We start from the raw sequence: 56,709 nt of genomic DNA on the forward strand, positions 1-56,709 counted from the left end.
GACCGCGAGGATGCCGGTGTTGCCTTCGGTGATGGCGCGTTGGGCTTCGCTGGCGTCTTTATGTTCGACGATGGCAGCGACCTTGCCGTCAGCGTTGCGCACGATGCGGCCGTAGCCGGTGGGGTCGTCCAGCTCGACGGTGAGCAGGCCCATTTGGCCTGGCACTACGTGTTTGAGCAGGCGCTGCAAGGTTTCCACTTCGATCAACGGCACGTCACCGTATAGAATCAGCACGGTGTCGGCCTTGATGAACGGCACGGCTTGCGCGGTGGCATGGCCGGTACCCAATTGCTTATCCTGCAATACGAAATTCAGGTCATCCGCCGCCAACCGCTCGCGCACCACATCGGCACCGTGGCCGATCACAACATGAATGCGCTGTGGATCCAGCTGCCGGGCGCTGTGGATAACATGGCCAAGCATGGAATTGCCGGCAACCGGGTGCAGCACCTTGGGCAGGGCCGAACGCATACGGGTGCCCTGGCCTGCGGCAAGAATTACGATTTCGAGAGACATGAATGGCTACCAATCCTGGGCGGTCAGACTTCAGACCAAAGAAGTGTTTTGCAAAAAAAGAAAAAGGGTAGCCGAGGCTACCCTTTTTAATCAATCACGCATGAGGCTTGACGGCTTAGCCGCCAAACTTCTTGCGGATCTGCTGGACGGTGCGCAGCTGAGCTGCGGCCTCGGCCAGACGTGCAGCAGCAGAACCGTAGTCGAAATCTGCGCCTTTTTCGTTCAGGGCCTTCTCGGCAGCCTTGACGGCTTCCTGAGCGGAGGCTTCATCCAGGTCAGCAGCACGTTGCACGGTGTCGGCAAGTACCTTGACCATGTGTGGCTGAACCTCAAGGAAACCACCGGAGATGTAAAACACCTCCTTCTCCCCATTCAGCTTGGTCAGAGTAATCGGACCAGGCTTCAAGCTAGTGATCAACGGCGCGTGTCCCATGGCAATACCAAGGTCACCGAGTTCGCCGTGTGCAATCACCATCTCAACCTGACCGGAGAAAATCTCTCCTTCCGCGCTGACGATATCGCAATGGAATGTCATAGCCATCTGATTGCCTCAACCTGATGAGCGCCCGTTACCGGGCGCCGGAATTACAGTTTCTTGGCTTTCTCGATCGCTTCTTCGATGCCGCCGACCATGTAGAACGCTTGTTCTGGCAGGTGGTCGTAGTCACCGTTGAGGATGCCTTTGAAGCCAGCAATGGTGTCTTTCAGGGAAACGTATTTACCCGAGGCACCGGTGAAGACTTCAGCCACGAAGAACGGCTGCGACAAGAAGCGCTGGATCTTACGAGCGCGGGATACCAACTGCTTGTCGGTTTCCGACAGCTCGTCCATACCCAGGATCGCAATGATGTCCTTCAGTTCTTTGTAACGCTGCAGAACGTACTGGACGCCGCGAGCGGTGTCGTAGTGTTCCTGACCGATTACGTTCGGGTCCAGCTGGCGCGAAGTCGAGTCCAGTGGATCGACCGCTGGGTAGATACCCAGGGAGGCGATGTCACGGGACAGTACGACGGTGGCGTCCAAGTGGGCGAACGTGGTCGCTGGCGACGGGTCAGTCAAGTCATCCGCAGGTACGTATACCGCTTGGATCGAGGTGATCGAACCGTTTTTGGTCGAAGTGATACGCTCTTGCAGAGTACCCATCTCTTCGGCCAGGGTCGGCTGGTAACCTACTGCGGAAGGCATACGGCCCAGCAGTGCGGATACTTCAGTACCGGCCAGGGTGTAACGATAGATGTTGTCGACGAACAGCAGAACGTCGTTACCTTCGTCACGGAACTTCTCGGCCATGGTCAGGCCGGTCAGTGCTACGCGCAGACGGTTACCCGGCGGCTCGTTCATCTGACCGTAAACCAGTGCCACTTTGTCCAGAACGTTGGAATCCTTCATCTCGTGGTAGAAGTCGTTACCCTCACGAGTACGCTCACCCACACCGGCGAACACGGAATAACCGCTGTGCTCGATGGCGATGTTACGGATCAGTTCCATCATGTTTACGGTTTTGCCTACACCGGCACCACCGAACAGACCGACTTTACCGCCCTTGGCGAACGGGCAAACCAGGTCGATAACCTTGATGCCGGTTTCCAGCAGGTCGTTGCCGCCCGCCTGTTCCGCGAAGGAAGGCGCAGGACGGTGAATGCCCCAGCGCTCTTCGGTTTCGATTGGACCGGCTTCGTCGATCGGGTTACCGAGGACGTCCATGATCCGGCCCAGGGTCGCTTTACCGACGGGTACGGAGATGGCTGCGCCAGAGTCAGTGACTTCCAGACCGCGCTTCAAGCCTTCGGTGGAACCCATTGCAATGGTACGAACCACGCCGTCGCCCAGCTGCTGCTGAACTTCCAGGGTGGTGCCTGCATCGCTTTTGACTTTCAAAGCGTTGTAGATGCTCGGTACGCTGTCGCGTGGGAATTCCACGTCGATAACGGCGCCGATGATTTGAACGATACGTCCGCTACTCATAGCTGGATCCTCTGAATATTTGAACCGTTAAACCGCGGCAGCGCCGCCGACGATTTCCGAGATCTCTTGGGTGATCGCAGCCTGACGCGCCTTGTTGTAGATCAGCTGCAAATCGCTGATCAAATCACCGGCGTTGTCGGTAGCGTTCTTCATCGCGATCATCCGCGCAGCTTGTTCAGCCGCGTTGTTCTCGACCACCGCCTGGTACACCTGCGACTCCACGTAGCGCACCATCAAGCCGTCAAGCAGCTCTTTGGCGTCTGGTTCGTAGAGGTAGTCCCAGTGGTGCTTGAGTTCTTGTTCCGGGGTCGCCACCAATGGAATCAACTGCTCCACGGTAGGCTGCTGCGTCATGGTGTTGATGAACTTGTTGGATACCACGGACAGGCGGTCAATCCGGCCTTCCAGGTATGCATCCAGCATCACTTTGACGCTGCCGATCAAATCATTGATCGACGGTTCTTCACCCAGGTGGCTGATAGCTGCAACGACGTTACCGCCGAAGTTGCGGAAAAAGGCCGCACCCTTGCTACCGACCACACACAGATCGATCTCGACGCCGTTTTCGCGGTTTACCGCCATGTCCTTGACCAGGGCCTTGAACAGGTTGGTATTCAAACCACCGCACAAACCACGGTCACTGCTCACCACGACATAACCGACGCGCTTAACTTCACGGTCGAGCATGAACGGGTGGCGATATTCCGGGTTGGCGTTGGCCAGATGACCAATAACCTGGCGGATACGCTCCGCGTAGGGACGGCTAGCAGCCATGCGCATTTGTGCCTTGCGCATTTTGCTGACCGCCACTTTTTCCATGGCGCTGGTGATCTTTTGCGTGCTTTTGATGCTCGCAATCTTACTGCGAATCTCTTTTGCGCCTGCCATGTAACACCTATCAGGTTAGCAAGCGGGAGCCTCGCGGCCCCCGCTGCGGCTTACCAGGTTTGGGTGGCCTTGAACTTCTCGATACCGGCTTTGATGCCAGCGTCGATGTCGTCATTGAAGTCACCCTTCACGTTGATCTTCGCCATCAATTCGGCGTGATCGCGGTTGAAGTAAGCAATCAGCGCTTGTTCGAAGCTGCCGACCTTGGTGATTTCAACGTCGGTCAGGAACCCACGCTCAGCGGCATACAGCGACAGCGCCATGTCAGCGATCGACATTGGTGCGTATTGCTTCTGCTTCATCAGCTCGGTAACGCGCTGACCATGCTCAAGTTGCTTACGGGTCGCTTCGTCCAGGTCAGAAGCGAACTGGGCGAATGCCGCCAGTTCACGGTACTGAGCCAGAGCGGTACGGATACCACCGGAGAGCTTCTTGATGATCTTGGTCTGAGCGGCACCACCCACACGGGATACCGAAACACCGGCGTTCACTGCAGGACGGATCCCGGAGTTGAACATGGCCGATTCCAGGAAGATCTGACCGTCGGTGATGGAAATCACGTTGGTCGGAACGAACGCGGAAACGTCGCCAGCCTGGGTTTCGATGATCGGCAGTGCGGTCAGGGAGCCGGTTTTGCCGGTCACTGCGCCGTTGGTGAACTTCTCTACGTATTCTTCCGAAACGCGGGATGCGCGCTCCAGCAGACGGGAGTGGAGATAGAACACGTCGCCTGGGTAAGCTTCACGGCCTGGTGGACGGCGCAGCAGCAGGGAAATCTGGCGGTAAGCCACTGCTTGCTTGGACAGATCGTCATAAACGATCAGCGCGTCTTCACCGCGGTCGCGGAAGTATTCGCCCATGGTGCAACCGGAGTACGGTGCCAGGAACTGAAGTGCAGCGGATTCGGAAGCACTGGCGGCCACGACGATGGTATTAGCCAAGGCGCCGTTTTCTTCCAGCTTGCGAACCACGTTGGCGATGGTCGATTGTTTCTGACCGATTGCTACGTAGACGCAGAAAATCCCGCTGTCTTTCTGGTTGATGATCGCGTCGATCGCCAGAGCGGTTTTACCGATCTGACGGTCACCGATGATCAGCTCACGCTGGCCACGGCCGACAGGAATCATGGCATCGACAGCCTTGTAGCCAGTCTGTACAGGCTGGTCTACCGACTTACGCCAGATCACGCCTGGAGCAACTTTCTCGACCGCATCGGTCTCGGTGTTGTTCAGCGGACCTTTGCCGTCAACTGGGTTACCCAGTGCGTCGACAACGCGACCCAGCAGTTCCTTACCAACCGGAACCTCCAGGATGCGGCCTGTGCACTTGGCGCTCATGCCTTCAGCCAGAGTCTGGTAGGAGCCCAATACAACGGCACCTACAGAGTCTTGCTCCAGGTTGAGAGCCATACCGAAGACGCCGCCCGGAAACTCGATCATCTCGCCGTACATTACGTCGGCCAGACCGTGAATCCGCACAATGCCGTCAGATACGCTGACGACAGTGCCTTCGTTACGGGCTTGGGAGGTCACATCGAGCTTGTCGATGCGGCCCTTGATAATTTCACTTATTTCGGAAGGATTGAGTTGCTGCATTGCTCTGCTGCCCCTTCAAACTCAAGATTTCAATGCTTCGGCAAGATTCGCGAGTTTGCCGCGAATCGAGCCATCGATAACCAGGTCGCCGGCGCGAATGATGACACCACCAATCAGGGTGGCATCCTCCGCAACTTGCAGGCGCACTTCCCGGTCGAGTCGTGCACTGAGAACCTTGGCGAGTTTGTCTTGCTGTTCTTGGTTCAATGCAAAAGCACTGGTCACTTCAACGTCTACCGATTTCTCTTGTTCGGCCTTGTACAGGTCAAACAGAGCGGCGATCTCCGGCAGAAGCGGGAGACGGTCGTTTTCGGCAACGACGTGGATGAAGTTCTGCACTTTTACATCAAACTTGTCGCCGCACACGTCAATAAACGTGGCGGCCTTGTCTGCGCTCGTCAGTCGCGGGGCCTTGAGCACGCGCTGCATGGTGTCGTCTTGCGACACTGCTGCAGCCAGGCCGAGCATGGCTGACCAAGAGGCCAGCTGCTGGTGGGCCTGGGCGTGCTCGAAGGCTGCCTTAGCGTAAGGTCGGGCCAACGTGGTCAATTCTGCCATGATCGCCCTCGCTTAAATTTCAGCAGCCAGTTTGTTTACCAGCTCCGCGTGCGCGTTTTGATCGATTGTGGCACCCAGGATCTTCTCAGCACCGCCGACGGCCAGAGCACCCAGTTGGGCACGCAGCGCATCTTTGACACCGTTCAGTTCCTGCTCGATCTCGGCTTGAGCCTGAACCTTCACACGGTCAGCGTCGATACGGGCTTTTTCAACAGCCTCTTCAACGATCTGGTTACCGCGTTTCTTGGCTTGCTCAATGATTTCAGCTGCCTGAGCTTTCGCTTCGCGCAGTTGTTGACCCGCTTTATCTTGGGCCAACTCCAGGTCGCGAGCTGCTCGTGCGGCAGCGTCCAGTCCGTCTGCGATCTTCTTCTGACGTTCGTGCAAAGCCGCGATGACCGGAGGCCATACGAACTTCATGCAGAAAACTACAAAAATCAAGAACGCTAAGGACTGACCAATAATGGTTGCATTAATGTTCACGCCAATACCTCGCTCGTTCGTTGCACAACACACCAATCACTCGAAAAAACGAGTGATTAACCGGCGAGTTGACCAACGAAGGGGTTCGCGAAGGTGAAGAACAGAGCGATACCAACACCGATCATGGTCACGGCGTCGAGCAGGCCGGCGACGATGAACATTTTAACTTGCAGCATTGGAACCATTTCTGGCTGACGCGCTGCGCCTTCCAGGAACTTGCCGCCCAGCAGGCCGAAACCAATGGCAGTACCCAGGGCGCCCAGGCCGATCAACAGTGCAACAGCGATAGCGGTTAGACCAACTACAGTTTCCATCTTTCCTCCCGACTTTTACGTCGTATGGTTTAGGTTTTTTAGATTTTAAAGCGGTAAAACAAATCGTTTCATAGCCCTTCAGGGCTACCCTCCCGTTTGACCGGGAGGGACATCAGACTAGTCGAGACTGGTCTTAATGGTTCTCTTCGTGCGCCATCGACAGGTAGACGATGGTCAGCATCATGAAGATAAACGCCTGCAGGGTGATGATCAGGATGTGGAACACAGCCCACGCCCACTGCAGAACAATGCCCAGGCCGCTAAGCCAGAGCAGACCACTGCCGAACATCACAGCGATCAGAATGAACACCAGCTCGCCGGCATACATGTTGCCGAACAGTCGCAGAGCCAGGGAAATCGGCTTGGCGATCAGGGTCACGAATTCCAGCAGGAAGTTCACCGGGATCAGCAGGGCTTGAAGGAAAATATTCTTGCTGCCGAACGGGTGCAGGGTCAGTTCGCCGATGAAGCCGCCGATGCCCTTGATCTTGATGCTGTAGAAAATGATCAACACGAACACCGACAGGGCCATGCCCAGGGTAGCGTTCGGGTCAGTGGTCGATACGGCACGGAATGGAATGTGCGGATCGCCGGAGATCGCCATGGCCAACTGAGGAATCCAGTCGACCGGAATCAGGTCGACGGCGTTCATCAGGAACACCCAGACGAAGATGGTCAGTGCCAACGGTGCAATCACCGCGCTACGACCATGGAAGCTGTCTTTCACGCTGCCATCGACGAATTCGACCAATACTTCAACGAAGTTCTGCAAAGCACCTGGCTGACCGGAAGTCGCCTTCTTTGCCGCCATGCGGAAAATCAGGACGAAGATCAGACCCAATGCGACAGACCAGCCCAGAGTATCCAGGTGGAATGCCCAGAAGCCCATTTCTTTGGCTTCTGCTGCGGTGTGGGCAAAGCCCCAGCCGCCGTTGGGAAGCTGACCGAAGGTCAGGTTCTGCAAGTGGTGCTGGATATAGCCCGAAGCGGTTGTTTCTGCCATGGTTGCCTCAAACGCCCTAAGGTTTCGAAAGTCTTGTTTTCATTAGCAGGGGAGCGAACCAGCTGACCAGTTGGGTCAACACGAACACGCCGAATACAGCCAGCGGCGCCAATGGCTTCACACCTGCAAAGGTCAGTGCAAACAGCACTGCCGTCAAAATCAGTTTCCCCGCCTCGCCGGCATAAAAAGACCGGACGATGGCTTGGGCTGCTCGGGCGCCGGAAAACCGAAAGGCCCTGTGAGCAAAATACATATTGGGCAGCAAGGCTATCAGGCCTCCGCAGAGTCCCGAGTATCCGGCTACGACTCCATGCCAATACCAAAGCGCCAAAGCGGCGATCAGCAGGATGACAAATTGAGCCAATAAAACCGGGAAAACGGCCAAGCGATGGAACGGCAACGTGTTTGGCGTGCGGGTTTCCATCACTCTTGCTCCTCAATGGTCGGCTGCCGGAAATCAATAACTTGGCATAATTTGTGCCGACAAAATGCGCGCAGAGTATAGGGGCGGTTCTGCCCCTATTCAACTGCCGGGTAGTGATTTCCGACTGCGCGCTACATAAGCAATTGTTTCAACGGATGTGGGCAAGGACGCCCTGAAGCTCATCCAATGAGTTATATCCGATGACCAATTGCCCTTTACCTTTCTTGCCGTGGCGAATTTGCACCGCAGAGCCTAGGCGCTCGGCCAGGCGCTGCTCCAGGCGTGCAATATCCGGATCAGGTTTGGCGGTTTCGACCGGTGCAGGTTTGCCACTGAGCCACTGGCGAACCAGGGCTTCTGTCTGACGAACGGTGAGGCCTCGTGCGACAACGTGTCGCGCCCCTTCAACCTGTTGATTTTCCGGCAAACCGAGCAAGGCACGGGCATGACCCATTTCCAGGTCGCCGTGGGAAAGCATGGTTTTGATGACTTCTGGCAGCGCAATCAGCCGCAGCAGGTTGGACACGGTCACGCGGGACTTACCCACCGCATCCGCGACTTCCTGCTGCGTCAGTTTGAATTCCTGCTGCAAACGCTGCAGGGCGATCGCTTCCTCGATCGGATTGAGGTCTTCACGCTGGATGTTCTCGATCAACGCCATGGCGATGGCGGTTTCATCCGGCACATCACGCACCATCGCCGGGATGGTTTCCTTGCCGGCCTGTTGGCTGGCGCGCCAGCGGCGTTCGCCGGCGATGATTTCAAAGCGGCCAGCACCAATCGGGCGCACCACGATTGGCTGCATCACGCCCTGGGCCTTGATCGAATTCGCCAATTCTTCCAGCGCCTGAGGGTCCATGTCCCGGCGCGGCTGGTATTTGCCGCGCTGGATCAGGTCCAGCGGCAGGTGCTGCAGCTCACGCTCGTCGGCCTGCACGGCTTGCTCTTCAAGGGTCGTGACAGTCGGACCACTCAGCAGTGCATCCAGTCCACGTCCGAGACCTCGTTTCTTGACGGCCATGGGGATTCCTTAAGTTGGCTGGGCTGCAGCGGTGCGTGAATTGCGGCGTTGACGACGAACCATCTCGCCGGCCAGAGCCAGGTAGGCAATGGCGCCGCGGGATGATTTGTCGTACGCCAGCGCGGGCATGCCATAGCTTGGCGCTTCGGCCAGGCGGATGTTGCGTGGAATCACGGTGTCGTACAACTGGTCGCCGAAGTGTTCCTTGAGCTGCGCCGACACGTCGTTCATCAGGCTCAGGCGCGGGTCATACATGGTCCGCAGCAGGCCTTCGATTTGCAGGTTCGGGTTGAGCAACTCGGCAATACGCTTGATGTTATCCACAAGGTCGCTCAAGCCTTCGAGCGCGAAGTACTCGCACTGCATGGGGATAATCACCCCGTCGGCGGCAACCAGTGCGTTCAACGTCAGCATCGACAGCGACGGTGGGCAGTCGATCAAAATGTAGTCGTAATTCTCGCGGATTGGCGCCAAGGCGCTGCGCAGACGGCTTTCTTTCATCTGCATTTCCAGCAGCACCACTTCCGCCGCAGTCAAATCGCGGTTGGCCGGCAGCAGTTGATAACCACCGTGCTCGGAATAGTGCATGGCCTGGGCAAGGTCGCACTCGCCAATCAGCAAGTCGTAGACCGAGTTTTCCAGGCCGTGTTTATCCACACCGCTACCCATGGTGGCGTTGCCCTGTGGATCGAGATCGATCAACAGCACCCGACGCTTGGTAGCGACCAGGGATGCTGCGAGGTTGATGCAGGTGGTGGTTTTGCCCACGCCACCTTTCTGGTTCGCTATCGCGAATACCTTAGCCATTCTTGCTTGTGTTCCCAATCATGCCGTGCGGCGCAGTATCAGCAGATGGCGTTGGCCTTGGCAACCGGGTACGGCCAAGGCGTGTTCGCTATCGAGGTGGAAGTCTGCCGGCAATGCTAACAGCTCGTCGCTTGGATGAACGCCCTTCATTGCCAGCCAACGGGTATCGCGGTCGCCGAGGTGGCGGGTCCAGTTGCTGAAGTTCTCCATGCTGCTGAACGCCCGGGAAACAATTCCGTTGAAAGGCTGTTCAGGCGTGAAGGCTTCGACGCGACTGTGGATAACTTGCAGGTTATCCAGCTTGAGTTCGAGTTTGACCTGGGTCAGGAAGCGGGTTTTCTTGCCGTTGCTGTCCAGGCAGGTCACTTGCGACTCGGGAAACAGGATCGCCAGCGGGATGCCGGGCATGCCGCCGCCGCTGCCAACGTCGAGCCAGCGGCCGTTTTCGATAAACGGCATCACACTCAGACTGTCGAGCAGGTGGCGAGAGACCATTTCGTCCGGATCACGCACCGCAGTGAGGTTGTAAGCCTTGTTCCATTTGATCAACAGGGCCAGATAACCCAGCAGCAACTCGTGCTGGGCTTCAGTCAGGTTGACGCCAAGCTGGCGAGCACCTGTGGATAACTCTTCGGCGTGTTGCGAGGTGACCAACGAACTCAAGCGCTTTGCTCCAACTGACGGCCCGCGCCGCGTTTTTTCAAATGAATCATCAACAGCGAAATGGCTGCCGGCGTGACGCCCGGGATACGGGACGCCTGGCCCAGGGTCTCTGGTCGAGTTATCCCCAGCTTGCCTTGGATCTCTTTCGACAGCCCGGAAATGTTTGTGTAATCGATATCCACAGGCAGCTTGGTGTCTTCACTGGCCCGCAGGCGAGCGATTTCATCCTGCTGGCGGTCAATGTAACCAGCGTACTTGGTCTTGATTTCGACCTGTTCGGCGACCTGTGGATCTTCTGCGCCACCGCCGGTGACCGAGATCAGCCCAGCGTAGTCGATTTCCGGACGGGACAGCAGGTTCAGCAAGTTGTATTCGTGGGTCAGCGGCGTGCCGAATTTTTCGGCAATCGCGTCGCCTTGCTCGGTGCCCGGGCGAACCCAGGTACTTTTCAGGCGTTGCTCTTCCAACTCGATGCTTTCGCGTTTTTTGCAGAAGGCTTCCCAACGCACATCGTCGACCAGGCCGAGCTCACGACCTTTTTCGGTCAAGCGCAGGTCGGCATTGTCTTCCCGCAGGATCAGGCGGTATTCGGCCCGGGATGTAAACATCCGGTACGGTTCCTGGGTACCGAGGGTAATCAGGTCGTCGACCAACACCCCGATGTACGCCTCATCGCGACGCGGGCACCAGCTGTCTTTGCCCTGGGCACGCAGTGCAGCGTTGGCTCCGGCCAGCAAACCCTGGGCGCCGGCTTCTTCGTAGCCGGTGGTGCCGTTGATTTGGCCAGCGAAGAACAAACCGCCAATAACCTTGGTTTCCAGGCTGTATTTCAGGTCACGCGGGTCGAAGTAGTCGTACTCGATGGCGTAACCAGGCCGCACGATGTGGGCGTTTTCCATACCGCGGATCGACTGCACAATCTGGATTTGCACATCGAACGGCAAGGAAGTGGAAATCCCGTTCGGGTAAAGCTCGTGGGTGGTCAAACCTTCCGGCTCGATAAAGACCTGATGGCTTTCCTTGTCGGCAAAGCGGTGGATCTTGTCTTCGATCGACGGGCAGTAGCGCGGGCCAATACCTTCGATCACCCCGGAATACATCGGCGAACGGTCGAGGTTCGCGGCAATGATTTCATGGGTGCGGGCGTTGGTGTGGGTAATCCAGCAACTGACCTGTTTCGGATGCTGTTCCTTGGAGCCCATGAACGACATCACCGGGATCGGTGTATCGCCGGCTTGCTCGGTCATCACCGAGAAATCCACAGATCGGCCATCAATTCGTGGCGGCGTGCCGGTTTTCAGGCGACCAACACGCAGTGGCAGTTCGCGAAGGCGCTGAGCCAGGGCGATTGACGGCGGATCACCGGCGCGACCACCGGAATAGTTCTGCATGCCGATGTGGATAAGTCCGCCGAGGAACGTACCGGTGGTCAACACCACGGATTCTGCGAAGAAACGCAGGCCCATTTGCGTGACAACACCGCGTACCTGGTCTTGTTCGACGATCAGGTCATCGGCTGCCTGTTGAAATATCCACAGGTTCGGCTGGTTTTCCAGGGTTTCGCGGACAGCGGCCTTGTACAGGATCCGGTCGGCTTGGGCACGCGTGGCTCGCACGGCCGGGCCTTTGCGGCTGTTCAATACGCGAAATTGAATACCACCTTTGTCGGTAGCCATGGCCATCGCACCGCCCAGGGCATCGATTTCCTTGACCAGATGGCTTTTGCCAATCCCGCCAATTGCGGGGTTGCAGCTCATGGCGCCGAGGGTTTCCACGTTATGCGTCAGCAACAGGGTTTTTGCCCCCATGCGTGCTGACGCCAGTGCTGCCTCGGTACCGGCATGACCGCCGCCGATGACGATCACTTCAAAACGGGAAGGGAAATCCACCACGCACCTCGTGCCTGCTTCTGTAGGTAATTAGGAATGAGCGTTCGAGATCAGGTTTTCGAACGAGTCGGCAAGTATAGGGACTTCGCCCTTCCTAAAGAACCCTTTGCACAAAATTTAACCAGCTGTGGATGAATCACGAACAATAGAAATTAAAAGAGAGAAATTTATTAAATCTTTGTTTTTATGTTTATTTCTACTGAGGCATGTTTCTGTGGATAGATCTCTACAGGCCTTTATTTACGGTATGTACAGAGATTTAAAAGTCTGTGGTTAGGTGCCAAGGAGGCCCTTGGATAAGTGCTTTAAGCCTGTGGATTAAACAGGTGGTTATCCACAGAGGGGTTTTTGCTCAGGTTTTAAGCCTTGTTATCAACCGGGTACAGGAGCGGTTATTCACAGGGCTTAATCCACAGAAAATACGGATTTCGATAAGTTTCAGGCACACGGCGGCCTTCAAGAATCTTCGGGTAGGCAGGAAACGCTTCGTTTGCATTTGTGAAACGGGTTGATGGCAGGCCTATTGTGAGAAAGCGTCACGGCAGTTAATAATAGTTATTATCATTAACCTACCTCGTCACCTCTCATGTCCCTTCCCCCGCATACCCTTGCAGTCCAGCACATCTATGAGCAGCACCATTCGTGGTTGCACAGCTGGCTCAAGGGAAAGTTGCATAACGCCTGCGATGCAGCCGATGTCGCACACGATACGTTCGTGCGGATTCTGGGTGGCCGCAATGCGGCGCAGATCCTTGAGCCCAGGGACTATCTGGCCACTGTTGCCAGGGGACTGGTGATTGACCGCTATCGCCGCCGCGCCATTGAACAAGCCTATCTGCAAACCCTCGCAGACCGGCCAGAAGCAACCGCAATCAGTGAAGAAGACAAGGCGATCATCATTGAAACCCTCGTGGCTGTGGATAAAGCCTTGTATGGGCTGGGTGAGCGGGCTCGGCGAATTTTCATGCTGTCCCAGGTCGAAGGCCTGACTTATCAACAGATCGCCAATCAGCTGCGGGTCTCGCTGACCACCGTCAAGAAACATATGGTCCGCGCCCTGACAGAATGTGCCCTGATCATGGCGGGCGCGTAATGGCCGCCCCGGATCGCAAGACGTTCGAAGCCGCCGCCAGTTGGTACGTGCAATTTCAATCGCAACCACCGACACCTGCGCAACACAGTGCCTGGCAGCAATGGCTCAACGGCGATCCTTCCCATCAGGCAGCCTGGAACCAGATGGAACAGTTGCAACGTGGCCTCGGTGCGCTACCCAAGGATTTCACCCGTCGCGCGCTCTCGACCAGTCAACAGCGGCGCCAAGTGCTCAAGCTGATGTTGATGCTCGGCGCCGCCGGGTACTTGGGATGGAACGTTCAACAACACACTTCCCTGGGCAACCTTTGGGCTGACTATCGAACCAAGGTCGGCGAACGACGGCGAATCGAGCTGGCCGACGGCACTCAAATTGACCTCAATACCCATACCGCGATCGACGTACTTTTCGATGGGCAGCAGCGACTGGTCCGTTTGCGTGAGGGGGAAGTACTTATCCACACCGGCAAGTCGGGGCGGCACACACCGTTTTATGTCGAAACCCGTGAAGGTCGTGTTCAAGCGTTAGGCACGCGGTTCACTGTTCGCCAATTGCAGGGGTCAACCCGGGTTGGCGTGTTGGATGACCGGGTCAGCGTGCAACCCGTCGACCAGCCGGGTCATGGCCGACTGCTCGGCCCCGGTGAGACTGCCGATTTCGGCACGCTGGACGTAGGCCCCAGCCATATCTATCGCAGGAACCAAGCCGCATGGGTCGACGGCCAACTGATCGTTCTGGACGCGCGACTGGGGGATGTCATCGACGAACTCGCGCGCTATCGGCCGGGTGTCATGCAGTGCGACGCTGCATCAGCCCGGCTGCGGGTGTCCGGCACCTTCCGCCTGGATTCCACCGACGCCGTACTGGCCAACCTGCAGGTCACATTGCCGATCCAGGTGAAGTATTTCACCCGCTACTGGGTCGCCGTCACGCTTACAGGTTGATACCGAAAAAATACTCTCAGCAGGGGTTATCTTTTTTTTACCTGGCGCGGCCCTACAGGTAATCACGATGCTACCTTCAGGGCTTACTCACACATGCGCCTTCCTACAAAATTTCGCCAGCGTCTCTCCTGTCACGGCATCACATATAGCTTACTGCTGACCACGGCAGCGACTGCCAGCACCTTGTTATGCACCCAGGCGATTGCTGCCAGCTCGGTGCAACATTACGTGATCGCCCCCGGGCCACTCGACAATGCCTTGAGCCAGTTCGCGGCGAAGGCCAATGTGATTTTGTCATTCTCGCCGCAGCAGACGGCGCGCTTGCAAAGTCCTGGGCTGGAAGGTGACTACTCGGTGGAACAAGGGTTTGCGTTATTGCTGCAGAACTCGGGATTGCAGGCGGCGGCTCAAGGCCCCGGCAGCTACGCGCTGCAGCCGGCAACGAGCGGGGAACAACTCATGTTGGCCCCGACTACTGTCAGCACTTATCAACAGGCCGGTTTCAATCAGGAGATTGCCGGGGACGTCGGTTACAAGGCGCAAAACAGCCGAATCGGTACCAAGACCAGCACACCGTTGTCGGAAACTCCGCGCTCGGTGTCAGTGGTGACCGGCCAGCGCATCAAGGATCAAAAATCCCAGACGCTCACCGAAGTGCTGGGCTATGTGCCGGGAATCTTTGCCCCTCCCTTCGCTGCGGGCGACGGCCTGGCCGGTGACCTGTTCTTCATTCGCGGCTTCAACGCCACGGATTATGGCTACGGCCTGCTGCGCGATGGCTTGCGAGTACAAGGCAACCGGTACGACACCACCAGCGAACCTTATGGGCTGGAACGGGTAGAAATATTCCGTGGCCCTTCTTCCCTGCTCTACGGCGAAAATGCACCCGGTGGTCTGGTCAACCTGGTGAGTAAACACCCGACAGCTACACCACAAGGCGAAGTTCAGCTGACCTACGGTTCGAATAATCGCCGCCAGGTGGGTGTGGATATCTCCGGTCCGTTGAACGACAACGACAATATTCTTGGACGCGTGGTGATGCTCGGCAGAAAGTCCGACACCCAGACTGATCACGTTCCCGATGACCGCCTGTATATCGCACCGTCCCTTACCCTCAATTTCGACGACTACAACACCCTGACGCTGCTGGCCAACTACCAGAAAGACCACACCAATCTCGAACTTGGCCTACCTGCCGCCGGCACATTACTGACCAACCCCAACGGGAAGCTCTCCAAGCACACCATGCTCGGCGACCCGGACTGGAACACCTTCGAACGGGAAACCTGGAGCACCGGCTACGAGTTCAGCCACAGCTTCAACGATGACTGGCAGTTTCGGCAGAACTCGCGTTACATGCAGTCGCGAATCACCCGCCATGAAACCTGGCCAGGCAACCTGAATAATGCGGGGTTCGGCACCCAGCTGAACATGAATGCCTACGACCGCTACAACAAATCGATGGTCTACTCGCTGGATAACCAGTTGGAAGGCAAATTCCAGGTGGGAGGCCTGGAAAATACCGTGCTGTTTGGTGCCAGCTATGACCGTACCTCGTTCAGCCAGGATTGGAATGCCGGATTTGCAGGCACGATCAATGTGTATAACCCGGTATACCTGAAGGACCCATTGACGCCTCTCGCGGTGCAAAACACGTTGCTCGAACAGCAGATGACAGGTGTTTATGCACAGGTCCAGAGCAAGTATGACCACTGGTTATTTTTGCTCGGCGGACGCCAGGACTGGGTCGACAGTGATTTTCGCGACAAGGTGGCCAAGGCCGGCAATATCAGCTCTGAAGACCGCAAATTCACCTATCAGGGCGGGATCATGTACCAGTTCGACAACGGCCTGACGCCGTATGTCAGCTACTCGACCGCGTTCGTCCCGGTACAGCAGATCTCCAATGCCGGCACACCGCTGGACCCGATCACCAGCAGTCAATACGAAGTAGGCCTCAAGTACGAGCCGATCGGCTGGGACACGGCGATGACGTTGTCGGTATATGACTTGCGCAAGCAGGACGACACGTACCTCGACGCCACTACCAATACCTACCGCCAGGTGGGCGAAAGCCGGGCCAAGGGCGTGGAAGTGGAGGTCAACAGCAACCTCACACCCAATTTGAACGTGACTGCGGCCTACACCTACACCGATGCTCGGATTACCAAGGATTCGGCAACGTCGCTCGTGGAAGGTCACCAAATGACCGGTGTCCCACGTAATCAGGCTTCGGTCTGGGGCAAGTACCGCTTTCTTGATGGCCAACTCAAGGGCTTGTCCGTGGGCGGCGGCATGCGCTACTTCGACAGCACTTTCGCTTACACCGCGCCTTCCCTTTACGGGAAGCTGGATGCTGGAAGCGTAACGTTGGTGGATGCCGCCATCGGTTACCAGATTGACAAGCACTGGTCGGTGGACGTGAACGCGAAGAACCTGTTCGACAAGGAGTATGTGTCCGGCTGCAACGATGCGGGCCGCTGCTATTGGGGTGAAAGCCGGACGCTACTCGGAACAGTTTCCTACAACTGGTGACGTGCCAGCTGTGGATAACCCGGCTATTTCCCGATACAGAAGCTTGAAAAAATCCGCCCCAACAAATCATCGGAGCTGAATGCGCCGGTGATCTCACCCAACAGCTGCTGTGCTTGACGTAAATCTTCAGCCAGCAGCTCACCGGCTCCTGCCAGCGTCAGCTGCGCGCGACCATGCTCGAGGGCGGCGCTGGCATGCCGCAGCGCCTCCAGGTGCCTGCGACGAGCGCTGAAGCTGCTTTCCGAGGTCTGCTCGTAGCCCATGCACGCTTTCAGATGATCGCGCAGCAGTTCCAGCCCCTCTCCCGCAGACTTGGCACTTAAGCTGATCGACACGTGGCCGTCCTCACTGACTTCAAGGGCGATCGCCTCGCCCGTCAGGTCGGCCTTGTTTCGAATCAGCGTGACCTTGGCCGGGTCTGGCCGTTGTTCGAGAAATTCCGGCCACAGCGCAAACGGATCTGCTGCCTCTGGCGCGGTGGCATCCACTACCAGCAGCACACGATCGGCCTCTGTGATCGCCTTCAAAGCGCGTTCCACACCGATCTTTTCCACCTGGTCATCGGTGTCACGCAGCCCGGCCGTGTCTACCACATGCAGTGGCATGCCATCGATGTGGATATGTTCGCGCAAGATATCCCGGGTGGTGCCGGCGATCTCGGTAACGATGGCCGCTTCTCGCCCTGCCAGAGCGTTGAGCAGGCTCGACTTGCCGGCGTTGGGTCGGCCGGCAATCACCACCGTCATACCGTCACGCAGCAAGGCACCTTGCCCGGCTTCGCGCAGGACTGTGGATAACTCGTCACGGACTTTATCCAGCATCGCCAGGACATGGCCATCGGCAAGGAAGTCGATTTCTTCCTCCGGGAAATCAATTGCGGCCTCCACGTAGATACGCAGGCTGATCAATTGCTCGGTGAGGTTATGCACACGCAGGGAAAAAGCGCCCTGCAACGAGCGCAATGCATTGCGCGCGGCTTGTGCAGAACTGGCTTCGATCAGGTCGGCAATCGCCTCGGCCTGGGCCAGGTCGAGTTTATCGTTGAGGAACGCGCGTTCGCTGAATTCACCTGGGCGTGCCAGGCGGCAACCCAACTGCAGGCAACGCTGCAGCAGCATGTCCAGAACGATCGGGCCACCGTGGCCTTGCAGTTCCAGGACGTCTTCGCCGGTAAAGGAGTTCGGCCCCGGAAAATAAAGGGCAATACCTTCATCCAGCACCTCTTCATCAGCACCTAAAAACGGCCCGTAATGCGCATACCGCGGCTTCAACTCCCGTCCACTGATGGCCAGGGCCGCCACGCCGGCGAGTGGCCCGGAAATACGAACGATACCGACGCCACCACGACCTTGAGCGGTGGCGACAGCGGCGATGGTTTCACGAGGAGCGCTCATGGCGGGTACCCGGATAAAAGTGACGGAAAGCAAAACGCCCCACTAGGGGGCGTCTTGAGTGGTGTTATCCACAGAGTAAATTACGCCTCGGCTTTTTTGGTAGCCGCTTCGATTTTACGTGTGATGTACCACTGTTGGGAGATCGACAGGCAGTTGTTGACCACCCAGTACAGCACCAGACCAGCCGGGAACCACAGGAAGAAGAAGGTGAAGATGATTGGCATCATTTTCATTACCTTGGCCTGCATCGGGTCCGGCGGAGTCGGGTTCAGACGCTGCTGGATGAACATGGTCGCGCCCATGATGATCGGCAGGATAAAGAACGGGTCTTTGATCGACAGGTCAGTTATCCACAGCATGAACGGAGCCTGGCGCATTTCCACGCTTTCCAGGAGCACCCAGTACAGCGACAGGAACACCGGCATCTGCACCAGAATCGGCAAGCATCCACCCAGCGGGTTGATCTTCTCCTTCTTGTACAGCTCCATCATGGCCTGCGACATTTTCTGCCGGTCATCGCCATGTTGTTCTTTCAGCGCGGCCAGTTTCGGGGCCACGGCACGCATACGTGCCATCGACTTGTAGCTGGCAGCCGACAGTGGGAAGAAGATCCCCTTGATCAACATGGTCAGCAGGATGATCGAGAAGCCCCAGTTGCCGACGATGCTGTGGATATGTTGCAGCAGCCAGAAGATAGGCTGGGCAATGAACCACAGAATGCCGTAATCCACAGTCAGTTCCAGACCTGGGGATAACTCTTTCAGCACAGCCTGGCTTTTCGGACCGGCGTACAACGTAGCGCTGGCTTCAGCCTTGGCACCCGGAGCGACGGTCAACGTCGGGCCAGTAAAGCCAATGATGTAGTTGCCTTGGCTGTCTTTGCGGGTTTGAACCAGGTTGGCATCACCCTTGTTCGGGATCCATGCGGTCACGAAGTAGTGTTGCAACCAGGCGACCCAGCCACCTTGAACGGTTTCTTTCAGCGCGCCCTTGTCGATATCTTTCATCGACACTTTTTTGTACGGCTCGTTACTTGTCCACAGGGCGGCGCCCAGGTAAGTCGCGGTGCCGGTGGCAGTGCTGGAAGAAGGATCGGCGCTGTTGTCACGCTTGAGCTGGGCAAACAGGTTGCCAGTCCACGGCTTGGCGCTTTCGTTGTCGATCAGATAAGTGACTTTCAGATCGTACAAACCGCGGGTGAAGCTGAAGCGCTTGATGTAGTTGACGCCGTCGTGACTGAATTTCAGGTCAACGTTCAACTGGTTCTGGCCATCAGCCAGTTGATAAGTCTTCTGTTCGGTCGAATAAACCGGACGACCGGTAGCACGAGCATCCGGACCGTCAGTACCGGTCAGGCCACTTTGTGCCAGATATACACGTTCGCCGCCGTTATCGAACAGCTGGAACGGAACATCCGGGTGGTCTTGGCGACGTGGATACAGAGGCAATTTTAGCTGGGCGATATCACCACCCTGTGGATCGATTGCCAAGTCCAGTACATCCGTTTTTACATGGATGAGGTCTTTATTGGTGACGACCGGGGTTTCTATCGGGGTGCTGGTATCGGCATTCGCGCTGGGTACATCGGCACTGGCGGCAGCATTGTTACCCAGTGGCGTATCCGGAATAGCCGGCGCCGACTGATTGGTAGCAACATTCTGAGTCGGCAGGGCAGCTTGGCCATAATCCTGGTTCCACTTAAGAACCATAGAGTAGGACACGATTGCCAGGGCGACGATCAGGATCGTGCGTTTAATATCCATGATTACTCGGCCATCGAAGAAGAACGGGAGGTAGGGATAGGCGGAACCGGGTCATAACCACCGGGATTCCACGGATGACAGCGACCTAAACGACGAAAGGTCAGCCAGCCACCGCGCAGAAGGCCATGATTTTCTATGGCTTCCAACGCGTAGCAGGAACAACTGGGGTAGAAACGACAGTGGTTTGCCATCAGGGGACTAATGGCATAGCGGTAAAACTGGATCGGAACGAGCGCCAGTTTACGCATCAGTACTGTCTACCCCTACAGTTTCGGTGCTGACAGCTGGTGCTGGCTTGTTGGTACGAGCCAAACGTTTCCAGAGCTTGCCGAAATGCTGAATCAATTCGGGGTTTTCTACGTCCCCCAAGCCTTTGCGCGCGACGATAACAATATCCCAACCAACCAGAGTCTCCTGGTGGAGGCGAAACGATTCGCGCATCAGACGCTTGAGGCGATTGCGCTCAACGGAGAGCTTTACGCTCTTCTTGCCGATCACCAACCCGAGACGGGGGTGATCCAGATCGTTGTTACGCGCAAGGAGCAGGAGATTTTTCCCCGGAACCTTGCCGGTGGGGGAGTCAAAGACTGCCTTGAAATGCCGGGGGGTTAGCAGACGCTTTTCCCGACTGAAGTCCTGACTCACCACCAGTACCGGATTATCAAACTGCCAGACGCGCACGACCTTTGGCGCGGCGACGCGACAGGACAGCACGGCCGTTCTTGGTGGCCATGCGAGCACGGAAGCCGTGAGTACGGGCGCGTTTGATGGTGCTTGGTTGGAAAGTACGTTTCATGGCGTGTTACCTGGTTCGTCCACAACGGGCCGGAATGGCCCCCGTTTTAAGAGACCGGCGATTCTAGAGAAAGCAAGCCTCTAGGTCAATTTCCAACCAGCTTTTCCTTTAATTAGATATCTGGAGGCCTCTGGACCGAATCCGGGCGATTCGTCTTTCACGAGCAATGCCATAGATATAAAAATAAAGAAGGAAGTTATTTAAAGCTTTTCTGTAAAGCTTATAAAAGCTAGGGAGGCGATCTTCTGTGGATAACTGCCTTAAGGCCATATTCCACGTGGTGTACAGAGAATGACAACACGGGGGAGAAACGGTGCTCTGCCTGTGCTGCGCTATCGGATAAGCTGTGTGTGGAATGGCTACTTATCCACAGGCCAGTTACCCACAGACTTTCGACCCCACTTGTACAACGGGCTTAGGGGCGCTTATCCACAGAGCTTATGCACAGACCATTTGTCGCCTTTTTTACGGTTAAGGCATTGATTCTTGGCGCCCTGTGAGCAAGCTACATGTGGATAAGTGGACGGCTGGCCGCTACAATGGCGGCTGTTTTTGCCTCACCGGCTTTCAACTTAGGGGATATCCGTGTCAGTGGAACTTTGGCAGCAGTGCGTGGAGCTTTTGCGCGATGAGCTGCCTGCCCAGCAATTCAACACCTGGATCCGTCCGCTACAGGTCGAAGCCGAAGGCGACGAGTTGCGTGTCTACGCGCCTAATCGTTTTGTTCTCGACTGGGTCAACGAGAAATACCTGAGCCGCGTTCTCGAATTGCTCGACGAACATGGCAACGGGCTTGCTCCGGTGCTCTCCTTATTAATAGGCAGCAAACGCAGCTCGGTACCTCGTGCTGCGCCGAATGCACCGTTGGCAGCAAGCGCCTCTCAGGCTCAGGCCGCAGCGGCACCTGTTAATAACTCGCCTGCATCGGTTGCCCAGACGCCTTCGAAATCCTCGTCGCAGAAAAACGCGCCTATAAATGAAGAGCCGTCCCGCGACAGCTTTGACCCAATGGCCGGCGCCAGCTCACAACAGGCTCCGGTTCGTGCTGAACAGCGCACCGTTCAGGTCGAAGGTGCGCTCAAGCACACCAGCTATCTGAACCGCACGTTCACCTTTGAGAACTTTGTCGAAGGTAAATCCAACCAGCTGGCCCGCGCGGCTGCCTGGCAGGTCGCCGACAACCCCAAGCACGGTTACAACCCGCTCTTCCTTTATGGTGGCGTTGGCTTGGGTAAAACTCACTTGATGCACGCCGTGGGTAACCACCTATTAAAGAAGAACCCGAATGCCAAGGTCGTGTACCTGCACTCGGAGCGCTTCGTGGCCGACATGGTCAAGGCGCTGCAGCTCAATGCAATCAACGAGTTCAAACGGTTCTACCGTTCCGTTGATGCCTTGCTGATCGATGACATTCAATTCTTCGCCCGCAAGGAACGTTCCCAGGAAGAGTTTTTCCACACGTTCAACGCGTTGCTCGAAGGTGGCCAACAGGTCATCTTGACCAGTGACCGTTATCCGAAGGAAATCGAAGGCCTGGAAGAGCGCCTGAAGTCGCGCTTCGGCTGGGGCCTGACCGTTGCGGTAGAGCCGCCGGAACTGGAAACCCGCGTCGCGATCCTGATGAAAAAGGCCGACCAGGCTAAAGTCGACCTGCCTCACGACGCCGCGTTCTTCATTGCCCAGCGCATTCGTTCCAACGTGCGTGAGCTGGAAGGCGCACTCAAGCGTGTCATCGCTCACTCGCACTTCATGGGCCGCGACATCACCATCGAGTTGATCCGCGAATCCCTGAAAGATCTGCTGGCGTTGCAAGACAAGCTGGTGAGTGTGGATAACATCCAGCGTACTGTGGCCGAGTACTACAAGATCAAGATTTCCGATCTGCTGTCCAAGCGCCGTTCGCGCTCGGTGGCACGTCCCCGTCAGGTAGCGATGGCGCTCTCCAAAGAGCTGACCAACCACAGCCTGCCGGAAATTGGTGATGTGTTTGGCGGTCGCGACCACACTACGGTTTTGCACGCGTGCCGCAAGATCAACGAACTTAAGGAATCCGACGCGGATATTCGCGAGGACTACAAGAACCTGCTGCGTACACTGACTACTTGATGAACACCAGCGCAGCTTATTAAGGCAAGGGACTAGACCATGCATTTCACCATTCAACGCGAAGCCCTGTTGAAACCCCTGCAACTGGTCGCAGGCGTCGTCGAGCGCCGACAGACCTTGCCGGTGCTTTCCAACGTATTGCTGGTTGTCGAAGGCCAGCAATTGTCCTTGACCGGTACCGACCTCGAAGTCGAACTGGTTGGTCGTGTCCAGCTCGAAGAACCTGCCGAACCTGGCGAGATCACCGTGCCGGCGCGCAAGCTGATGGACATCTGCAAGAGCCTGCCCAACGACGCGCTGATCGACATCAAGGTTGATGAGCAGAAGCTGGTCGTCAAGGCCGGTCGCAGCCGTTTCACCCTGTCGACCTTGCCAGCCAACGACTTCCCGACCGTGGAAGAAGGTCCTGGCTCGCTGACATGCAGCCTGGAGCAAAGCCGACTGCGCCGCTTGATCGAGCGCACCAGCTTCGCCATGGCCCAGCAGGACGTGCGTTATTACCTCAACGGCATGCTGCTGGAAGTCTCCGAAGGCATCATCCGCGCCGTGGCCACTGACGGTCACCGTCTGGCCATGTGCTCGATGAAAGCCGATATCGGTCAGCCGGATCGCCACCAGGTGATCGTGCCGCGTAAAGGTATTCTGGAACTCGCGCGCCTGCTGACCGAGCCGGATGGCAATGTCAGCATCGTCCTGGGCCAGCACCACATCCGTGCGACCACTGGCGAGTTCACCTTCACATCCAAGCTGGTTGACGGCAAGTTCCCGGATTACGAGCGTGTCCTGCCTAAAGGCGGCGACAAGCTGGTGATCGGTGATCGTCAGGCCCTGCGTGAAGCGTTCAGCCGTACCGCCATTCTTTCCAACGAGAAGTACCGCGGTATTCGCCTGCAATTGGCCAACGGTCAGCTGAAAATTCAGGCGAATAACCCTGAGCAGGAAGAAGCGGAAGAAGAAGTGGGCGTCGACTACAACGGCGGCAACCTGGAAATCGGCTTCAACGTCAGCTACTTGCTGGATGTGCTGGGTGTGATGACCACCGAACAGGTTCGCCTGATCCTGTCCGACTCCAACAGCAGCGCCTTGGTGCAAGAATCCGACAACGATGACTCGGCTTACGTTGTCATGCCGATGCGCCTGTAATCATGTTCAGCAGAAGCTAGATGTCCCTCAGTCGCGTCTCGGTCACCGCGGTGCGCAATTTGCACCCGGTGACCTTCTCCCCCTCTCCCCGCATCAATATCCTCCACGGCGCCAACGGCAGTGGCAAAACCAGCGTGCTGGAAGCCATTCATTTGCTGGGGCTTGCCCGTTCCTTCCGCAGTGCCCGCTTGTTACCGGTGATCCAGTACGAGCAACTGGCGTGCACGGTATTTGGCCAAGTCGAATTGGCGGAAGGCGGTCATAGCAGCCTGGGGATTTCTCGTGATCGTCAGGGGGAGTTTCAAATACGCATCGACGGGCAGAATGCTCGCAGTGCTGCGCAATTGGCGGAAATCCTGCCGCTGCAACTGATCAACCCGGACAGCTTTCGTTTGCTGGAAGGCGCGCCAAAAATCCGCAGGCAATTCCTCGATTGGGGAGTGTTCCACGTGGAACCGCGTTTTATGGCCACTTGGCAGCGCCTGCAGAAGGCCCTGCGGCAGCGGAACTCGTGGCTGCGGCATGGTACACTTGACGCCGCTTCGCAAGCTGCTTGGGACCGGGAACTGTGCCTGGCCAGCGCTGAAATAGATGAATACCGCCGCGCCTATATCAAAGCCTTGAAACCAGTCTTTGAGCAGACCTTGAGCGAGTTGCTTGAACTCGAGGGGCTGACGTTGAGCTACTACCGTGGTTGGGACAAAGACCGGGAGCTGAGTGCAGTGCTCGCGACGTCCTTACAGCGGGATCAGCAAATTGGTCACACCCAGGCCGGACCGCAACGGGCTGATTTGCGCCTTAGATTGGGCGCACATAATGCCGCGGACATCTTGTCCCGCGGTCAGCAGAAGTTGGTGGTCTGTGCCCTGCGTATCGCCCAAGGGCATCTGGTTAGCCAGGCCCGGCGCGGGCAATGTATTTATCTGGTGGATGACTTGCCGTCCGAACTGGACGAGCAGCACCGCCGCGCGTTATGCCGCTTGTTGGAAGACTTACGCTGCCAGGTGTTTATCACCTGTGTAGACCACGAATTATTGAGGGAAGGCTGGCAGACGGAAACGCCAGTCGCTTTGTTCCACGTGGAACAAGGCCGTATCACCCAGACCCACGACCATCGGGAGTGAAGGCATGAGCGAACAAAATACGAATACGTACGACTCGACCAGCATTAAAGTGCTTAAAGGTTTGGATGCCGTACGCAAACGTCCCGGTATGTACATCGGTGATACCGATGATGGCAGCGGTCTGCACCACATGGTGTTCGAGGTGGTCGATAACTCGATCGACGAAGCTTTGGCCGGTCACTGCGACGACATCAGCATCATCATCCACCCGGACGAATCTATCACCGTGCGCGACAACGGTCGCGGCATCCCGGTAGATGTGCATAAAGAAGAAGGCGTTTCGGCAGCAGAGGTCATTATGACCGTGCTCCACGCCGGCGGTAAGTTCGATGACAACTCCTACAAAGTATCCGGCGGTTTGCACGGTGTAGGTGTTTCCGTGGTGAACGCCCTCTCCGAACTGCTGGTGCTGACCGTGCGTCGCAGCGGCAAGATCTGGGAGCAGACCTACGTTCACGGCGTTCCGCAAGAACCGATGAAAATCGTCGGCGAAAGCGAAACCACCGGTACCCAGATTCATTTCCGTCCTTCCGACGAAACCTTCAAGAACATCCACTTCAGCTGGGACATCCTGGCCAAGCGGATTCGTGAACTGTCCTTCCTCAACTCCGGTGTGGGTATCGTCCTCAAAGACGAACGCAGCGGCAAGGAAGAGCTGTTCAAATACGAAGGTGGCCTGCGGGCGTTCGTTGAATACCTGAACACCAACAAGACTGCGGTCAACCAGGTGTTCCACTTCAACATCCAGCGTGAAGACGGCATCGGCGTGGAAATCGCCCTCCAGTGGAACGACAGCTTCAACGAGAACCTGTTGTGCTTCACCAACAACATTCCTCAGCGCGATGGCGGTACTCACCTGGTGGGTTTCCGTTCGGCACTGACGCGTAACCTGAACACCTACATCGAAGCAGAAGGTCTGGCGAAGAAGCATAAAGTCGCCACCACCGGTGACGATGCCCGTGAAGGCCTGACCGCGATTATTTCGGTCAAGGTTCCGGATCCGAAGTTCAGCTCCCAGACCAAAGACAAGCTGGTGTCTTCCGAAGTGAAGACCGCCGTTGAACAGGAAATGGGTAAGTACTTCTCCGACTTCCTGCTGGAAAACCCGAACGAAGCCAAATTGGTTGTCGGCAAGATGATCGACGCGGCGCGGGCTCGTGAAGCGGCGCGTAAAGCCCGTGAGATGACCCGTCGTAAAGGCGCGCTGGATATCGCTGGGCTACCGGGCAAACTGGCTGACTGCCAAGAGAAAGACCCTGCCCTGTCCGAACTGTACCTGGTGGAAGGTGACTCTGCTGGCGGTTCCGCCAAGCAGGGTCGTAACCGTCGCACCCAGGCCATCCTGCCGTTGAAGGGTAAGATCCTCAACGTCGAGAAGGCGCGCTTCGACAAGATGATTTCCTCGCAGGAAGTCGGCACCTTGATCACCGCCCTGGGCTGTGGCATCGGCCGCGACGAGTACAACATCGACAAGCTGCGCTACCACAACATCATCATCATGACCGATGCTGACGTCGACGGTTCGCACATCCGCACCCTGCTGCTGACGTTCTTCTTCCGTCAGTTGCCTGAGCTGATCGAGCGTGGCTACATCTACATCGCCCAGCCGCCGCTGTACAAAGTGAAAAAGGGCAAGCAAGAGCAATACATCAAAGACGACGACGCCATGGAAGAGTACATGACGCAGTCGGCCCTGGAAGATGCGAGCCTGCACTTGAACGACGAAGCCCCGGGGATCTCCGGTGAAGCGTTGGAGCGTCTGGTAAACGATTTCCGCATGGTGATGAAGACCCTCAAGCGTTTGTCGCGCCTGTACCCTCAGGAGCTGACCGAGCACTTCATCTACCTGCCAGCCGTCAGCCTTGAGCAATTGGGCGACCACGCTCACATGCAGAATTGGCTGGCCCAGTACGAAGTCCGTCTGCGTACCGTCGAAAAATCCGGCTTGGTTTACAAAGCCAGCCTGCGTGAAGACCGTGAACGTAACGTCTGGCTGCCAGAGGTCGAACTGATCTCCCACGGCCTGTCGAACTATGTCACCTTCAACCGCGACTTCTTCGGCAGCAACGACTACAAGACGGTTGTCACCCTTGGCGCGCAACTGAGCACCCTGCTGGACGATGGTGCTTACATTCAGCGTGGCGAGCGTAAGAAAGCGGTCAAAGAGTTCAAGGAAGCCTTGGACTGGTTGATGGCTGAAAGCACCAAGCGTCACACCATTCAGCGATACAAAGGTCTGGGCGAAATGAACCCGGATCAGCTGTGGGAAACCACCATGGACCCCGCTCAGCGTCGCATGCTGCGTGTGACCATCGAAGACGCCATTGGCGCGGATCAGATCTTCAACACCCTGATGGGTGATGCGGTCGAGCCTCGTCGTGACTTCATCGAGAGCAACGCCTTGGCGGTGTCCAACCTGGACTTCTGATCAGGTTGCAGCGCAAACAAAAAGGCCAACGCTAAGCGTTGGCCTTTTTTATTGGGTGGGATTTGGGCATTTTACAAATGCTCCACGTGGAACATCTCACTCGTCGGAGGCAGCCGTCACACTCTCCAAGCGATACCCGTACCCATAAATCGTGAGCAGCTGCCACCCCCGCTCCGCCGTCAGCCCGAGCTTATTCCGTAGCCGATAAATATGCGTATCCAGGGGCCGCGACGACACCATTTCCTCATGGGTCCAGAACCGCTCATACAGATATTCCCGAGACAGTGGCCGCGCCAGGTTCTCAAACAGGCACCGAGCCAGGCGGTATTCGCGTTCTGTCAGGTTGATAGGTTTCCCCGCCCTGCTCACCGTGAGTTCAGCATCATCGAACGTCAGGTCGTTGAAGGTCAGCACTTCGCTGGCTGCAGACTTTTGCAGTCCGTGGCGCCGCAGCACCGCATTGACCCGTGCCTTAAGCTCGTTAGGGCGAAATGGCTTACTGACGTAATCATCGGCGCCACTGTTCAACGCCTGGACGATATCGCTCTCGGCATCTCGGCTGGTGAGCATGATGGCGGCCGGTGGCGCTTCCATGTGCTCGCGGGTCCAGCGCAACAGTGCAAGGCCGCTGAGGTCGGGCAGTTGCCAGTCAAGGATCAGCAGGTCAAAGGTTTCCCGGCGCAGTTGGCGCAGCAGGTCTTCTCCACGCTCGAAGCAGTGCAGACTCCAAGGCTGATCCGCGGCGCTGGGGATTTGTCGCAGTGTCTGTTCCACCCGCCGCAGTTCTGCAGGTTCGTCATCCAGTATTGCGACACGCATGGCAGGGTCCTTTCTGATTAAGAATGCAGGCATGAATCTGAACAATTATGGCCAGATTCTCAGGCCCTTTGAATCTCTCGGTACGCTGATATCAAATGGCCGTAAGCCATTGGAAATCGTAATACCCACGCTGGGAAGATACCGGCTCGGGACCTTCAGGAAAAGGATCAATGGCAATCTGGTTTTATGCTGTTTCGAGACGTGCGGCGGTTCTGGAGAAGATTAATGTATGGGGGCGAATGGTATTGGTGGTAATGGCGGCAACCTTGGGGACGGAAACGGTAGGGGCATCCAAACCGGTAATACCTGCTTCGTTCGATGAACGTCAAACCCTGAGCGAACCGGGTAACGGTATGGGCTTCGCCAGTTCGCCGCTTCAGCAACTCGGTGAACAACAGCAGAATCAACGCTGGGTGTTTTAAGCACCGCCAAATCTGAACAATTTTTGCGATTCGGTCCGGCACACCTGTCTTGTAGGTAAATTCGCTCTCGCTGGATGACACACGGATTGGAGCGAGGGAATTGCTCCGGCACAGGGATGTGTCATCTTCTGCCATAGATCCCACGCCCCAGACATTTTGGCTATCGACTGGATACCTCATCGAGTATCGTAGTCGGTATTCAAGGTCTTCCCGCGCAAGACGCTTCCTGAACGTGCTTTCTGATGCCCCATTAGAACTAGAATCTTGATGAGCGCCATGACCTTTTTCACCTGCCGACTTCGCTTTGCCATTTCTACGCTGTTGGGCTCAGGCTTGATTGTTACGCTTGGCGTATTGAGCTTGCCGGCCTTGGCACGTCCCGCCCCTCCCCGCGCCCCCTACATTGACGACAACCAGATGTGCCGCGCGCAGCCACTGCCGGCGGTGGTGCAGCACCTGACAGGCGAAGCCTGGAAGCTGGATGCCAAGGGCGTTTCCACGGCCTTGGCAGAAGGCATGGTCATTGATGAACAAGAGCGTGTGAAAACCTCACCGGACGCGTTCGTCAGCCTTTTGCTGGGAGACGGTACGCGGGTTGTCTTGCCGTCCAGCTCCCAGGTTCGACTGCACCTGGTCGAGGAGCAATCTATTCCGCAGGTCATTCTTGAAGAAGGTCAGGTTGAGGCTTATGTCATCAAGCGTGCCAGTGACTACGACCGTTTCCAGATCGTGACCCCGGTGGGCGTGCTCGGTGTGCGCGGCACACATTTCCGCGTGCGCAACGACGGCGAACAATCGCTGGTGGAAGTGCTCAATGGGCAGGTTGCGGTCAATCGGGATGACGCTCCACCGACTCTACGACCCATCAAGAAGAAGCCCATTACCGGGCCGGTTGCGGGTGAAGTGAAGGTCGGTGCGAGGCAGGGTTTGGCATTCAAGAAACAAGGTGAACTCAAGCCCGTGGAACTGCTGGATGCTCCACGTCTGGTGGGCCAGGATGGGCAAAAAGGCGATGCGCCGATATGGACGCTTTTTCTGCGTCCGTTAGCCGGCGCCCAGCGTTACAGGGCTCAGGTCGCGACCGATAAGGAGTTTCTGAACATCAAGCAGGAAAACTTCTCCGACGAGCCGCAAATGCGCTTCACTGGGCTGAAAGCATCGTTCTATCACGTTCGTTTGTCGGCCTATGATGAACACGGGCTTGAGGGAGAAACCGGGGTCTATGACATCTTCTATTACCCGCCCGCGAACCGCGTGCAATAGCGCTCCGGACGCTCGCCGGTGAGGCTTTGGCGCCGGGCTGAAAAGCGCCAACCGACCCAGGCTCAGCGGCTATTCAATGGCCTGGTACGCGAATGGCTCTGGGTCAGCCTGTTGCTTTTACCTATCACGGCATTCCTGTCCCTGAGCCCGGGCTTTTCCCTCAACAACCTGCTGTACGACAGCCTTCGCCGCCTGGCCCCGTTGCCGGTGGATCCACGCATCTTGCTGGTGACCATTGATGACCGAAGCCTGAAGGAACTCGGCCAATGGCCTTGGTCCCGGCGCGTACACGCCGACCTGCTTGATCGGCTGAGCGTTGCCAAACCCGCAGGCATTCTGTTCGATGTGATCTTCAGCGAACCCGCCCGAGAGCCGGCCAATGACCTGCGCCTGGCCGAGGCTATGTGCAACGCCGGCACTGTTCTGTTGCCCTTGATTCGTGAAGGCTCGCCCCGCTACGAGCAACCTGTGGCGCAAATCCTGCCGGTGCTGCCCCTGCGCGATTGCGCCAGGGGCGTCGGCCATATCAACGTTGAAGCGGACAGCGACGGTATCGTTCGAAGCCTGTATTTGCGTGAAGGCCCGCCAGGGAACATGACGCCCCAACTGGCCTGGTTGGCGTTTGAACTGAGTGGACAGCAAGCCGTTATGCCGGGCGCGCTTGGCCCGGTGGACAGCAACCATTGGCAGCGGGAAAACTCCATTCGAATTCCGTTCATTGCCAGCCATGCCGGCTTTCCCAGCGTGCCGTATATCAGCGTTTTACGCGGTGAGGTGCCGCCTGAGTTGCTGCGAGACCGTTTGATCCTGATCGGTGCCACTGCGCCGGGCATGGGCGACCGGTATGTCACGCCGCTGTCGGCCAGCGTTGGCACCACACCAGGCGTGGAGATCCAGGCCAACATCCTCAATGGCTTGCTGCAAGGGCGCAGCATTGTTGACCTGCCAGCCTGGATGGCAACGCTGCTGGCCACCGCCATGGTCGCGCTGCTATTGGGCTTGCTGTTGTTTCGCCCGCGTTATGCGCTGTGGTTGACCGTCGGTTGCATGGGCGCCGCGCTTCTCGGTTCTTGGGGCCTGTTGCGCCTGGGCCATTGGTGGTCACCGGCGGCGTGCCTGATCGGCATGCTGCTCAGCTACTTGATCTGGAACTGGCGCCGCCTGAGCGTGATCCTGGCTTACTTCGGTTGGGAACTGGCACGCCTGGACAACGAACCCAAAGTGCTCCCGGAGCGGCGTAGAGCGCCCGCCAGCCAGGGTGATGTATTACAGGGACGGATCTTCGCCCTGGAACAAGCAGTCAGCCGCACCCGGGACACACGCCGCTTTATGGCCGATGGCCTGGAATGTTTGCCGGTAGCGACCTTGATTACTGATCCCAAGGGCAATGTCCTGCTGGCCAACCGGATTGCCCGTGATGTATTCGGCAATGAATTGGTGGCTGAAAACCTGTTGGAGCAGCTCGCTGCGTTGGGTTATCCACCGCTGCAGGACGGCATTCGCCCTGCCTTGTCGGCGCTGGAGATCGTCGAATTTCGCGACACCCTTGATCGCAGCCTGCGCCTCGACCTGGCCCCGCTGCTGCCAGCAGACGGGGATGTGGCCCTGGGCTGGCTGTTGAGCCTCACAGACCTGAGTATCGAGCGCGACGCCCAGCAGCAGCGGGAAACCTTGTTGCGCTTTCTGTCCCATGACCTGCGTGCTCCGCACTCGGCGATCCTGGCCCTGTTGGATGTCCAGGACACCGCTGCGCCGATATTTGCCCAGATCGAGCAGCAAGTCCGCCGTGCCCTGAACCTGACCGAATCCTTCGTGCAACTTGCGAAAGCCGAATCTGACGGATACCAATTCCAGCCCAGTCTGTTCGCCATGCTGGTGCTCGACGCGTTTGATCAAGTCGCTGTGCATGCCCAGCTGAAAGGTATCCACCTGGCCCGCAACCTGGATGACGACGGCGAGGAGATGGTCTGGGCGGATCAATCGCTGCTGACCCGCGCCTTGTTTAACCTGTTGGAGAACGCGGTCAAATACAGCCCTTCAGGCACCACCGTCACATTAAGCCTGACCAGCAGTGAAGATCGCCTGGAATGCTGTATCAGCGATCAGGGGCGAGGAATCGCTGAGCAGGATTTGCCCGAATTGTTCGGCCAATACCGGCGCTTCGCCTCTGCTCAAGGCAGTGAAGGGTTGGGGTTGGGCCTGACCATGGTCAAGGCCGTCGTGGATCGCCATGGTGGGCGAATCGGCTGCGAAAGTGTGGTGGATAAAGGTACGACCTTCATCCTTCAACTGCCGTTATGGAAGGAGTGAACCGCTGCTTTTTACCTGTGCATAAAAAACCGGTCTCAAGGACCGGTTTTTTAATGCGGAAAAAACTTATGCACCTTTTCCGCTGTTTTATGAGCTTAGGAAATATGTAAGTAAATCAGCAGCCTATAATCGAAAAAGCACGATTCGCCAACAAACCGTACACAGGTTATCCACAGAAACTCAAATCACCGGAGTGTCGACGACGACCGGCTCCGGCGGCAGCGAACCCATGGCTCTTTGTTGCGCTTCATTCCATGCCTGGGCACGGTCGTTCAGCGCTGCAATAGCGCGTGGGCCTTCACCCTCGGCATACATCGGTTCGCCAATGATCACCGTGATGGTGCCTTCACGCTTGGCCCAGCCGGTCTTTGGCCAGAACTTGCCGGCGTTGTGGGCAATTGGCAGCACCGGCAGGCCGGCGTTTACCGCCAAAGCCGTACCGCCGCGTGAGAACTTGCCCACAGTGCCGTAGGGCACGCGTGTACCTTCGGGGAAGATCAGCACCCAAACGCCATCCTTGAGCAGTTCGTCGCCCTTCTTCGCCACATGCTTGAGTGCTGCCTTGGGGTTGTCGCGGTCGATGGCGATCGGACGCAGCATGGCCATGGCCCAGCCGAAGAAAGGCACGTACAGCAGCTCACGCTTGAGCACCTGGCTCAGGGGCGAGAAGTACGCAGACAGGAAGAAGGTTTCCCAGGTGCTCTGGTGGTTCGACAGAATCACGCAGGGCTGGTCCGGGACGTTTTCGGCGCCCTTGATCTCGAAACGAATGTTCAGGAACACCTTGGTCAACCACAACGCGCAGTTGCACCAAAAGACGTTGATGAAACGATAGCGCGCCTTGAACGGCAAAAACGGCGCGATAAAAAAGCTCAGGGTGCACCAGAGGAGGGAACTGGTGCCCAGCAGCAGGTAAAAGAAGAAGGTTCTGATGGCCTGCAAAATCGACATGGCGGCATTTACCGTTGCGGGACAAGGCCCGCCTGTTAAAAGCGCGCTCCCGAACAGTCCTTGGTCAGGAAGTCGAGAAGTGCTGCTAGTTGTTGATAAGTTCTGCGGCAACCGCCGCCAGATCGTCAAAAATCAAGGTGCCTACCGGCAGGGTTTTAGCCTGGGTCTTTTCGCCTTTCCCGGTTTTTACCAAAACTGGCTGAGAGTCGACGGCCTTGGCGGCTTCCAGGTCACCGAGGCTATCCCCGACAAACCAAAGCCCAGCCAATGGCACGTTGTAATGTTCAGCAATAGTTTTAAGCATACCCGGTTTGGGCTTGCGGCAATCGCAACCTTCATCCGGGCCATGTGGGCAATACACCACCAGCCCTACTTCACCGCCCTGCTCGGCCACCAGCATGCGCAGGCGCGCGTGCATGGCGTCGAGGGTGGCGATGTCGTAGTAGCCGCGGGCGATGCCGGACTGGTTGGTGGCGATGGCCACCGTCCAGCCCGCTTTGCTCAACTGCGCGATGGCCTCGATCGAGCCGGGCAGTGGAATCCATTCCGCCACCGATTTGATGTAAGCGTCGGAGTCGTAATTGATCACTCCGTCCCGGTCGAGAATCAGCAGTTTCAACATGATCAGCTCAGGGTCGAAATGTCAGCAATGTTGACGAACAAACCACGCAGACGCGCCAGCATGGCGTAGCGGTTTTTCCGCACGCCCGCGTCTTCGGCATTGATCATCACCGCTTCAAAGAACGCATCCACCGGCTCACGCAAGGTGGCCAGGCGCGCCAGTGCTTCGGCGTAGTTGCGTTCGGCGATCAGCGGCTTCACTGCGTTTTCCGCCTTGGCGATGGCCGAGTTCAGCGAGAACTCCTTGGCATCGGCAAACAGGCCCGGGTCGACTTCGGCATTGCCGAGGTTGTCGGCCTTGCTCAGCAGGTTCGATACACGCTTGTTCACAGCGGCCAGGGCACCGGCTTCCGGCAATTTGCGGAAGGCCTGAACGGCTTGTACACGTTGGTCGAAGTCCAGCGCCGAACCCGGTTGCAGGGCACGTACCGACAGGTACACCGAAACGTCAACGCCTTCGTCTTCGTAACGCGCACGCAGACGATCGAACACGAACTCCAGCACTTGCTCGGCCAGGCCCGCTTGCTTGACCTTGGCACCGAACTGGCCGACAGCGAATACCACGGCCTGGGTCAGGTCGAGGTCGAGCTGCTTGTCGATCAGGATCCGCAGCACACCCAGGGCCGCACGGCGCAGGGCATACGGGTCTTTGCTGCCGGTAGGCAACATGCCGATACCGAAGATACCGACGAGGGTATCCAGCTTGTCAGCGATGGCTACGGCCGCACCGGTGAGGGTGGTTGGCAGCTCGGCGCCAGCACCGCGCGGCATGTACTGCTCGTTCAGCGCCAGGGCGACGTCTTCCGGCTCGCCATCATTGAGGGCGTAGTAGTAACCGGCAACACCTTGCATTTCCGGGAACTCGCCGACCATCTCGGTGGCCAGGTCGCACTTGGACAGCAGGCCGGCACGCGCAGCCCAGGCAGCATCGCCACCAATGCGTGGCGCGATGTAGGCCGCCAGCTTGGAGACGCGCACGGCCTTGTCGTAGACGCTGCCGAGTTTTTCCTGGAACACCACGTTTTGCAGGCGCAGGTTGAAGTCTTCGAGCTTCTGCTTTTTGTCTTGCTTGAAGAAGAACTCGGCGTCGGTCAGGCGCGGGCGAACGACTTTCTCGTTACCGGCGATGATCTGCTGCGGGTCCTTGCTTTCGATGTTGGCCACGGTGATGAACCGCGGCAGCAACTTGCCGTCCACGTCCAGCAGGCAGAAATACTTCTGGTTGTCCTGCATGGTGGTGATCAGCGCTTCCTGCGGCACGTCGAGGAAACGTTCTTCGAACGAGCACACCAGCGGCACTGGCCACTCAACCAAAGCGGTCACTTCCTCCAGCAGGCTTGGCGGCACAATGGCGGTGCCTTCCTGCAGGCGGGCCAGCTCTTCGGTGCGCTTGCTGATCAGCTCGCGACGCTCATTGGCATCGGCCAGCACGTAGGCGGCACGCAGGTCAGTGGCGTAGTTGGCCGGCGAGGTGATGCGCACGGCTTCAGGATGGTGGAAGCGGTGACCACGGGAATCACGGCCGGCCTTTTGGGCGAGAATGGTGCAGTCGACGACGTCGTCACCCAGCAGCATCACCAGCCATTGGGTTGGACGCACGAACTCTTCCTTGCGGGCACCCCAGCGCATGCGCTTCGGGATAGGCAGGTCGTTCAGCGAGTCTTCAACGATGGTCGGCAACAGGCTGGCGGTCGGCTTACCGGTGATGACCTGGCTGAAACGCAGTTTCGGGCCACTCTGGTCGATCTCGCTCAGCTCGACGCCACACTTCTTGGCAAAACCAAGGGCGGCTTGAGTCGGGTTGCCTTCAGCATCGAAGGCGGCCTGGCGTGGCGGGCCGTCGAGGTTGATGCTGCGGTCCGGCTGCTGGGTTTCCAGCGCGGTGAGCAACACCGCCAGGCGACGCGGCGCGGCGTAGACCTTCTTCGCGGCGAACTTCAGGCCAGCGGTTTGCAGGCCTTTTTCGATACCGGCCAGAAACGCATCGGCCAGCGTGTTGAGTGCCTTGGGTGGCAGCTCTTCGGTGCCCAGTTCAACCAGGAAATCTTGAGCACTCATTGTGCAGCCTCCAGCTTAGCCAACACTTCATCACGCAGGTCCGGGGTTGCCATCGGGAAGCCCAGCTTGGCGCGAGCCAGCAGGTAGGCTTGGGCGACGGAACGTGCCAGGGTGCGTACACGCAGGATGTATTGCTGGCGCGCGGTGACCGAGATGGCACGGCGAGCATCCAGCAGGTTGAAGGTGTGGGATGCCTTCAGAACCATTTCATAGCTTGGCAACGGCAACGGCTGATCCAGTTCGATCAGGCGCTTGGCTTCGCTTTCATAGAAGTCGAACAGCTCGAACAGTTTTTCGACGTTGGCGTGTTCGAAGTTGTAGGTCGACTGCTCCACTTCGTTCTGGTGGAACACATCGCCATAGGTGACCTTGCCGAACGGGCCGTCAGCCCACACCAGGTCGTAGACCGAATCCACGCCTTGCAGGTACATGGCCAGACGCTCGAGACCGTAGGTGATCTCGCCGGTCACCGGGTAGCACTCGATGCCACCGGCTTGCTGGAAGTAAGTGAATTGCGTCACTTCCATGCCGTTGAGCCAGACTTCCCAGCCCAGGCCCCAGGCGCCCAGGGTTGGCGATTCCCAGTTGTCTTCGACGAAACGGATGTCGTGGACCAGCGGGTCCAGGCCGACATGTTTCAGCGAGCCCAGGTACAGCTCCTGGAAGTTGTCCGGGTTCGGCTTCAGAACCACCTGGAACTGGTAGTAGTGCTGCAGGCGGTTCGGGTTTTCGCCGTAGCGGCCGTCAGTCGGGCGACGACTGGGCTGCACATAAGCGGCGTTCCAGGTTTCCGGGCCGATGGCCCGCAGGAAGGTAGCGGTGTGGAAAGTGCCGGCGCCTACTTCCATATCGTAGGGCTGAAGTACCACACAACCTTGCTCGGCCCAGTATTGCTGGAGGGCGAGGATCAAGTCTTGGAAGGTACGCACGGCTGGCGTAGGCTGGCTCACGAAATTCACCTGTTACTTGGGCTGCGATTTAAAGAGCGGGAGTATACCCGATTCGGCCGCGCCACCATCCCCTGGAGCCTTATGCCACGCTGCTTTTGGTGTTCTGAAGATCCGCTGTACATGGCTTATCACGATCAGGAGTGGGGAACGCCGCTGCGCGATGCGCAGGGACTGTTCGAGTTGCTTTTGCTCGAAGGGTTCCAGGCGGGCCTTTCCTGGATCACCGTTTTACGCAAACGCGAGCACTATCGAAAGGTCTTGTTTGGTTTTGATGCACAGCGTTTGGCCCAACTAAGCGATGCCGAGATTGAAGCGCTGATGCTCGATCCGGGCATCGTGCGTAACCGCCTGAAACTCAATGCCACCCGGCGCAATGCCGCCGCCTGGCTGACGCTGGAGGATCCTGTGGGGTTGCTCTGGTCGTTTGTTGGCGGCGTGCCCAAGGTCAATCATTTCAAGGATCGCAGCCAGGTTCCGGCGATTACGCCTGAAGCGGAAGCCATGAGCAAAGCCCTGAAAAAAGCCGGCTTTACGTTTGTCGGACCGACCATCTGCTACGCGTTCATGCAGGCCTCGGGCATGGTCATGGACCACACCCAGGACTGCGACCGTTACGCGGACCTGGCCAACGCCGGTTAGAATGGCGGCTTTGCGCACCACACACGATCAGGAGTGACCTGTGGAAAAGTTTAAAGGCGCCTTGCTGGTAGGCGCTCTTCGGTTGTTTGCCCTGCTGCCTTGGCGCGCGGTGCAAGCGGTCGGTTCGGCGATTGGCTGGCTCATGTGGAAAACCCCCAACCGCTCCCGCGAGACGGTGCGGATCAACCTGTCCAAATGCTTCCCCGACATGGACTCGGCCGAGCGCGAGCGCCTGGTGGGCCAGAGCCTCAAGGACATCGGCAAGTCCCTGACCGAAAGCGCCTGCGCCTGGATCTGGCCGGCCCAGCGCTCCATTGACCTGGTGCGTGAAGTCGAAGGCCTGGAGGTGCTGCACGAAGCCCTGGCCTCGGGTAAAGGCGTGGTGGGCATCACCAGCCACTTGGGCAATTGGGAAGTGTTGAACCACTTCTATTGCAGCCAGTGCAAACCGATCATTTTCTACCGTCCGCCGAAGCTCAAGGCCGTGGATGACTTGCTGCGCAAACAGCGGGTGCAACTGGGCAACCGCGTGGCGGCGTCAACCAAGGAGGGCATCCTCAGTGTGATCAAGGAGGTGCGTAAAGGTGGCCAGGTGGGCATTCCTGCCGACCCGGAGCCGGCGGAATCCGCCGGGATCTTTGTGCCGTTCTTCGCCACCCAGGCGCTGACCAGCAAGTTCGTACCGAACATGTTGGCGGGGCACAAGGCGGTCGGGGTGTTCCTGCATGCCCTGCGGCTGCCGGATGGATCGGGCTACAAAGTGATCCTGGAAGCGGCACCGGAAGACATGTACAGCACGGACACTGCGACGTCGTGCGCGGCGATGAGCAAGGTGGTGGAGCGGTATGTGGCCGCTTATCCGAGCCAGTACATGTGGAGCATGAAGCGCTTCAAGAAACGCCCGCCGGGTGAGGCGCGGTGGTATTGACCCGCGTCCTGTAGGAGCGAGCTTGCTCGCGAAGGTCGTTAACGATTATGCGGTCTTTCTGATTTGACGCGGCGCTCTCGGGTTTTTCGCGAGCAAGCTCGCTCCTACAGGTGTTTATCGAGTTTCTTCAGGAACACCGTCATTTCTTTTTCGGCCTGCTTGTCGCCATGGGCCTGGGCCGCTGTAATCCCCTTCTCCCACGCCAACCGCGCCGCAGCACTATCACCCTGCCCCACTTGCGCCTTGCCCAACAGCTTCCACGCCGCCGAATACTTCGGATCGAACTCGACGCATTTCTGCAAATGCTCCGCCGCCTTCGCGTTGTCCTTCAGATCCAGATAACCCTTGCCCAACCCAAACCGCAGCAGTGAGTTATCCACACCCTTGGCGAGCATTTTTTCCAGGGATTCGAGCATGTCGGTCACTCCGATTGATCAGAAAAAGCTCAGGCCCACGTGGAACAGTTTCTCCACATCGCGGATATGTTTTTTATCCACAAGGAACAGAATCACATGGTCGCCGGTGGCGATCACCGTGTCGTCGTGGGCGATGATCACTTCTTCATCGCGAATGATTGCGCCGATGGTAGTACCCGGTGGCAGGCCGATATCGCGGATCGCCTTGCCAATCACCTTGCTCGACTTCGAGTCGCCGTGGGCAATCGCCTCGATGGCTTCCGCCGCGCCTCGGCGCAACGAGTGCACGCTCACAATATCGCCGCGCCGCACGTGGGCCAGCAAGGTACCGATGGTTGCCAGTTGCGGGCTGATGGCGATGTCGATATCGCCACCCTGGATCAGGTCGACATAGGCCGGGTTGTTGATGATGGTCATCACCTTCTTCGCCCCCAGCCGCTTGGCCAGCAACGACGACATGATGTTGGCTTCATCATCGTTGGTCAGGGCCAGGAAGATGTCGGCGTCGGCAATATTTTCTTCGAGCAGCAGGTCACGGTCCGAGGCACTGCCTTGCAGGACCACGGTGCTGTCGAGGGTGTCGGACAAATACCGGCAGCGTGCCGGATTCATCTCGATAATCTTCACCTGATAGCGGCTTTCGATGGCCTCGGCCAAGCGCTCGCCGATCTGCCCGCCGCCGGCGATGACGATGCGTTTGTAGGTTTCATCCAGCCGGCGCATTTCGCTCATCACCGCGCGAATATTCGCCTTGGCCGCGATGAAAAATACTTCGTCGTCGGCTTCGATTACCGTATCGCCCTGCGGCAGGATCGGCCGGTCGCGACGGAAGATTGCCGCCACTCGCGTCTCGACGTTGGGCATGTGCTCGCGCAGCTGGCGCAGTTGCTGGCCCACCAACGGCCCGCCGTAGTAGGCCTTTACCGCCACCAGTTGCGCCTTGCCTTCGGCAAAGTCGATAACCTGCAAGGCGCCCGGGTGTTCGATCAGGCGCTTGATGTAGTGGGTCACCACCTGTTCCGGGCTGATCAGCACGTCCACCGGGATCGCGTCGTTGTCGAACAGTCCGGCGCGGGTCAGGTACGCGGCTTCACGCACCCGGGCGATTTTGGTCGGGGTGTGGAACAGGGTGTGGGCCACCTGGCAGGCGACCATGTTGGTCTCGTCACTGTTGGTGACTGCCACCAGCATGTCGGCATCGTCGGCACCGGCCTGGCGCAGCACCGTAGGAAACGAGGCACGGCCTTGTACGGTACGGATATCCAGGCGGTCGCCCAAATCCCGCAGGCGCTCCGCGTCGGTGTCGACCACGGTGATGTCGTTGGCTTCGCTGGCCAAATGCTCGGCCAGCGTACCGCCGACCTGCCCTGCGCCGAGGATGATGATTTTCATCCGGTCACTCCCTTAAAACCATTCAGCCGCGAGCGGCGGCAATCTTGATCAGCTTGGCGTAATAGAACCCGTCGTGGCCGCCTTCCTGGGCCAGCAACTGGCGGCCATGAGGCTGCTTGATCCCGGCCTGGATGTCGAGGTCCAGTTCCCGTGCGCCGCTGGTGCGGGCCAGGAAGGCTTCGATGACTTCGGTGTTTTCGGTGGGCAGCGTCGAGCAGGTGGCGTACAGCAGGATGCCGCCGACTTCGAGGGTCGGCCACAACGCGTCCAGCAATTCACCTTGCAGCACGGCCAGGGCGGTGATGTCGTCGGGTTGGCGGGTCAGCTTGATGTCCGGGTGGCGGCGGATCACGCCGGTGGCGGAACACGGCGCGTCCAGCAGGATGCGCTGGAAGGGCTTGCCGTCCCACCAGGTGGCGGTGTCGCGGCCATCGGCGGCGATCAGTTCGGCGCTCAGGCCCAGGCGCGCGAGGTTTTCCCGCACGCGCACCAAGCGCTTGGCTTCCAGGTCGACGGCGACGACGCCGGCCAAGTCTGCTTGCACTTCCATGATGTGGCAGGTTTTGCCGCCGGGGGCGCAGCAGGCGTCCAGCACCCGTTGGCCAGGCGCCAGGTCCAGCAGATCAGCGGCCAGTTGTGCGGCTTCGTCCTGCACGCTGATCCAGCCTTCGGCGAACCCGGGCAGGTTACGGACATCGCCCGGCTCTGTAAGAACGATGCCGTCCTGGCTGTAGACACAGGCCGTAGCTGCTACGCCGGCTTCGCCAAGCAGCGCGAGATACGCATCGCGCGTGTGATGACGGCGATTGACCCGCAGGATCATCGGCGGGTGCGCGTTGTTGGCGGCGCAGATGGCTTCCCATTGCTCGGGCCAGAATGCCTTCAGGGATTTTTGCAGCCAGCGCGGGTGGGCGGTACGCACCACCGGGTCATGTTCGAGCTCGGCCAGCAGCGCTTCGCTTTCGCGTTGGGCACGGCGTAGCACGGCGTTGAGCAAGGCCTTGGCCCAGGGCTTTTTCAGTTTGTCGGCGCAACCGACGGTTTCGCCGATGGCGGCGTGGGCCGGCACGCGGGTATAGAGCAGTTGATAGAGGCCCACCAGCAACAGTGCCTCGACATCGGCATCTGCGGCCTTGAACGGCTTTTGCAGCAGCTTGGCCGCCAGCGCCGACAACCGCGGCTGCCAGCGGGCGGTGCCGAAAGCCAGGTCCTGTGTGAAGCCGCGATCGCGGTCTTCGACTTTATCCAGCTGGGTCGGCAACGAACTGTTGAGGGAAGCCTTGCCGTTGAGTACGGTGGCCAGGGCTTTGGCGGCGGCCAGACGTGGGTTCATTGGGTGTCTACCACTTGGCCGAGGACGATGCCGACGGCAAATTTCTCACGACGGCTGTTGAACAAATCGCTGAAGTTCAGCGCCTTGCCGCCGGGCAGTTGCAGACGGGTCAGGCACAGCGCCTGTTCACCGCACGCTACTAACAGGCCGTCCTTGCTGGCGCCGATGATCTCGCCGGGGGCGCCCTCGCCTTCGGCCAGGGTGGCGGCCAGTACTTTCAAGGCCTCGCCATTGAGGGTGCTGTGGCAGATTGGCCACGGGTTGAAGGCGCGCACCAGGCGCTCCAGCTCAACGGCCGGGCGGCTCCACTCGATACGGGCTTCGTCCTTGTTCAACTTGTGGGCGTAGGTGGCGAGGCTGTCGTCCTGCACTTCGCCTTGCAGAGTGCCGGCGGCGAGGCCGGCGATGGCCTGGACTACCGCCGGCGGGCCCATTTCGGCGAGGCGATCGTGCAGGCTGCCGCCCGTGTCTTGACCTGTGATCGGGGTGGTGACTTTCAGCAGCATCGGGCCGGTGTCCAGGCCTGCTTCCATGCGCATTACGGTCACACCGCTTTCGGCATCACCGGCTTCAACGGCCCGTTGGATCGGCGCCGCGCCACGCCAGCGAGGCAGCAGCGAGGCGTGGCTGTTGATGCAGCCCAGGCGCGGGATATCCAGCACGGCCTGAGGCAGGATCAAACCATAAGCCACCACCACCAGCAGGTCCGGCTTCAGCGCAGCCAGTTCGGCCTGGGCATCGGCGTTGCGCAGGGTTGGCGGCTGCAACACGACAATGTTGTTTTCCAGCGCCAACTGCTTGACCGGGCTGGGCATCAGCTTTTGCCCACGACCGGCCGGGCGATCGGGCTGGGTGTAAACCGCCACGATTTCATACGGGCTGGCGAGCAGGGCCTTGAGGTGTTCGGCGGCGAATTCGGGGGTGCCGGCAAAAACGATGCGCAGTGGCTCGGTCATGGGAAACGTCTCACAAAAGAAAAAGGCTTGCCGGAGCAAGCCTTTGAAAGAAGGGAATCAAGCTTGCTGGCGATGCTTCTTTTCCAGCTTCTTCTTGATCCGGTCGCGTTTAAGCGTGGACAGGTAATCGACAAACAGCTTGCCGTTGAGGTGGTCGCATTCGTGTTGGATGCACACCGCCAGCAGGCCTTCGGCAATCATCTCGAACGGCTTGCCGTCACGGTCCAGGGCCTTGATCTTGACGCGCTGGGGACGGTCGACGTTCTCGTAGAAGTCGGGCACCGACAGGCAGCCTTCCTGATACTGGCCCATCTCGTCGGTCAGGGTTTCGAACTCAGGGTTGATAAACACCAGGGGCTCGCTGCGGTCTTCGGAAAGGTCCATGACCACGACGCGCTGATGCACGTCGACCTGGGTCGCGGCGAGGCCGATACCCGGGGCTTCATACATTGTTTCAAACATGTCATCGACCAACTGACGAACCTTGGCGTCCACTACGGCCACTGGCTTGGCAATGGTGCGCAGGCGTGAGTCCGGAAATTCGAGGATGTTCAAAATAGCCATAAGCGTAATTGCTGCACATGTGAGGTAAAGGCAAGTCGGCGCCGGGGATGGACCCCTGCTGTACCGGTGTAAGTGCCGTGGGAGAACGTCCGAGAGCCGCGAAGGCCAAGGCGTTTCACGCGAATGCACATAATAGAGGAGATTCACCCCATGAGGAAATCGCTACTCGTCTTGCTGCTGTGGGCCCAGGCCGTTGTTGGCCAGGTTCCTGCGAGCTTTCCACATGCGGGTCAACCGCTGCCGCTTCATACGCAGCAAGCCATCCAGCGCTTTTTACTGCACAACCGCATTCTCGATACGCCCCAGGAACTGGACCACGCTCCCTATATTGTTGCAGCAGATGCCGGCCGAGTATTGGGCGCCAATGGCGAACGTGTTTATGCGCGTGGGCCCCTGGACCCTGCCGTCCAAAGTTACGGGATTTTCCGCCGGGGCCAGGCTTATACCGACCCCGATAGCCAGGAATTGCTGGGCATCAACGCCGACGACATAGGCACCGCACGTTTTGTGACAGCGGGCGACGTCAGCACATTGGGTGTGCAGCGGGTGACCCAGGAGGTGCGTCCCGGGGACCGGTTGCTCGGCCAGCAAGCACCCACGGACCTGGCCAGCCTGGTGGTTCAGTGGCCTGCCCGCGCCATTGCCGGGCACATCATCGACATACCCCGGGGCGTGACGCAGATCGGTGTGCTGGATGCGGTGACGTTGAACAAGGGCCGCCGTGACGGGCTGATGGAAGGTCATTTGCTGGCGGTGGTGAAAGCCGGTGAAACCATTCGGGACAGAGTGACCGGCGCGCCGGTGAAGATGCCTGACGAGCCAGCCGGAACGCTGGTGGTGTTTCGCACCTACGAAAAGCTCAGTTACGGCCTGGTGCTCAGCGCGTCCCGTTCCCTCGCGGTAATGGACCGTTTTGAGGTGCCTGATTGAAGGCAATAATTAGGTTGCTAAATAAGTTACCAACAGAGTTATCCACAGCTTGTTCCGATCAAGGACGATCAAATGTTACCGACGAATAACCGCGAAATTTCCCCGGCAGAGCTGGAAGCCCGACTACGCTTGCACAGGCTGCCGGAACTGGGTCCCAAAGGTTTTCAAAAGCTCATCGAGGCGTTTGGTTCTGCATCAAAAGCCATCAGCGCGCCGGCGAGTGCCTGGCGTTCACTGGGACTCAAGGTGGCCAGCGCCGACGCCCGGCGCAGTGAGGAAGTACGTGATGGTGCCAGTGCGGCACTGGCCTGGCTGGAGCGTCCGGCCCAGCATTTGCTGATGTGGGACCAGCCCGACTACCCGGCGCTGCTGGCAGAATTGGATGACGCACCCCCGCTATTATTCGTCGCCGGCAACCCGGCGATTCTGGAAAAACCGCAACTGGCGATGGTCGGTAGCCGTCGTGCCTCCAGGCCAGGCATGGACACCGCCGCCGCGTTTTCCCGCAGCCTGGCCAGTGCCGGTTTTGTCATCACCAGCGGCCTTGCCCTGGGTATCGATGGCGCTGCTCACCAGGCGGCTTTGGATGTTGGTGGACATACAATCGGCGTGCTGGGCACCGGGCTCGAAAACTTTTATCCACAGCGCCACCGACGCTTGGCCGAAGCGATGATTGCCCAAGGCAGCGCCGTGGTTTCCGAGTTTCCGTTGGACGCCCCGCCCCAGGCCGGCAACTTCCCGCGGCGTAACCGCATAATCAGCGGCCTGTCCCTTGGAGTGCTGGTAGTGGAAGCCAGCATGGCCAGCGGTTCGCTGATCACCGCACGCCTGGCGGCGGAGCAAGGCCGCGAGGTATACGCCATCCCCGGCTCGATCCATCACCCCGGAGCCAAAGGCTGCCATCAGCTGATCCGCGATGGGGCGGTGCTGGTGGAAACCATCGAACACATTCTCGAAAACCTGCGCGGCTGGCAGGCACTGTCCCGCCCGGCGCCGATTGCTGTCACTCACCCGCTGGTGGCGCTGTTGCACGCGGCGCCCCACACCAGTGAAGCCTTGGCGATCGCCAGCGGAAGGGCCTTGTCCGAGGTGCTGGCCAGCCTGACGGAACTCGAGCTGGAAGGCCGGGTAATCTGCGAAAGTGGGCGCTGGTTTGCGCGCGGCTAGGTTTTGTAACGAAGATCGGTAAACTGCGCAGAGCTTTAGTCCGGAGAGTGAGCAATGGTCAACAGGTGGCGTGTGCGAGAAGCCGCACGAGAAATTCGCGCAGGCGCGGTGATTGCCTATCCAACCGAGGCGGTCTGGGGCCTGGGCTGTGACCCTTGGAACGAAGAGGCCGTGGATCGGTTGCTGGCGATCAAGGGCCGGTCTGTGGATAAGGGGCTGATCCTGATTGCCGACAATATCCGTCAGTTCGATTTTCTCTTCGAAGACTTTCCTGATGAGTGGATGGACCGCATGGCCAGTACCTGGCCGGGTCCCAATACGTGGCTGGTGCCCCATCAGGATTTGTTGCCCGAGTGGATCACCGGTGTGCATGACACGGTGGCGCTGCGGGTGACTGATCATCCGCAGGTGCGGGATCTGTGCTCGCTGGTCGGGCCGCTGATTTCCACCTCGGCCAACCCACAGGGCCGCCCGGCGGCGCGCACGCGGATTCGTGTGGAGCAGTATTTCCGTGGGCAGGTGGATCTGGTGTTGGGCGGGAATCTGGGTGGGCGCAAGAACCCGAGTTTGATTCGGGATCTGGCGACGGGCGAGGTTGTGCGGCCTTCCTGAGACCGAGTCGCCTTCATTCGCGAGCAAGCCCGCTCCCACATTTGACCGAGTCCAATTTTTGGAACGCGGACAAATGTGGGAGCGGGCTTGCTCGCGAAGAGGCCCTCAAAGCCGCTGAAAATCCAACGCCTTATGGCAGCAGAATGGTCGACCCAGTCGTCCGCCGCGCCGACAACTCAATCTGCGCCTTCGCCGCATCCCCCAACGAAAACCGCTGATTAATATCAATCTGCAACTTGCCACTGATGATCATCGAAAACAGATCATCCGCCATCGCCTGCAGGTTTTCCGGGTTGTTGGCATAGGTCGCCAAAGTCGGCCGGGTGACATACAGCGAGCCCTTGGCCGCCAGAATCCCCAGGTTAACCCCATCCACAGCGCCCGACGCATTCCCAAAACTCACCACCAACCCGCGGGGTGCCACGCTGTCCAGCGAGGTAAGCCAAGTGTCCTTGCCTACGCCGTCGTACACCACCGGGCATTTCTTGCCGTCAGTCAGTTCCAGCACGCGCTGTGCGACGTTTTCCTTGCTGTAGTCGATGGTTTCCCAGGCACCGAGGGATTTTGCCAGCGCTGCCTTTTCCGGCGAACTGACGGTACCGATCAGCTTAACGCCCAAGGCCTTGGCCCATTGGCACGCCAGCGAGCCCACGCCACCGGCGGCGGCGTGGAACAGGATGGTTTCGCCGCCCTTCAACTCATAGGTCTGGCGCAACAGGTACTGCACCGTCAGGCCCTTGAGCATCGCGCCAGCGGCCTGTTCGAAGCTGATGTCGTCTGGCAGGTGCACCAGGTTGGCAGCCGGCAACACATGCAATTCGCTGTAGGCACCCAGCGGGCCGCTGCCGTAGGCCACGCGATCACCGACCTTGAACTGAGTGACTTCGCTGCCCACCGCATCAACCACGCCAGCGCCTTCCGCGCCCAGGCCCGACGGCAAGGCTGGTGGTGCATACAGGCCGCTGCGGAAATAGGTGTCGATGAAGTTCAGGCCAATGGCCTTGTTCTGCACGCGAACCTGCTGCGGGCCGGGTTCTGCCGGGGTGTAGTCCACATACTCAAGTACTTCGGGGCCGCCATGGGCACGGAACTGGATACGTTTGGCCATCTGCACTCTCCTCAAGTCAATTTCGCGTAGCCCCCTATCGGACTCCTAAGCTTGATCTTCGTCAACTGCGGCAATACGGGGTGCAGTGGTATCCTGTGCGCCCATTTGCCGCCGACGCCCAATGGCCTCGCGTAGCTTTGCCCGATTCAAGGTGATGTCATGACTACCCGCACCGAGGCTGTCAAAGCCTACCTGCTCGACCTGCAAGACCGTATTTGCAGCGCCCTGGAAACCTTTGAGACGGACACTCGCTTTATCGAAGACGCCTGGACCCGGCCGGCCGGCGGCGGTGGTCGCACCCGTGTGATCGAAAACGGTTCGGTGATCGAGAAAGGCGGCGTTAACTTTTCCCACGTGTTTGGCAGCGGCCTCCCACCTTCCGCCAGTGCCCATCGCCCGGAATTGGCCGGTCGCGGTTTTGAAGCCCTCGGCGTGTCGCTGGTGATCCACCCGCACAACCCGCATGTGCCGACTTCCCACGCCAACGTACGGTTTTTCATCGCTGAAAAAGAAGGCGAAGAGCCGGTGTGGTGGTTCGGTGGCGGTTTCGACCTGACGCCCTACTACGGCAACGAAGAAGACTGCATCCACTGGCACCGCGTCGCCGAACAGGCCTGCGCGCCGTTTGGCCCGGACGTGTACTCGCGCTACAAGGCCTGGTGCGACACCTACTTCCACATCAAGCACCGCAACGAACCCCGGGGCATCGGCGGTTTGTTCTTCGATGATTTGAACGAGTGGGACTTCGACACCAGCTTCGCCTTCATGCGCGCCATCGGCGATGCCTACATTGACGCTTACCTGCCAATTGTCCAGCGTCGCAAGGCCATGGCCTATACCGAGCAGCAGCGTGAGTTCCAGGAATTCCGCCGTGGCCGCTACGTTGAGTTCAACCTGGTCTACGACCGTGGCACCTTGTTCGGCCTGCAATCCGGCGGGCGCACCGAGTCGATCCTGATGTCGCTGCCACCGCAAGTGCGTTGGAGCTACGATTGGAAGGCCGCGCCTGAAAGTGAAGAAGCACGCCTCACCGACTACTTCCTGCAAGACCGCGACTGGCTGGGCGTGCTGCCCAAGGCGGCGGTCTGATGGATCGTTATGTCGTCTTCGGCAACCCCATCGGCCACAGCAAGTCGCCGCTGATTCACCGCCTGTTCGCCGAACAAACCGGTGAGCAACTGGACTACAGCACCTTGCTCGCGCCGCTGGAGGATTTCACTGGCTGTGCCCGCGAGTTTTTCCAGCAAGGCCGTGGTGCCAACGTCACCGTGCCGTTCAAGGAAGAGGCCTATCGCCTGGCCAACACCCTCACCGAGCGCGCGCAACGTGCCGGCGCGGTGAATACCCTGAGCAAGCTCGCCGATGGCAGCCTTTTGGGAGACAACACCGACGGCGCCGGCCTGGTGCGGGATTTGACGGTGAATGCCGGGTTCAGCCTGCAAGGTAAACGCATCCTGCTGCTGGGTGCTGGCGGTGCCGTGCGCGGTGCGCTGGAACCATTACTGGCAGAGCAACCGGCGTCGCTGATCATCGCCAACCGCACCGTAGAAAAAGCCGAACTGCTCGCCGAACTGTTCGACGACCTCGGGCCGGTGTCCGCCAGCGGTTTTGACTGGCTGCGTGAGCCGGTGGACCTGATCATCAACGCCACGTCCGCCAGCCTGTCAGGCGATGTACCGCCGATTGCCGGCAGCCTCGTTGAGCCGGGCAAGACCTTTTGCTACGACATGATGTACGCCAAGGAGCCTACGGCGTTTTGCCGCTGGGCCAATGAGCAGGGCGCCGCGGTGGCGATGGATGGCCTGGGGATGCTGGTGGAACAGGCCGCGGAAGCGTTCTTCCTGTGGCGCGGTGTACGCCCGGATTCGGCCCCGGTTTTAGCTGAACTGCGTCGGCAACTGGCCTGATGCAACTCTAAATGTGGGAGCTGGCTTGCCTGCGATAGCGGTGTGTCAGTACCGCAGATGCAAGCTGACACACCGCTATCGCAGGCAAGCCAGCTCCCACAGTTTTAACCGCGTTCAGTCTTCGAAATGGATGGGGCATTTATCGGCCCCTTCCAGTTTTTTCAACTCTTCCACCACCTGCGGCCGGGCCTTGCGCAACGCCAGGCTGCGCCCCAATCCGTTCAATCGGCGCGCCTCCTGGTGCAGCATCTCCACCCCTGAATAGTCGATAAAGTTGATCTGCTGCGCCTCGATCACCACCCGCTGGCCGTGCAGGCTTTGCAGCCGCACTTGCAGGTAATGGCTGGCGCCGAAAAAGATCGAGCCGCCGACCCGCAGCACATCGTCCTCACCGTCACGCCATTGTTGGACTCGCGGCTGCGAGGTGCGCTTGAGATAGAAAAACAGCGACGCCAGCACACCCGCATAAATCGCCGTCTGCAATTCCAGCAGCAGCGTGGCGATGCAGGTCAGGCTCATCACCACGAACTCTGCGCGGCTGACCCGGAACAGCGCCCGAATACCGCGATGGTCCACCAACCCCCAGCAAATCAGCAGGATGCTCGCGGCCATGCTCGGGATCGGGATATGGGCGATCAGTGCCGCGCCGAACAGCGCAAACAGCGCCACCCACAGCGCAGAAAACACCCCTGCCAGCGGCGAACAGGCGCCTGCTTCATAGCTCAGGCCCGAACGGGTGAAGGAACCTGCCGACAAGTACCCGGAGAAAAATCCGCCGACGATGTTGGATAAACCCTGCGCACGCACTTCCTGATTCGCATCGAGCAATTGCTGGGAGCGGGCCGACAGCGAGCGCGCAATCGACAGGCTGGTCACCAGCCCGAGCATGCCCACCGCCACGGCACTCGGCAGGAGGCGCAGAACCATGTCCAAGTCCATCGGCAGCGGGCTGAAGGGCGGCAGTTTGCCGACAAATGAACTGACCAACGCCACCTGCCCGAACATCGCCGGCCATAGCCATGGGATGAGGCTGCCCAAGGCCAACGCGATCAACAGTGTGGGCCAGCGCGGCACCCACAGTTTCAGCAGCACCCCCACCAGCAAGGTGCCGAGCCCGAGCATCAGTGAAGGATGATTCCATTCCCCTGCATGGTTGATCAGCGCCAGCAGGCTGTTGATCGCCGTGGCCTGGCTGGGCAGGTCAAGCCCCAACAGATTGGGCAGTTGCCCCAGGGCGATCACCACCGCAGCGCCAAGGGTGAAGCCGAGTACCACCGAGTGCGAGACGAAATTCACCAGGGCACCGAAGCGCAGCATGCCCAGCAGCCATTGGAAGACGCCGGCCAGGAAGGTCAGCAACAGGATGAGCGTGATGTAGTCCTGGGAACCGGGCACGGCCAGCGGGCTGACGCTAGCGTACAGCACGATGGAAATCGCGGCCGTAGGACCGCAGATCAGGTGCCAGGAAGAGCCCCACAAGCAGGCGATCAATACCGGAAGGATTGCGGCGTACAGGCCGTATTCCGGTGGGAGACCGGCGATCAGTGCGTAGGCAATGGATTGCGGTAATGCCAGGACTGCACCGCTCAGGCCGACGATCGCATCTCGCCCGACGCTGGCGCGGGTTTGGCGCGGTAGCCAGCTGAGGAAGGGGAAGAGTGTATGGCGGTTGGGCCAGGGCATTGGAAACTCGGTTGAAAAGGTTTGAATCAGAGTATCAGGCTCATGATGATCGTTCCCACGCTCTGCGTGGGAATGCCGTCTTGGACGCTCTGCGTCCGCTCCTGAGTCGTGACGCGGAGCGTCACCGGATGCGTTCCCACGCAGAGCGTGGGAACGATCAGTGCATCAGAGTTTGGCTTTTACGGCAGCCAGCGCATCCTGGCCATCGACGGTTTTAACCCCGTCCAGCCACTTGTCCAGCACCGCCGGATTTGCCTTGATCCAGGCCTTCGCCGCATCAGCGTTGCTCACCTTCTTGTTCACCACTTCTGCCATGATGGCGTTCTCCATTTCCTGGGTGAAACTCAGGTTGGTCAGCAATTTCCCAACATTCGGGCAGGCCTGCGCATAACCCTTGCGGGTCAACGTATACACGCTGCCGGTGTCACCAAAGTACTTCTCCCCACCCTTGAGGTAATGCATCTTCAGTTGCACGTTCATCGGGTGCGGCGTCCAGCCGAGGAAGGTCACGAACTTCTGCTTCTTCACCGCCCGGGACACTTCGGCGAGCATCGCCTGTTCACTGGACTCGATCAGCTTCCACTGGCCCAGGTCGAAGTCGTTTTTCTTGATGATTTCCTGCAACGAGATGTTCGCCGGCGCACCCGAACCGATGCCATAGATCTTCTTGTCGAACTTGTCGGCAAACTTGTTCAGGTCGGCAAAATCATGCACCCCGGCGTCCCACACGTAGTCCGGCACGGCGAGGGTGAACTCGGTGCCGTCGAGGTTCTTCGCCAGTTGCACCACATCGCGATTGGCCACGAACTTGTCGTAGAAGCCCTGCTGCGCCGGCATCCAGTTACCCAGGAACACATCCACCTGGCCGTCCTTGAGCCCGCCAAAGGTGATCGGCACCGCAAGGGTGTCAACCTTGGCCTTGTAGCCCATGCCGTTCAACAGGAAACCGGTAATGGCATTGGTGGCGGCGATATCGCTCCAGCCCGGATCGGCCATCTTCACGGTGTCGCAACTTGAGTCCGCGTAGGCACCGGCACTGCTCAATGCCAGCAGCGCAACGCTCAACACGGTGGATAACTTTTGCATGGCCTTCCCCTCAGTTTTATTGGTTTTGGCAGGGTTGTGGAAAACGTGCCTTGCGCTCCAGATCGTCGAGGTCGATATGGTTGCGCATGTATTGCTGACTGGCGTCTACCAGTGGCTGGTGGTCCCAGCTCTTCAGCTTGCCCTGGGTCAGCGCCTCGAATACCAGGCGGCGACGGCGTTGGCTGGCGAGCACCTGCTGGTGGATCGCCGGGATGTCCCATTTGGCCCGCGCCTCACTCAAAAACGCCTCGAACAGTGGCCGGTGTTCCGGTGACTGGCTGAGTTCTTCCCGCTCGTGCGGGTCGTTGTGCACATCGAACAATAGGCAAGGATCGTCCTCGCTGTAGATGAACTTGTAGGCGCCACGGCGAATCATCATCAGCGGGCTGATGGTGCCCTCGGCCATGTACTCGCCGAACACTTCGTCGTGCCCGCCCTGCCCTTGCAAGTGCGAGACCAGCGAGCGGCCGTCCAGTGGCAGGTTGGCGTCGAGTTGGCCGCCGGCCAGTTCCACCAGGGTCGGCAGCAGGTCGGCGGTGGACACGGCAGCCGTCACGCGGCCCGCCGCAAACTGCCCCGGCGCGCTGATCAGCAGCGGCACCCGGGCGGCCATTTCAAACCAGTGCATTTTGTACCAGAGCCCGCGCTCGCCGAGCATGTCGCCGTGGTCGCCGGAGAAGATGATGATGGTGTCGTCGGCCAGGCCCGTGTCTTCCAGGGTTTGCAGCAGCTTGCCGACGTTGCTGTCGATGTAGCTGCACGCACCGAAGTAGGCCCTGCGTGCATCGCGGATCTTGTTCACCGGCAGCGGCTTGTCCCACAGGTCATAGACCTTGAGCAGGCGTTGGGAGTGAGGGTCGAGATCTGCTTGTGGCGGCGTTGTAGGCAACGGGATGTCGTTGTCGTCGTACAGGTCCCAGAATGGTTTGGGAATGGTGTACGGGTCGTGTGGGTGCGTCATCGACACGGTCAGGCAGAACGGCTGGTCGCCATCCTCGCGGATATGGTCGAACAGGTACTGCTGGGCCTTGAACACCACCTCTTCGTCGAAATCCAGCTGGTTGGTGCGCACGCACGGCCCGGCTTGCAGCACCGACGCCATGTTGTGGTACCAGGTGGGACGCACATCCGGCTCATCCCAGTTCACCGCCCAGCCATAGTCGGCGGGGTAGATGTCACTGGTCAGGCGTTCTTCATAACCGTGGAGCTGGTCGGGGCCGCAAAAATGCATCTTGCCCGACAGCGCTGTGCGGTAGCCGAGGCGACGCAGGTAGTGGGCATAGGTCGGCACGTCGGCGGGGAAATCGGCTGCGTTGTCGTAGGCGCCGATCTTGCTCGGCAGTTGGCCACTCACCAGGGTAAAACGCGATGGCGCACACAGCGGGCTGTTGCAGTAAGCGGCGTCAAACACCACGCCTTCAGCGGCGAGGCGGCTCAAGTTCGGCAGTTTGATAGGCGAAGGACCGTAGAACGGAAGCATCGGCGCGGCCATTTGATCGGCCATGATAAAAAGAATGTTCTTGCGCTTCATGGTTTCGCGGCATTCCATAGTCAACGTTTATGCGAATGAGCATGCAGGCCATGGAAATCGTGGTAAAGCCCATGAGAAGCAATGTCTAGGATAAGCACAGCTTATGTATGAATCCCTCGGTAACCTGTCACTCGACCTGCTGCGCGCGTTTGAAGCGGCGGCCCGCCAACGCAGCTTTACGGCGGCGGCGATGGAACTGGGCACCACCCAGCCGGCCATCAGCCAGCAGATCAAGCGCCTGGAAGAACAACTGAAGGTGCGCCTGTTTGATCGCATTTACCGTGGCATTGAACTGACCGACGCGGGCGCCCTGTTGTTCGAGCAGGTGCAGGCCGGCTTGCAGAGCATCAACCAGGGCTTGAGTGCGATTGCCGAGCAGGACCAGCACGAAGTCCTGCAGGTGGCGACCGACTTTGCGTTCGCCGCTTATTGGCTGATGCCGCGCCTGCATCGTTTCCACGAGGCGAACCCGCAGGTGGACGTGAGCCTGGTCACCAGCGAGCGCAATCACGCCTCGTTGCGCAGCGATATCGATGTGGCGGTGTTATTCGGCGACGGCCGTTTCAAACAGGGCGACAGCCTGTGGCTGTTCAACGAGGAAGTGTTCCCGGTGTGCAGCCCGCAGTTGCTCCAGGACCGCACCGCGCCGCTGCCGGTGCAGAGCCTGCTGGAGTTTCCCTTGCTGCACCTGCGCCAGCAAAACAACAACCAGTGGTTCGACTGGAGCGGCGTGTTTCGCGAGCTGGGCATCAACACGGCGCCCACCCCGGGCCAACTGCGTTTCGACAATTACACGCTGTTGATCCAGGCCGCGATCGCCGGCCAGGGCGTGGCCATCGGCTGGCGCCACCTTGTGGATAACTTGCTCGAGCAAAAGTGGCTGTGCCGGCCGATTGGCGACACCGTGATCTCACGCTTCGGCTATTACGTGGTGCTGCCCCAGCGCAAACGTCGCAGCCAATTGATCGAACGTTTCGTCGACTGGCTGATGGCCGAACAAGCCAGCAGCGCACAATCGCTGACCGGTCTGGCCCTGCCGTCCATTGCGGTCTAGGATTTGCCGATCATTGAGCCCGGAGCCTGTCATGCAACGTATCAAGGGCTACCACGCCCACATCTACTTCGACGCCAACACCATCGACCAGGCGCGCAAACTCTGCGAGGACGCCGCGCAAATGTTCCCGCTGCGCATGGGACGGGTGCATGAGCGCCCGGTAGGCCCGCACCCGGACTGGAGCTGCCAGCTGGCGTTCGAGCCTGAATACATCGGCGTCGTGCTGCCGTGGCTGGCCCTTAACCGCAACGGCCTGGTGGTGTTCCTGCACCCCACCACCGGCGATGACCTCAAGGACCACACCGAACACGCTATCTGGATGGGGGCGATGCGCACGCTGGACCTGTCGATACTCTAAGTCTGCATTCTCCCTATATATGGGACTGACATTTATATATTGAGACTTTGCCAGTCTTGGGTTTATATTCGCCTCATCCGCTCAGAACACTCAGGTGAAGCGATGCAGGCGCAATTGATCGCGCTCGATTGGGGAACCAGTTCCCTTCGTGCTTACAAGCTCGGCCCGGCAGGTGTCGTGATCGAACGACGCGCCCTGGCGTCGGGGATCATGCACTTGCCCACCGAACCCCGGGACATTGCCGGTGTTCGCTGCAGCAATGGCTTCGAGCTGGCATTCGATGCGGCCTGCGGTGACTGGCTCGATGCCCAGCCCGGCCTTCCGGTCATCGCCTGCGGCATGGTCGGCAGCGCCCAGGGCTGGAGCGAAGCGGCTTACCGCGATACCCCGGCGGATGTATCCACCCTTGGCCAGGCGCTGCATGTTGTGCGCAGCCTGCGGGGCACAGCGGTGCACATCGTGCCCGGCGTGATTCAACGTGGCGCGTTGCCCAATGTGATGCGCGGCGAAGAAACCCAGGTCCTCGGCGTGCTGCAAAGCGTGTCCGTCACTACGGGGAGCGACGTACTGATCGGCCTGCCGGGCAGCCATTCCAAGTGGGTGGAGGTGGTGGAAGGCTGCATCACCCACTTCGACACCTTCATGACCGGCGAGCTGTTCGCCGTGCTCAGCCAACACAGTATTTTGGGGCGCACCCAGCGCCCTTCCGAAGAATTCCAGACAGCCGCTTTTGATCGCGGCGTGCAGGTGGCACTGTCGGTGGACGGCCAGACCGGGCTGTTGTCGAACTTGTTCAGCGCCCGCACCCTGGGATTGACCGGCGAACTGGCGCCCGACGAGCAACCCGACTATTTGTCCGGCCTGATGATCGGCCACGAACTCATGGGCCTGCGCACCCGCCAGCCTGCCCAGCAGCGCGACATCGTCCTGGTCGGCGCTACCCAACTCTGCACCCGCTACCAGCGTGCACTCCAACTCTGTGGCTTCCCTCGCGTGACCCTGGCACAGGAGGCTACCGAGCGTGGCCTTTGGCAGCTGGCCATGGCGGCGGGGCTGCTGCCTGCAACCTGACGAGAGGCTCGAGATGCTCAAGCAAGCACTGACACACAACGGTTTGATCGCGATCCTGCGCGGTCTGCGACCGGAGGAGGCGCTGGCGATCGGCGAGGTGTTGTACACGGCAGGTTTCAGGGTGATCGAAGTGCCGCTCAACTCACCGGACCCTTATTCCAGCATCCGCATTCTGCGGGACAGCCTGCCCGCCGATTGCCTGATCGGCGCCGGCACCGTGCTGACCCCGGAACAGGTTGATCAAGTAAAAGCTGCCGGCGGCCAAGTGATCGTCATGCCCCACAGCGATGCCAAGGTGTTGCGTGCCGCCAAGGCCGCGGGCCTGTATCTGTCGCCAGGTGTGGCCACGCCCACCGAAGCCTTTGCCGCGCTGGCCGAAGGCGCCGACGTGCTGAAGCTTTTCCCCGCCGAGCAAATGGGCCCGGCCGTGGTCAAGGCCTGGCTCGCGGTACTGCCCGCGGGCACGGTGTTGCTGCCGGTGGGCGGCATTACTCCGGACAACATGCAGGTATTTTTCGACGCGGGCGTCAAAGGCTTCGGCCTGGGTTCCGGGTTGTTCAAGCCGGGCATGAGCGTCGCCCAAGTGGCGAGCAACGCCCAGGCCTACGTCGCGGCCTGGCACGCCTTGGGCTGATCAGCGTTCTCCATCTACAAGAGAGATAAGAAGATGAAAATCACCAAACTGACCACCTTCATCGTCCCGCCGCGCTGGTGCTTCCTCAAGGTTGAAACCGACCAGGGTGTGACCGGTTGGGGCGAACCTGTGGTCGAGGGCCGCGCCCACACCGTGGCTGCCGCCGTCGAAGAATTGTCCGACTACTTGATCGGCAAAGACCCACGCAATATCGAAGACATCTGGACGGTGCTCTACCGCGGCGGTTTCTACCGTGGCGGCGCGATCCATATGAGCGCCCTCGCCGGTATCGACCAGGCGCTGTGGGACATCAAGGGCAAGGCGCTCGGCGTATCGGTCAGCGACTTGCTGGGTGGCCAGGTGCGCGACAAGATCCGCGTGTATTCGTGGATTGGTGGCGACCGCCCGGCCGACACTGCCCGCGCCGCCAAGGAAGCCGTGGCCCGTGGTTTTACCGCGGTAAAAATGAACGGCACCGAAGAGCTGCAATTTCT

55 protein-coding genes (2 of these 55 running past the window's edge) are annotated in these 56,709 nt (G+C 59.0%); 22 read left to right on the top strand and 33 right to left on the bottom strand.

Annotated features, from left to right (window positions below; genetic code table 11):
* From glmU to mnmG, 14 genes are all read right to left on the bottom strand, one after another.
* On the bottom strand, positions 1-516 hold the start of the coding sequence (gene glmU / locus AU074_RS01890) for a bifunctional UDP-N-acetylglucosamine diphosphorylase/glucosamine-1-phosphate N-acetyltransferase GlmU (protein WP_076013257.1). 852 nt of this gene lie to the left of the window's left edge; only the first 516 of its 1,368 coding nucleotides appear in the window; the start codon lies at positions 514-516; its stop codon lies off the left edge, out of view.
* A 115-nt stretch (positions 517-631) separates the two neighbouring features.
* Positions 632-1,057: a F0F1 ATP synthase subunit epsilon gene (locus AU074_RS01895; RefSeq protein WP_076013258.1), complete on the bottom strand. Its 426-nt coding sequence runs from the start codon at positions 1,055-1,057 to the stop codon at positions 632-634.
* A gap of 44 nt (positions 1,058-1,101) precedes the next feature.
* Positions 1,102-2,481, bottom strand: coding sequence for a F0F1 ATP synthase subunit beta (atpD, locus tag AU074_RS01900; RefSeq protein WP_076013259.1), 1,380 nt, complete (start codon positions 2,479-2,481; stop codon positions 1,102-1,104).
* A 27-nt stretch (positions 2,482-2,508) separates the two neighbouring features.
* Positions 2,509-3,369 carry a F0F1 ATP synthase subunit gamma gene (gene atpG, locus AU074_RS01905; protein WP_076013260.1) on the bottom strand — a complete coding sequence of 287 codons (861 nt, stop codon included), beginning with the start codon at positions 3,367-3,369 and terminating at the stop codon, positions 2,509-2,511.
* Positions 3,370-3,419: 50 nt separating this feature from the next.
* On the bottom strand, positions 3,420-4,964 hold the full coding sequence (atpA, locus tag AU074_RS01910) for a F0F1 ATP synthase subunit alpha (protein WP_076013261.1): 1,545 nt from the start codon (positions 4,962-4,964) through the stop codon (positions 3,420-3,422).
* 21 nt (positions 4,965-4,985) lie between these two features.
* Positions 4,986-5,522 (bottom strand): F0F1 ATP synthase subunit delta, encoded by a 537-nt coding sequence (locus AU074_RS01915; RefSeq protein ID WP_003213551.1) that lies wholly within the window; start codon positions 5,520-5,522, stop codon positions 4,986-4,988.
* Positions 5,523-5,534: 12 nt separating this feature from the next.
* Entirely contained in the window at positions 5,535-6,005 is a 471-nt protein-coding gene (locus AU074_RS01920) for a F0F1 ATP synthase subunit B (protein WP_008439543.1), read from the bottom strand.
* 56 nt (positions 6,006-6,061) lie between these two features.
* A complete protein-coding gene (atpE, locus tag AU074_RS01925; protein ID WP_002555987.1) occupies positions 6,062-6,319 on the bottom strand; it encodes a F0F1 ATP synthase subunit C in 258 nt (85 codons plus the stop codon).
* Positions 6,320-6,452: 133 nt separating this feature from the next.
* Entirely contained in the window at positions 6,453-7,322 is an 870-nt protein-coding gene (gene atpB / locus AU074_RS01930; RefSeq protein WP_076013262.1) for a F0F1 ATP synthase subunit A, read from the bottom strand.
* Positions 7,323-7,338: 16 nt separating this feature from the next.
* Entirely contained in the window at positions 7,339-7,746 is a 408-nt protein-coding gene (locus AU074_RS01935; protein WP_010565865.1) for a F0F1 ATP synthase subunit I, read from the bottom strand.
* A 148-nt stretch (positions 7,747-7,894) separates the two neighbouring features.
* Complete coding sequence (locus AU074_RS01940; RefSeq protein WP_003213558.1) at positions 7,895-8,767, bottom strand: ParB/RepB/Spo0J family partition protein; 873 nt, start codon at positions 8,765-8,767, stop codon at positions 7,895-7,897.
* Between the two features lie 9 nt (positions 8,768-8,776).
* Positions 8,777-9,574: a ParA family protein gene (locus AU074_RS01945; protein ID WP_017477894.1), complete on the bottom strand. Its 798-nt coding sequence runs from the start codon at positions 9,572-9,574 to the stop codon at positions 8,777-8,779.
* A gap of 18 nt (positions 9,575-9,592) precedes the next feature.
* Positions 9,593-10,237 (bottom strand): 16S rRNA (guanine(527)-N(7))-methyltransferase RsmG, encoded by a 645-nt coding sequence (gene rsmG / locus AU074_RS01950; protein ID WP_003213561.1) that lies wholly within the window; start codon positions 10,235-10,237, stop codon positions 9,593-9,595.
* Positions 10,234-12,126: a tRNA uridine-5-carboxymethylaminomethyl(34) synthesis enzyme MnmG gene (mnmG, locus tag AU074_RS01955; protein ID WP_076013359.1), complete on the bottom strand. Its 1,893-nt coding sequence runs from the start codon at positions 12,124-12,126 to the stop codon at positions 10,234-10,236. The genes rsmG and mnmG overlap by 4 nt, the downstream gene beginning before the upstream one ends.
* Positions 12,127-12,712: 586 nt before the next feature.
* Between mnmG and AU074_RS01960 the strand changes: the two genes are divergently transcribed.
* From AU074_RS01960 to AU074_RS01970, 3 genes are all read left to right on the top strand, one after another.
* On the top strand, positions 12,713-13,219 hold the full coding sequence (locus tag AU074_RS01960) for a sigma-70 family RNA polymerase sigma factor (RefSeq protein WP_076013263.1): 507 nt from the start codon (positions 12,713-12,715) through the stop codon (positions 13,217-13,219).
* On the top strand, positions 13,219-14,163 hold the full coding sequence (locus AU074_RS01965; protein ID WP_076013264.1) for a FecR domain-containing protein: 945 nt from the start codon (positions 13,219-13,221) through the stop codon (positions 14,161-14,163). Before AU074_RS01960 ends, AU074_RS01965 begins: the two co-directional genes overlap by 1 nt.
* 93 nt (positions 14,164-14,256) lie before the next feature.
* Entirely contained in the window at positions 14,257-16,698 is a 2,442-nt protein-coding gene (locus AU074_RS01970; protein ID WP_076013265.1) for a TonB-dependent siderophore receptor, read from the top strand.
* Positions 16,699-16,721: 23 nt separating this feature from the next.
* Here AU074_RS01970 and mnmE read toward each other — a convergent pair whose 3' ends face one another.
* From mnmE to rpmH, 5 genes are all read right to left on the bottom strand, one after another.
* On the bottom strand, positions 16,722-18,092 hold the full coding sequence (gene mnmE / locus AU074_RS01975; protein WP_076013266.1) for a tRNA uridine-5-carboxymethylaminomethyl(34) synthesis GTPase MnmE: 1,371 nt from the start codon (positions 18,090-18,092) through the stop codon (positions 16,722-16,724).
* An 80-nt stretch (positions 18,093-18,172) separates the two neighbouring features.
* Positions 18,173-19,855, bottom strand: coding sequence for a membrane protein insertase YidC (gene yidC / locus AU074_RS01980; RefSeq protein WP_076013267.1), 1,683 nt, complete (start codon positions 19,853-19,855; stop codon positions 18,173-18,175).
* Between the two features lie 2 nt (positions 19,856-19,857).
* A complete protein-coding gene (gene yidD, locus AU074_RS01985; RefSeq protein ID WP_003213574.1) occupies positions 19,858-20,103 on the bottom strand; it encodes a membrane protein insertion efficiency factor YidD in 246 nt (81 codons plus the stop codon).
* Positions 20,096-20,500 carry a ribonuclease P protein component gene (gene rnpA, locus AU074_RS01990; RefSeq protein WP_010168490.1) on the bottom strand — a complete coding sequence of 135 codons (405 nt, stop codon included), beginning with the start codon at positions 20,498-20,500 and terminating at the stop codon, positions 20,096-20,098. Before rnpA ends, yidD begins: the two co-directional genes overlap by 8 nt.
* A 16-nt stretch (positions 20,501-20,516) precedes the next feature.
* Entirely contained in the window at positions 20,517-20,651 is a 135-nt protein-coding gene (rpmH, locus tag AU074_RS01995; RefSeq protein ID WP_003213577.1) for a 50S ribosomal protein L34, read from the bottom strand.
* Positions 20,652-21,236: 585 nt separating this feature from the next.
* On the opposite strand from rpmH, the gene dnaA reads away from it, so the two are divergent.
* Genes dnaA through gyrB form a run of 4 tightly spaced genes read left to right on the top strand, consistent with a single transcriptional unit; the run spans position 21,237 to position 27,452 of the window.
* Entirely contained in the window at positions 21,237-22,757 is a 1,521-nt protein-coding gene (dnaA, locus tag AU074_RS02000; RefSeq protein WP_076013268.1) for a chromosomal replication initiator protein DnaA, read from the top strand.
* 39 nt (positions 22,758-22,796) lie between these two features.
* The gene (dnaN, locus tag AU074_RS02005; protein ID WP_003213582.1) at positions 22,797-23,900 is read left to right on the top strand and encodes a DNA polymerase III subunit beta; all 1,104 of its coding nucleotides are present in this window, start codon (positions 22,797-22,799) and stop codon (positions 23,898-23,900) included.
* A 20-nt stretch (positions 23,901-23,920) separates the two neighbouring features.
* Positions 23,921-25,024, top strand: coding sequence for a DNA replication/repair protein RecF (recF, locus tag AU074_RS02010; protein WP_003213585.1), 1,104 nt, complete (start codon positions 23,921-23,923; stop codon positions 25,022-25,024).
* 4 nt (positions 25,025-25,028) lie between these two features.
* Positions 25,029-27,452 carry a DNA topoisomerase (ATP-hydrolyzing) subunit B gene (gyrB, locus tag AU074_RS02015; protein ID WP_076013269.1) on the top strand — a complete coding sequence of 808 codons (2,424 nt, stop codon included), beginning with the start codon at positions 25,029-25,031 and terminating at the stop codon, positions 27,450-27,452.
* 96 nt (positions 27,453-27,548) lie between these two features.
* On the opposite strand, the gene AU074_RS02020 is transcribed toward gyrB, so the two are convergent.
* Positions 27,549-28,271 carry a response regulator transcription factor gene (locus tag AU074_RS02020; protein ID WP_076013270.1) on the bottom strand — a complete coding sequence of 241 codons (723 nt, stop codon included), beginning with the start codon at positions 28,269-28,271 and terminating at the stop codon, positions 27,549-27,551.
* A gap of 170 nt (positions 28,272-28,441) precedes the next feature.
* Between AU074_RS02020 and AU074_RS02025 the strand changes: the two genes are divergently transcribed.
* The 3 genes from AU074_RS02025 to AU074_RS02035 all read left to right on the top strand — a co-directional run bounded on the left by AU074_RS02025 (position 28,442) and on the right by AU074_RS02035 (position 32,266).
* Positions 28,442-28,693 (top strand): hypothetical protein, encoded by a 252-nt coding sequence (locus AU074_RS02025; protein ID WP_076013271.1) that lies wholly within the window; start codon positions 28,442-28,444, stop codon positions 28,691-28,693.
* A gap of 267 nt (positions 28,694-28,960) precedes the next feature.
* Positions 28,961-29,956, top strand: a complete 996-nt coding sequence (locus AU074_RS02030) for a FecR domain-containing protein (protein WP_076013272.1) — start codon at positions 28,961-28,963, stop codon at positions 29,954-29,956.
* An 18-nt stretch (positions 29,957-29,974) separates the two neighbouring features.
* A complete protein-coding gene (locus AU074_RS02035) occupies positions 29,975-32,266 on the top strand; it encodes a CHASE2 domain-containing protein (protein WP_076013273.1) in 2,292 nt (763 codons plus the stop codon).
* Between the two features lie 180 nt (positions 32,267-32,446).
* Here the strand turns inward: AU074_RS02035 and AU074_RS02040 are convergent, their stop codons facing one another.
* From AU074_RS02040 to glyQ, 4 genes are all read right to left on the bottom strand, one after another.
* Positions 32,447-33,217, bottom strand: coding sequence for a 1-acyl-sn-glycerol-3-phosphate acyltransferase (locus AU074_RS02040; protein WP_076013274.1), 771 nt, complete (start codon positions 33,215-33,217; stop codon positions 32,447-32,449).
* 85 nt (positions 33,218-33,302) lie between these two features.
* Positions 33,303-33,842: a D-glycero-beta-D-manno-heptose 1,7-bisphosphate 7-phosphatase gene (gene gmhB, locus AU074_RS02045; protein ID WP_173860314.1), complete on the bottom strand. Its 540-nt coding sequence runs from the start codon at positions 33,840-33,842 to the stop codon at positions 33,303-33,305.
* On the bottom strand, positions 33,842-35,896 hold the full coding sequence (gene glyS, locus AU074_RS02050; protein ID WP_076013275.1) for a glycine--tRNA ligase subunit beta: 2,055 nt from the start codon (positions 35,894-35,896) through the stop codon (positions 33,842-33,844). The genes gmhB and glyS overlap by 1 nt, the downstream gene beginning before the upstream one ends.
* A complete protein-coding gene (gene glyQ / locus AU074_RS02055) occupies positions 35,893-36,846 on the bottom strand; it encodes a glycine--tRNA ligase subunit alpha (protein ID WP_003213601.1) in 954 nt (317 codons plus the stop codon). Before glyQ ends, glyS begins: the two co-directional genes overlap by 4 nt.
* 81 nt (positions 36,847-36,927) lie before the next feature.
* On the opposite strand from glyQ, the gene AU074_RS02060 reads away from it, so the two are divergent.
* Positions 36,928-37,485 carry a DNA-3-methyladenine glycosylase I gene (locus AU074_RS02060; RefSeq protein ID WP_076013276.1) on the top strand — a complete coding sequence of 186 codons (558 nt, stop codon included), beginning with the start codon at positions 36,928-36,930 and terminating at the stop codon, positions 37,483-37,485.
* 40 nt (positions 37,486-37,525) lie between these two features.
* The gene (locus AU074_RS02065; protein ID WP_076013277.1) at positions 37,526-38,413 is read left to right on the top strand and encodes a lysophospholipid acyltransferase; all 888 of its coding nucleotides are present in this window, start codon (positions 37,526-37,528) and stop codon (positions 38,411-38,413) included.
* Between the two features lie 104 nt (positions 38,414-38,517).
* On the opposite strand, the gene AU074_RS02070 is transcribed toward AU074_RS02065, so the two are convergent.
* The 5 genes from AU074_RS02070 to def are packed head-to-tail and all read right to left on the bottom strand — an operon-like array spanning position 38,518 to position 43,074.
* Positions 38,518-38,829, bottom strand: coding sequence for a lipopolysaccharide assembly protein LapB (locus tag AU074_RS02070; RefSeq protein ID WP_076013278.1), 312 nt, complete (start codon positions 38,827-38,829; stop codon positions 38,518-38,520).
* Positions 38,830-38,847: 18 nt separating this feature from the next.
* Positions 38,848-40,221 (bottom strand): Trk system potassium transporter TrkA, encoded by a 1,374-nt coding sequence (gene trkA, locus AU074_RS02075; protein WP_003213611.1) that lies wholly within the window; start codon positions 40,219-40,221, stop codon positions 38,848-38,850.
* Positions 40,222-40,243: 22 nt separating this feature from the next.
* On the bottom strand, positions 40,244-41,554 hold the full coding sequence (gene rsmB, locus AU074_RS02080; protein WP_076013279.1) for a 16S rRNA (cytosine(967)-C(5))-methyltransferase RsmB: 1,311 nt from the start codon (positions 41,552-41,554) through the stop codon (positions 40,244-40,246).
* Entirely contained in the window at positions 41,551-42,510 is a 960-nt protein-coding gene (fmt, locus tag AU074_RS02085; RefSeq protein WP_076013280.1) for a methionyl-tRNA formyltransferase, read from the bottom strand. Before fmt ends, rsmB begins: the two co-directional genes overlap by 4 nt.
* Positions 42,511-42,567: 57 nt before the next feature.
* Positions 42,568-43,074, bottom strand: a complete 507-nt coding sequence (gene def, locus AU074_RS02090) for a peptide deformylase (RefSeq protein ID WP_003213617.1) — start codon at positions 43,072-43,074, stop codon at positions 42,568-42,570.
* A gap of 150 nt (positions 43,075-43,224) precedes the next feature.
* Between def and AU074_RS02095 the strand changes: the two genes are divergently transcribed.
* From AU074_RS02095 to AU074_RS02105, 3 genes are all read left to right on the top strand, one after another.
* Positions 43,225-44,004 carry a peptidoglycan-binding protein gene (locus AU074_RS02095; protein WP_076013281.1) on the top strand — a complete coding sequence of 260 codons (780 nt, stop codon included), beginning with the start codon at positions 43,225-43,227 and terminating at the stop codon, positions 44,002-44,004.
* 72 nt (positions 44,005-44,076) lie between these two features.
* Positions 44,077-45,171, top strand: a complete 1,095-nt coding sequence (dprA, locus tag AU074_RS02100; RefSeq protein ID WP_076013282.1) for a DNA-processing protein DprA — start codon at positions 44,077-44,079, stop codon at positions 45,169-45,171.
* Positions 45,172-45,225: 54 nt separating this feature from the next.
* Positions 45,226-45,783: an L-threonylcarbamoyladenylate synthase gene (locus tag AU074_RS02105; RefSeq protein ID WP_003213622.1), complete on the top strand. Its 558-nt coding sequence runs from the start codon at positions 45,226-45,228 to the stop codon at positions 45,781-45,783.
* A 130-nt stretch (positions 45,784-45,913) separates the two neighbouring features.
* Here the strand turns inward: AU074_RS02105 and AU074_RS02110 are convergent, their stop codons facing one another.
* Complete coding sequence (locus AU074_RS02110) at positions 45,914-46,891, bottom strand: NADPH:quinone reductase (RefSeq protein ID WP_076013283.1); 978 nt, start codon at positions 46,889-46,891, stop codon at positions 45,914-45,916.
* Between the two features lie 159 nt (positions 46,892-47,050).
* Between AU074_RS02110 and hemF the strand changes: the two genes are divergently transcribed.
* Entirely contained in the window at positions 47,051-47,980 is a 930-nt protein-coding gene (gene hemF, locus AU074_RS02115) for an oxygen-dependent coproporphyrinogen oxidase (protein ID WP_076013284.1), read from the top strand.
* Complete coding sequence (aroE, locus tag AU074_RS02120) at positions 47,980-48,798, top strand: shikimate dehydrogenase (protein ID WP_076013285.1); 819 nt, start codon at positions 47,980-47,982, stop codon at positions 48,796-48,798. The genes hemF and aroE overlap by 1 nt, the downstream gene beginning before the upstream one ends.
* A 114-nt stretch (positions 48,799-48,912) precedes the next feature.
* On the opposite strand, the gene AU074_RS02125 is transcribed toward aroE, so the two are convergent.
* The 3 genes from AU074_RS02125 to betC all read right to left on the bottom strand — a co-directional run bounded on the left by AU074_RS02125 (position 48,913) and on the right by betC (position 53,098).
* A complete protein-coding gene (locus AU074_RS02125) occupies positions 48,913-50,481 on the bottom strand; it encodes a SulP family inorganic anion transporter (protein WP_076013286.1) in 1,569 nt (522 codons plus the stop codon).
* A 165-nt stretch (positions 50,482-50,646) separates the two neighbouring features.
* Entirely contained in the window at positions 50,647-51,567 is a 921-nt protein-coding gene (choX, locus tag AU074_RS02130; RefSeq protein ID WP_076013287.1) for a choline ABC transporter substrate-binding protein, read from the bottom strand.
* 16 nt (positions 51,568-51,583) lie between these two features.
* Positions 51,584-53,098, bottom strand: coding sequence for a choline-sulfatase (gene betC, locus AU074_RS02135; protein ID WP_076013361.1), 1,515 nt, complete (start codon positions 53,096-53,098; stop codon positions 51,584-51,586).
* Between the two features lie 103 nt (positions 53,099-53,201).
* On the opposite strand from betC, the gene AU074_RS02140 reads away from it, so the two are divergent.
* The 5 genes from AU074_RS02140 to dgoD all read left to right on the top strand — a co-directional run.
* A complete protein-coding gene (locus tag AU074_RS02140; RefSeq protein WP_076013288.1) occupies positions 53,202-54,152 on the top strand; it encodes a LysR family transcriptional regulator in 951 nt (316 codons plus the stop codon).
* Between the two features lie 31 nt (positions 54,153-54,183).
* Positions 54,184-54,510, top strand: coding sequence for a DOPA 4,5-dioxygenase family protein (locus AU074_RS02145; RefSeq protein WP_076013289.1), 327 nt, complete (start codon positions 54,184-54,186; stop codon positions 54,508-54,510).
* 102 nt (positions 54,511-54,612) lie between these two features.
* Positions 54,613-55,581, top strand: coding sequence for a 2-dehydro-3-deoxygalactonokinase (locus AU074_RS02150; RefSeq protein WP_076013290.1), 969 nt, complete (start codon positions 54,613-54,615; stop codon positions 55,579-55,581).
* 13 nt (positions 55,582-55,594) lie between these two features.
* On the top strand, positions 55,595-56,215 hold the full coding sequence (locus AU074_RS02155; protein WP_003213643.1) for a 2-dehydro-3-deoxy-6-phosphogalactonate aldolase: 621 nt from the start codon (positions 55,595-55,597) through the stop codon (positions 56,213-56,215).
* Positions 56,216-56,248: 33 nt separating this feature from the next.
* Positions 56,249-56,709: the start of a galactonate dehydratase gene (gene dgoD, locus AU074_RS02160; RefSeq protein ID WP_003213645.1), read on the top strand. The gene runs 688 nt beyond the window's last position; the window shows 461 of its 1,149 coding nt (coding positions 1-461); it begins with the start codon at positions 56,249-56,251; its stop codon lies beyond the right edge, outside the window.

The sequence above is a fragment of the Pseudomonas sp. ATCC PTA-122608 genome, from assembly GCF_001952855.1.
Taxonomy (GTDB): Bacteria; Pseudomonadota; Gammaproteobacteria; order Pseudomonadales; family Pseudomonadaceae; genus Aquipseudomonas.

Bases quoted from the DNA above. Each gene is read 5' to 3' on its own strand.
- atpA (WP_076013261.1), bottom strand. From the start codon at position 4,964: ATGCAGCAACTCAATCCTTCCGAAATAAGTGAAATTATCAAGGGCCGC.
- AU074_RS02145 (WP_076013289.1), top strand. From the start codon at position 54,184: ATGCAACGTATCAAGGGCTACCACGCCCACATCTACTTCGACGCCAAC.
- trkA (WP_003213611.1), bottom strand. From the start codon at position 40,221: ATGAAAATCATCATCCTCGGCGCAGGGCAGGTCGGCGGTACGCTGGCC.
- AU074_RS02105 (WP_003213622.1), top strand. From the start codon at position 45,226: ATGGTCAACAGGTGGCGTGTGCGAGAAGCCGCACGAGAAATTCGCGCA.
- betC (WP_076013361.1), bottom strand. From the start codon at position 53,098: ATGAAGCGCAAGAACATTCTTTTTATCATGGCCGATCAAATGGCCGCG.
- AU074_RS01945 (WP_017477894.1), bottom strand. From the start codon at position 9,574: ATGGCTAAGGTATTCGCGATAGCGAACCAGAAAGGTGGCGTGGGCAAA.
- AU074_RS02155 (WP_003213643.1), top strand. From the start codon at position 55,595: ATGCTCAAGCAAGCACTGACACACAACGGTTTGATCGCGATCCTGCGC.
- AU074_RS02150 (WP_076013290.1), top strand. From the start codon at position 54,613: ATGCAGGCGCAATTGATCGCGCTCGATTGGGGAACCAGTTCCCTTCGT.
- AU074_RS01935 (WP_010565865.1), bottom strand. From the start codon at position 7,746: ATGGAAACCCGCACGCCAAACACGTTGCCGTTCCATCGCTTGGCCGTT.
- AU074_RS01960 (WP_076013263.1), top strand. From the start codon at position 12,713: ATGTCCCTTCCCCCGCATACCCTTGCAGTCCAGCACATCTATGAGCAG.
- AU074_RS02070 (WP_076013278.1), bottom strand. From the start codon at position 38,829: ATGCTCGAATCCCTGGAAAAAATGCTCGCCAAGGGTGTGGATAACTCA.
- dprA (WP_076013282.1), top strand. From the start codon at position 44,077: ATGTTACCGACGAATAACCGCGAAATTTCCCCGGCAGAGCTGGAAGCC.
- AU074_RS02020 (WP_076013270.1), bottom strand. From the start codon at position 28,271: ATGCGTGTCGCAATACTGGATGACGAACCTGCAGAACTGCGGCGGGTG.
- AU074_RS02025 (WP_076013271.1), top strand. From the start codon at position 28,442: ATGGCAATCTGGTTTTATGCTGTTTCGAGACGTGCGGCGGTTCTGGAG.
- atpD (WP_076013259.1), bottom strand. From the start codon at position 2,481: ATGAGTAGCGGACGTATCGTTCAAATCATCGGCGCCGTTATCGACGTG.
- atpE (WP_002555987.1), bottom strand. From the start codon at position 6,319: ATGGAAACTGTAGTTGGTCTAACCGCTATCGCTGTTGCACTGTTGATC.
- yidC (WP_076013267.1), bottom strand. From the start codon at position 19,855: ATGGATATTAAACGCACGATCCTGATCGTCGCCCTGGCAATCGTGTCC.
- rsmB (WP_076013279.1), bottom strand. From the start codon at position 41,554: ATGAACCCACGTCTGGCCGCCGCCAAAGCCCTGGCCACCGTACTCAAC.
- AU074_RS02040 (WP_076013274.1), bottom strand. From the start codon at position 33,217: ATGTCGATTTTGCAGGCCATCAGAACCTTCTTCTTTTACCTGCTGCTG.
- atpB (WP_076013262.1), bottom strand. From the start codon at position 7,322: ATGGCAGAAACAACCGCTTCGGGCTATATCCAGCACCACTTGCAGAAC.
- AU074_RS01915 (WP_003213551.1), bottom strand. From the start codon at position 5,522: ATGGCAGAATTGACCACGTTGGCCCGACCTTACGCTAAGGCAGCCTTC.
- gyrB (WP_076013269.1), top strand. From the start codon at position 25,029: ATGAGCGAACAAAATACGAATACGTACGACTCGACCAGCATTAAAGTG.
- rpmH (WP_003213577.1), bottom strand. From the start codon at position 20,651: ATGAAACGTACTTTCCAACCAAGCACCATCAAACGCGCCCGTACTCAC.
- AU074_RS02095 (WP_076013281.1), top strand. From the start codon at position 43,225: ATGAGGAAATCGCTACTCGTCTTGCTGCTGTGGGCCCAGGCCGTTGTT.
- AU074_RS01940 (WP_003213558.1), bottom strand. From the start codon at position 8,767: ATGGCCGTCAAGAAACGAGGTCTCGGACGTGGACTGGATGCACTGCTG.
- atpG (WP_076013260.1), bottom strand. From the start codon at position 3,369: ATGGCAGGCGCAAAAGAGATTCGCAGTAAGATTGCGAGCATCAAAAGC.
- AU074_RS01895 (WP_076013258.1), bottom strand. From the start codon at position 1,057: ATGGCTATGACATTCCATTGCGATATCGTCAGCGCGGAAGGAGAGATT.
- hemF (WP_076013284.1), top strand. From the start codon at position 47,051: ATGACTACCCGCACCGAGGCTGTCAAAGCCTACCTGCTCGACCTGCAA.
- yidD (WP_003213574.1), bottom strand. From the start codon at position 20,103: ATGCGTAAACTGGCGCTCGTTCCGATCCAGTTTTACCGCTATGCCATT.
- AU074_RS01965 (WP_076013264.1), top strand. From the start codon at position 13,219: ATGGCCGCCCCGGATCGCAAGACGTTCGAAGCCGCCGCCAGTTGGTAC.
- AU074_RS02140 (WP_076013288.1), top strand. From the start codon at position 53,202: ATGTATGAATCCCTCGGTAACCTGTCACTCGACCTGCTGCGCGCGTTT.
- dnaN (WP_003213582.1), top strand. From the start codon at position 22,797: ATGCATTTCACCATTCAACGCGAAGCCCTGTTGAAACCCCTGCAACTG.
- recF (WP_003213585.1), top strand. From the start codon at position 23,921: ATGTCCCTCAGTCGCGTCTCGGTCACCGCGGTGCGCAATTTGCACCCG.
- AU074_RS02125 (WP_076013286.1), bottom strand. From the start codon at position 50,481: ATGCCCTGGCCCAACCGCCATACACTCTTCCCCTTCCTCAGCTGGCTA.
- fmt (WP_076013280.1), bottom strand. From the start codon at position 42,510: ATGACCGAGCCACTGCGCATCGTTTTTGCCGGCACCCCCGAATTCGCC.
- AU074_RS02060 (WP_076013276.1), top strand. From the start codon at position 36,928: ATGCCACGCTGCTTTTGGTGTTCTGAAGATCCGCTGTACATGGCTTAT.
- AU074_RS01970 (WP_076013265.1), top strand. From the start codon at position 14,257: ATGCGCCTTCCTACAAAATTTCGCCAGCGTCTCTCCTGTCACGGCATC.
- def (WP_003213617.1), bottom strand. From the start codon at position 43,074: ATGGCTATTTTGAACATCCTCGAATTTCCGGACTCACGCCTGCGCACC.
- choX (WP_076013287.1), bottom strand. From the start codon at position 51,567: ATGCAAAAGTTATCCACCGTGTTGAGCGTTGCGCTGCTGGCATTGAGC.
- mnmE (WP_076013266.1), bottom strand. From the start codon at position 18,092: ATGAGCGCTCCTCGTGAAACCATCGCCGCTGTCGCCACCGCTCAAGGT.
- aroE (WP_076013285.1), top strand. From the start codon at position 47,980: ATGGATCGTTATGTCGTCTTCGGCAACCCCATCGGCCACAGCAAGTCG.
- glyS (WP_076013275.1), bottom strand. From the start codon at position 35,896: ATGAGTGCTCAAGATTTCCTGGTTGAACTGGGCACCGAAGAGCTGCCA.
- AU074_RS02110 (WP_076013283.1), bottom strand. From the start codon at position 46,891: ATGGCCAAACGTATCCAGTTCCGTGCCCATGGCGGCCCCGAAGTACTT.
- AU074_RS02030 (WP_076013272.1), top strand. From the start codon at position 28,961: ATGAGCGCCATGACCTTTTTCACCTGCCGACTTCGCTTTGCCATTTCT.